This window comes from Streptomyces sp. NPDC032472 (assembly GCF_040636955.1).
Classification (GTDB): Bacteria; Actinomycetota; Actinomycetes; order Streptomycetales; family Streptomycetaceae; genus Streptomyces.
Window position 1 is genome coordinate 1 of the sequence record NZ_JBEZVK010000002.1, and the last position, 57,079, is coordinate 57,079.

Here is a 57,079-nt window from a genome sequence, read left to right on the forward strand (position 1 = left end):
GGAGAGGGACAGCAGGCCGACCTCCTCGAAGCCGGTCGCCTTCAGACCCTTCTCGACCATCTCGCCGATGCCGGTGATACCGCGCCTCAAACGCCGGCGAGGCTGGATTTGCCGGACCCGGCTTCGAAGGGGGTGGTGGGCCGGGGCTGCCGACCTTCGGCTTCGAAGTGGGCGGCGGGCCGGGGGTGCCGACCTTTGGCTTTGAAGGGGGTGGTGGGCCGGAGGTGTCGACCTTCGGCTTTGAAGGGGGTGGCGGGCCGGGGCCCATGGCTGGGTCGCAGCGGGGCGGGGCCCGGGGGGTCAGGGTGTGGTGCGGAAGCGGCGGCGGTAGGTGGCGGGGGTGGTGCCGATTTGGCGGCGCAGGGCCCGGTGGAGGGTTTCCACCGAGCCCAGGCCGCTCGCGGCGGCCACCGCCTCCAACGGCTCGTCGGTGCTTTCCAGCAACCGCCGGGCCGCCTCCACCCGCGCCGCCTCGACGTAGGCGGCCGGCGTGACCCCCGTCTCCCGCCGGAACACCCGCGCGAAGTGCCGCTCGCTCAGGCACATCCGCTCCGCGAGCGCCCCCGTGGACAGGTCGCCGTCCAGATGGTCGGCGACGTACATCCGCAGCTCGTCGATGTCCCGCCGGGACGCCGCCGGCCGGCTCAGCGGGACCGAGAACTGGCTCTGCCCGCCCTGCCGCTTGAGGTACATCACCAGCTGCCGGGCCACCGCCAGCGCGACCTCCTCGCCGAGGTCCTCGGCCACCAGGGCCAGCGCCAGGTCCATGCAGGCGCTGATCCCGGCCCCGGTCCACACCTTCCCGCACCGTACGAAGATCGGATCGGGATCCACCGTAACCGACGGGTGGTCGGCCGCCAGTCGGGCCGCGGTCGACCAGTGGGTGGTGGCGGTCTTGCCGTCCAGCAGCCCGGCCGCGGCCAGCAGGTGGGCTCCCACGCACACCGACGCCACGCGCCGGGCCGTCGGCGCGGCCGCCTGCAGCCAGGCCACCACCTCCGGGTCGATCCGGGCGACCGGCCCGTCGGGGTGCAGGTCCACCGCACCGGGCACGAGCAGCGTGTCGAGCACCCCCTCGACCTCGGCGAACGTCAGGTCCGTGACCAGCCGTACACCGGCCGAGGTGGCGACCACCCCGGCGGTCGGGCCGGCCAGCTGCACCCGGTAGCCCGCCCGGCCGCCGGTCTCTCGATTGGCCAGGGCGAACACCTCGGCGGGGCCGGTGACATCGAGGAGGTCGACATCGGGGAAGACCGCGATGACGACCCGGCGGTTCGTGGACATGTATCCATCGTCACTGCCGTGGGCCACGGCCACAATGACGCTGTTCCGTCACATCCGGACAACGCCACGCTCTTGCCTACCAGTCCCGTCCCTCCGGCAGATCGGCCAGGCCCGGGGCGGACAGGTGCAGCACCTCGTAGCGTTCGGTCGCGTCCTCGTCCGGCGCGGACGTCTCCGCCCACAGGACGAACCGCAGCAGCTGCCAGTGGTGCGGGTCGACGGCCAACGCGGCCGTGTGCACGCCCTCCTGGCGGGCGAGCTGCCGCAGCTCCTCCGCCTCCCGCTCGACCAGCGCGGTCAGGCCGAGCCCGGTGCGGTCCGGGTCCGCGTCGCAGGGCACGGCGGTCAGACGGCGCGACGCCGCCCGGGGAGGCGCCGTACGGGCGGGGCCGGCGTGGCAGGCGATGCCCGTCCAGTGGCGGGCGACAGGGCGGCCGAAGTCCCGGACGATGTTCTGGAATCCGCCGCCGCCGACGAGGAAGCGGGCCATCGCACCGGTGTCGTTCCACAGGTAGAAGGGGGCGTACTGGTTCACCGGCGAGCCGTCGGTGCCGCGTTCGCGGATGACGTACGCCTTCAGCCCCAGCCCGGCGCGGTCGTCGAGGACGTGGCCGCCCTCGGCCACCCGCTTGCGGATGATCTGCATGTCGTAGTCGGCGGGCAGGGTGATCTCGTACTGCTTGGCGTACACGGGGAGCTGCCTTTCTCGGCCGCGGAGCGGCCGGTTACGCGCGAGAGGTGGGGACGTACGCGGCCAACAGGCCCAGCACCCCGCCGATCGCCTGGTCGAACGGCTGTACGGAGTCGGCCGCGCGGGCCAGGACGTAGCCGCCCTGCAGGACCGCGACGACGGTCGCGGCGGTGGCCTGCGGGTCCAGCGCGGCGTCGAGTTCACCGCGCTCGCGCCCCTCGGCCAGGACCTCGGCGAGGCGCTCGCGCAGCCAGCCCAGGGTCTCGTCGACCGGCGCCCGCAGCAGCGGATCGGCCATCACGTCCGGGTCCTGGGTGAGGCGTCCGACGGGGCATCCCTTGAGGACGTCCCGCTCGCGGCGCAGGTACGCGGTGACCCGCTCGACCGCGGTACCCGGCGCCGAGAACTGCTCCTCGGCCTTGGCGCGCAACTCCTCGGCGGTGCGGCGGATCGCGGCGAGGGCCAGGTCCGGCTTGCCGGTGAAGTGGTGGTACATGCTGCCCTGCCCGGCCCCGGCCCGCTGCTGGATGGCCTTGGGGCTGGTGCCGGTGTAGCCGCGTTCCCACAGCAGTTCACGGGTGCTTTCGATCAGGCGGTCGGCAGTGCTCGTGCTCATGGAAGGGACTATACATACTAGTTGGTACAGCCGGGCTCGCTCGTGCTCGTGTTCGTGTTCGTGCTCATATGCCGCGGAGGAAATCCTCGAGCACCTGACGCAGTACGTCTGTCCGTTCGAGGTGGAGGTCGTGGCCCGTACCGGGGATGCTCACGGCCGCGGTGTCCGGCCGCAGGCGGAGCATCTCGCCGATCTCCTGGGGCGGGATGATGCCGGACTGGCCGAGGACGGCCAGGGTCGGACAGGTGATCTTCGTCCACTCGTCCCAGAAGGAGGTCCGGGCGTTCTCGGCCAGCGAGCCGACCATGACGTCACGGTCGAAGCGGGGCCACCAGCCGCCGTCGCGCTCCTCCAGGCCGGCCGCCCAGCCCTCGCCGACCGCCCCTCCGCCGAGGAAGCCGACGGCGGCTTCCCGCGACGGAAACGGGATCGGCCATGAGTCGAGCCAGCCGCCGACCTCTTGCTGCACCCGGGGGTTCGGGCCGCCGGGGCCGGCTTCGACCAGGACGAGCGCGTGGACGAGGCCGGGGTGCGCGGCGGCGGTGAGCATGGCGGTGTGGCCGCCCAGCGACTGGCCGACGAGTACGGGCTCCTGCAGACCGAGCCGGTCGAGGACGGCGACGACATCGGCGACGTAGGCGGCCCGGGACAGGTCTGCGGGATGGCGTTCGCTGGCGCCGTGACCGCGCTGGTCCACCGCCACGACCCGGTGCCGGGCCGGCAGGTGCCGGGCGAGGGCGTCCCATTCGCCCGCGTGGCCGGCCAGCCCGTGCAGCAGGACGACGGGGCGTCCGGGGCCCGCCCGGTCACGGCAGGAGATGCGGACGCCGTCGCGCTGAACGATGCGGGTGGACCAGGTCATATGGCTCTCTCTCCAGGGTCGTCGTCCGGGCGGCCCGCATCGCGGCGTTCAGCGCAGGGTGAGCGGGGTCTCGGACGCGAAGCGGGTCAGCTTCTGCGGGTTGCGGACGTAGTAGAGGCCCGAGATGAGGCCGTCGTCGACCCGGACCGCCATGACGCCGTCGAACTGCCCGTCCAGGCGGACGAGGAGCGCCGGGGTGCCGTTGACGACGGTGGGGGAGACCGTGAGCGGGAGCTTGTTCTTGCCGATGCCGCCGAGCATGAAGCGGACCACCTTGTCGGCCCCGCTGATCGGCCGGAGGGCGGCCTGCTTGATGCCGCCGCCGTCGCCCACCAGGACGACGTCCGGGGCGAGGACGTCGAGGAGGCCTTGCGGGTCCCCGGTCTCGAGCGCGCGCAGGAACGATTCCACGGCCGCGGAGGCCACGGCCGGGGACACCGTCCGGCGCGGGCGGCGCGCATCGACGTGCCGGCGGGCGCGGTGCGCGATCTGGCGGACGGCCGCGGGGCTCTTGTCGACGGCGGCGGCGATCTCTTCGTAGCCGAGGTCGAAGGCCTCGCGCAGGACGAAGACGGCCCGCTCGGTCGGCGACAGCGTCTCCAGGACGAGCATCATCGCCATCGACACGCTCTCGGCGAGCTCGACGTCCTCGGCCACGTCCGGCGCGGTGAGCAGTGGTTCGGGCAGCCACTGGCCGACGTACGCCTCCTTGCGGCGCTGCATCGTGCGCAGCCGGTTGAGCGCCTGGCGGGTCGTGATCCGGACCAGGTAGGCGCGCTGGTCGCGCACCTGCGCCAGGTCGACCTTGACCCATCGCAGCCAGGTCTCCTGCAGGACGTCCTCGGCGTCGGCGGCCGAGCCGAGCATCTCGTAGGCGACGGTGAAGAGCAGGTTGCGGTGGGCGACGAAGGCCTCGGTCGCCGGGTCGGCGCCGGCGCGGCCGCTCCCGCTGCCGCCACCGTCCCTGCCGCCACCGTCCCTGCTGCCGCTCTCGCCCCTGCGGCTCAGGTCGCCCCCGCCGCTCGCCGCGTCCCCGCCGCTCGCCTCGCCCACGCCGCCCACGTCACCGAATCCGCTCGTGTCGCTCATGCCCCGTACCCCTCCCTCGCGGCCGGCCGGCCCCATCGCCGGCGGCCTCGCACCCCGTGGCCACGGCAAGATCATCTTTCCTTGCCGCGGGACGCCACGCTAGGCCGCCTCCGCCGCCGCCCGTTGCGCGGTGGCCTGCGCCTCGCCGCGCGCGGCCCGGAGCAGCAGCTGCTGCCGCTTGGCGTCCTTGGCCCACCACGTCCGCACCCCGGGCCTGCGCGCCTCGTACCGCAGCTGCCACAGGATGCTCCGGCAGATGAGCTCCTTGACCTTCGCTCCCGGGCGGCCGCCGATGTGGTGCTTCTTCGCGACGTCGTCCCGCGAGGCGAGCTGGAAGATGCCCGCGCGGCGCCCCAGGCTGACGCACAGCCCGGCGAACCCCACCTCCGCCGGGGCGGGTTCCTCGCCCGCGAGCCGGCTGAGCACCGTCCGGGCGGCCTGGGGGCCCAGCTGCACCGCGGACTGGCAGCCCATCCGGTACGGCAGGCCCGACGGTGCGGCCGAGTCCCCGGCCGCGACGATGCGTACGTCGTCCACGCTGGTCAGCGTCTCGTCCGTGAGCAGGCGGCCCAGGGCGTCCGTACGCAGGCCGCTGCGCCGGGCGAGGTCCGGCACGCCGAAGCCGGCGGTCCAGATGGTCACCGCGCTCGGCAGCTCGCGGCCGTCGCGGAGCCGCACCGCGTCGCGCGTCACGGCCGTCACCTTGGTGTCGGGACCTTCGAGCACGGTCACACCGAGCGCGGCGAGCCGCCCGGCCACCGAGCGCCGGCCGCGGGCGTGCAGGTACGGGCCGAGCACCCCGCCGCACACCAGGGTCACCCTGCGGCCCTGCTCGGCCAGCTCGGCGGCGGTCTCGATGCCGGTCGGACCGGCTCCGACGATCGTCACCACGGCCGCGGCGGGCGCGGCGTCCAGGGCCGGCCGCAGCCGCTGCACCTCCTCCAGGGTGGCGATCGGGTAGGCGAACTCGGCCGCGCCGGGCACGCCCGGGTCGGCGCTGCCGCTGCCCACCGCGTAGACGAGGTGGTCGTAGCCGACCGTGCCGCCGCTCGCCAGGGTCACGGTGCGCCCGGCCGCGTCGATCCGCGTCACGGTGTCGACCACCAGCCGGACGTCCGCGGCCAGGACCTTCCGGTACTCGACCACGGCCTCGTCGGTCCCGCCGACCAGCTGGTGCAGGCGGACCCGGTCGACGAAGGCCGGACGCGGGTTGACCAGCGTCACGGTCACGTCGTCGCGCTGCGTCAGGCGGTTGGCCGCCATCACGCCGGAGTACCCTCCGCCGATCACGACCACCGCGGTACCCGTGTTCCCCGTCATGTCCGTCATGCCCGTCTCCTCCGTCGTCTCAAGGCGTTCGGGCTCAAGACACCGGGCGACGGGGGCCTGTGACAGGCTGTGAGCCGGATCACTCCGGCCCGGAGGTCAGACGGCTGCGGGGGCGGGGGCCGGGGCGGGGGAGGGCTGGGGGAGTTCCGCGGCCTGGAAGGCTTCGGTGTAGACGGCTGCGCCACGGCCCTCGGAGAGGTCGAGCGAGGCGAGGACGGAGGGGACCACGATGCTCGGCAGCAGGTGGCGCATCAGTGCGGACACCCGGCCCACCAGGTCCTGGTAGTCGCAGATGGCCTGGGACATGGACTGGATGCCGGCGAAGGAGCCCACGATGACCTCGGCCGTCTCCGACGGCACGACGTGGGGCAGCAGCTCGCCCTGGGCCTGGGCCCGCACCAGCAGGTCCAGCCCGATCTCGCCCCAGCGCAGGAACGGCCCGCTGCGGTCGAGGCCCTGGGCCAGCTGGTCCATCGAGAGCCGGACGCCGGCGCGCACCATGGGGTCGGTCTGGAGGCGGTGGGCGTGCAGCATCACGGCGTCGACGATCTCCTGCACCTTCGAGGCGCGCGGCGGGATCGAGAACTGCTGGTCCTGCTCGGCGAGCACGCCCTGGGCCAGGTCCTCCTTCGACTGGAAGTGGAAGTACAGGGCGCCCTTGGTCACGCCGGCGGTGGTGAGGATCTCGGAGATCGTCGCCGCCTGGTACCCACGCTCCTCGAAGATCTTGGCAGCTGCGGAGAGGATCGTCTTGCGTGTGCGGATGGCTCGGACTTGCTCGGCCACGTGCCTCCCACCTCCTCGGGCTAGGCGAACCGTTGAAGGCTCAGAAAAGAAACCGTCCAGTTTGTATTTTACATAGGGTAACCCCTGCGCCAAACGTGCACCACTAACAGGTGTAAGTTTCAGTCAAGTTGGGACGCTGATGATCCTTGTGACAGGTGCCACCGGAACCGTCGGCCGCGAGGTGCTCCGCCTCCTCCCCGCCGACCTGCCCGTTCGCGTCATGGCCCGGGTCCCGGCCCGGGTCCAGGGCGCCCCCGCCGGCGCCGAGACCGTCCCCGGCGACTACGCCGACCCGCGCTCGCTGGCCGCCGCCCTCGCCGGGGTGCGCGCCGTCTTCCTCGTCACCGCCGATCTGCGCCGCGACGACGGGCAGTTCCTGCGCCTGGCGCGGTCGGCGGGGGTGCGGCACGTGGTCAAACTGTCCGCCGCCGCCGTCGAGGACCCCGGGGCCGACGACGTCATCACCCGCTGGCAGCGCGGCAACGAGGAACTGCTGCGCGGTTCGGGGATGGAGTGGACCCTGCTGCGGCCCCGTTCGTTCATGTCCAACGCGCTGTCCTGGGCCGGCTCCGTCCGCTCCGGGCAGGTCGTGCGCGCCCTGTACGGGGACTCGCCGAACTCCTGCGTCGACCCGCGCGACCTCGCCGAGGCGGCGGTAGGCGCCCTCACCGGGCGGATACCGGCGGGCGGCGCCCACACCCTGACCGGGCCGCAGGCGCTCACCGCCGTCGAGCAGACGGCCCTGCTCGCCGAACTGCTCGGCCGCCCGCTGCGGTTCCAGGAACTGGGCCCGGACCAGGCGCGCGCCGCGCTCGGCCGGCGCCACCCGGACACCGTGGTCCGGGCGCTCCTGCACAGTGCGCAGCGCCAGCGCGAGGGGGCCAAGTCCGGGGTCGACGACACCCTTCCCCGGCTGCTCGGCCGGCCCGCGCGGTCCTTCCGTACCTGGGCGGCGGACCACCTGGACGCCTTCGCGCCGCCGGGGGGATGAAGGCCGGGGCGGGGATGAACGCCGGGCGCGGGTCCTGCCCCTACAGTTGGTGCGTCCTGCCCCTACAGGTGGTGCGTGCCCGCCGTGACCTTCGAGCGGAAGAGTTCGGCCCCGCCCTGGCGGGCCGTCACCAGCACGGCCTCCTCGTCCTCGGCCGCCGCGGGGACCCGGACGGCCTCGATCGTGCAGGGCGCGTCCAGCTCGGCGTACCGCTTGAACTCGCTGGCGAAGCCCAGGGGCAGGTACGAGGACCGGCCGAGCGCGGCCGCCGTGGCCTGGCGGGCCGCCTCCAGCAGCACCATGCCCGGGACGTGGTCCACCGCGTGCTCGAACAGCACCGGGTGGCGCGTGTCCACTCTGAGCTGCCAGAGGTCCTGCTCGCCGGTGGGGGAGAGCACGACGTCCATGGGGGACATCCGCCCGACGCTCTGCGGGGCCGCGGGGCTGATGAGCGGGAGCCGGTACCAGTCTCCGTCGAGGGTGTGCTCGCCGCGCACCCGCTTGTAGACCGCCGGGGCCATGCAGGAGAAGGAGCCGCCGCCGGTCGCCACGACATGGCCGTCGCGGTGGAAGACCGCCTCGATGCGCAGACCTGACAGAGCGCTGCCGCGGCGGTTGACCTCCGTGCACGTGACGTCGATCGTGAGGGTCGCCGGCTCGTAGCCGACGCCCAGGTGCTGGGGGTGCACCGCGATGTCGAGGTCCCAGATGACGAACTGGTGGCCGAACGGAACGCCGAACTCGGCGTGGCCCAGGAGGATCCCGATCTGGCGGACGGTCTCGCAGGCGATGAGCGGGTCGTGGTAGCCGCCCGCGACCGGGGTGAAGAAGCTGTGGCTGCGGGGCCACTGGGCGGCCATGACGAAGTGGGTGTCGTCGACGCGCGCCCAGTCGGTGAGCACGACCTCCGCGACGGCCGACCGGTGCACCAGTTCCTTGGGCACGGTCGTGGTCAGCGTCGTGGGGCAGGATCCTGCGGACTTGCCGGCCGACGCGGCGAAGGCCGCCCAGGCCCCCTTCGTGTCTCCGTCGTGCGTGGTCCGTTCGATCTGGAACGTGCTCGCAGACATCGATCCCCCTGGTCTGTGCGACGTGGGTGGTGCGGTGCGGGTTGCCCCTTGGCCGGGAAAACTACATACCAACCGGTTTAATTTCTAGGGGCTTTCGGTCGGTGTCGGCAAAATTGGCGCAGCCGTTTACTTCGATTCGTCTGCTATTGCCGGTGTTGCCTGGCCGCGGGCCCGCCGTTTTGACGGCCGTCGGGCGCCCGGTCGAGACCCCAACGAGCGGGCGGCGAGCCCGTCTTGAGTGGATCTCCGAGTGCAACGGCAGTGCCGGGTGCGCGAATCTGTCCGACCTGCCCCCTTGACCCGGGTTGGAGCCTGCGCCGTTATTCAAAACCGCTTGGACGGTTTGTTAGAGTCGGCGTCAACTCGGTCAGTTGGCTCAACTGGCTCAAGTGGGTCAGTTGGGTCGACTGGCCGAATCCCCCCGCACTCACGGAGCAGCCGATGGCCAAGCAGGAACGCGCGGTGCGCACGCGTGACGCCCTGATCGGGTCCGCAGCCGAGATCTTCGACCGGGAGGGCTACACGGTCGCCTCCCTCACCGCGATCAGCTCGCTGGCGGGCGTGAGCAACGGGGCACTGCACTTCCACTTCGCCAGCAAGGCGGCGCTGGCCGACGCCGTCGAGGCCGCGGCCCTGCTCCGGCTCGCGGCCGTCACCGGCGACCCGCACCCGCCCGGCGACCGGCACCCGCCCGGCGGGAGGCGCCTGCAGGACCTCGTCGACGCGACCCACCGGCTGGCGGCGGCCCTGCGCGCCGACGTGGTGCTGCGGGCGGGCTTCCAACTGTGCGGCGAGAGCGCCCGGCCGCCGGAGGAGGACCTGCGCGAGCAGTGGCGGGCCTGGGTCGAAGAGGCGGTACGGCGGGCCGAGTCGGCCGGCGAGCTGCGCCCCGGGGTGGCGGTGGCGGACGTGGTCGCGGCCGTGGTCGCGGCGACCGTCGGCCTGGAGGTGCTCGGCGCCCGTGACACGCGGTGGCTCTCGGCGGCCACCGTCACCCGGCTGTGGCGCCTGCTGCTGCCCACGCTCGTACCGTCGGCGCTCGCCGCGGACCTGGCGCCCGAGGGGAGCCGGCCGAGCCGGCCGCTATAGCGACTCTCCGGTCTGTTTCAGGGTGGGCCGGGGAGGATTCCGGACGGGTGTGGGTGTCGGATGCCATGCGGTCGCGATGGGTGTAGGGCACAAACTCCCAGGTGAGAAGCGGGAGTTGGGATCATGGAAGCGAGCCGCTCACGCCAAAACAGCACGGTCGGTTTTGTATTGACAAACCGTCGGGCCTGTTTTTTACTGAGGAAGGCTCATCCACGGACCAGGGGAGTACGGCGTGGACATCGAAGTACTGGGCACACTGGCGGTGCGGGAACAGGGAGTCTCCATCACTCCGACCGCCCCCAAGCCGCGACAGGTGCTGGCACTCCTGGCGCTCCATGCCGACCAGGTGGTCCCGGTCTCGGCCCTCATCGAGGAGCTCTGGGCCGGGGCCCCGCCGCGCAGCGCCCGCACGACGCTCCAGACGTACGTCCTCCAGCTGCGGGCCCTCATCGCGAGCGCCCTGGACCACGGCGCGGGGGAGGCGGCCGGGGCCGGCACGGACATCGGCTCCGGCCCCGGCGTCGGAGCCGGAGGCGCAGGCGGAACCGGAATCCGCTCCGCGGGCCTGCGGCGTACCGCCAAGGACGTGCTCGTCACGCTGCCCGGCGGCTACCTGCTCAACAGCGGCGGCGGCACCAGCGACGTCCGCGAGTTCGACCGGCTCGCCGGCATGGGCTACCGGGCCATGGACGCGGACGACTTCCCCGGCGCCGCCCGGCTGCTGCGCGAGGCCCTCTCGCTCTGGTCCGGCCCCGCCTTCGCCGACGTACAGGGCGGCGCCCAGCTCGACATGGAGGCCCGCCGGCTCGAGGAGACCCGGCTGTGCGCGCTCGACCAGCGCATCGAGGCCGACCTGCGGCTCGGCCGGCACCGCGAGCTGCTCGCCGAACTCACCGTCCTCGCCAGCCGCTACCGCACCCACGAGAACCTGCACGGCCAGTTCATGCTGGCCCTGCACCGCTCCGGCCGCCGCGGCGAGGCCCTCGACGTCTACCAGCGGCTGCGCGCGACCCTCGTGCGGGAGCTCGGCATCGAACCGTCCGCGGCCCTGCGCAGACTCCAGCGGTCCATCCTGATGGCCGCCCCCGAGAACCAGCTCGACAATGCCGCGAAGGCCGCCGCCGAGCGACTCGTGCGCGTCGGCTGACATGGCCGCCCCGCGCACAGCGCGCACCCCGCGTACCAAGCGCACCCCGCGCACCCCGACAGGCAGGCCCTCGAGCCGAGGAGGAAGCGCCGTGCAGGAGAGGTCGGAGCGCACCCGCAGGCGGCTCGTCCGGGCCGGGGCCGAGATGTTCCGGCGCAACGGGTACGACCGGTCGACGCTCGGCGACATCGCACGCACCGCGGGCGTCACCAAGGGCGCGCTGTACTTCCACTTCGCCTCCAAGGACGAGCTCGCCGAGGCCGTGCAGCAGCGCGGCGCCGCCCTGCTCGGCGAGACCGTACGCGACCTGGGCGCGTCGGGCGGCTCACCGCTCCAGGCGCTCGTCGACCTCACCCACTGGCTGGCCCGCACCCTGCACGACGACCCGGCGGTGCCCGCGAGCTTCCGGATCACCGTGGAGTGCACGGGCCGGGAGGGTGGCGGCACCGACTTCCGGCGGGCCTGGCTCGCGGCGGTCTGCGCCCTGCTGCGGCGCGCCCGCGACGCCGGCGAACTGCGGGCCGGGACCGGGCGGTACGGCGCCGGGTGGGACAGGGCCGAGTCGCTCGTCGCCGCGGCCGCCTGCGGGATCGAGGCCATGGCCGGCACCGGCATGCCGTACGAGGAGCTCGGGCGCCGGGTCGCCGCGCTGTGGGAGCTGCTGCTGCCCGCGCTCGTACCGGCCGGGGCCGCGGCACGCTACCGCACCGGGCCTGCGGGGAGCCCTGCGGCCGGGAGCGTCGCGGACGGGATCGCCGCGGCCGGGAGTCCCGGGGACGGCGCCCGCGGCCTGTCGCCGTACCTGGGCAGCGCCGTCTGAAGGCGCCCGCCGCCCCGCACCGCCGAGTCCTGGAGAGCCGCAGATGACGAGTGAACGCCCCGCCACCGCACCCGCCACCGCCTCGGCCGCCGTGCCCACTGCCGGGTCCCCTGCCGGGTCGCCTGCCGTGCCGGCCGCCGTGCTGAGGGACGTCGTCGGCGTCCTCGGCGACGTGCTGCGCAAGCGGCCCGAGGCCATCGACCCGGAGCAGACCTTCCAGTCCCTCGGGATGGACTCCCTGCTGACCGTGGAGCTGGTGGCCGTCGTCAACGCCCGGTACGGGACGGAGATCCTGCCGACCGACCTGTACGACCACCCGACGCCCGAGTCCTTCGCCCGGCAGGTGGCCGCCGAACTGGAGCGGGTGGGCACCGTGGTTCCGGCCGGGGTCCCGACCGCGCTCCCGGCAGGGGTCCCGGCCGCGGACCGGGCCGCCCGCACCGGCACCGCGGAGCCGGTGGCGGTCGTGCCCGCTGCCGCCGGAACCGAGGAGATCGCCCGGGCGCTGCGCGAACAGCTCGCCGCCGTCCTGTGCTGCGACGTGTGGGACGTCGGGTCCGACACGGATTTCGCCACGCTCGGCCTGGACTCCATCCTCGGCGCCGAGTTCGTCGCCACCATCAACCGGACCTTCGGCCTCCAGGAGCGGGCGGTGGTCCTGTACGACCACCCCGACATCACCGCGCTCGCCGCCCATGTCGCCGAGCTCCTGGGCGCTGCCGCGCGGATCCCCGCCACGGTGGGCGCCGCCGGGCTCGACGTCCTGCTGGACGCGGTGCGCGACGACCGGCTGACCGTGGACGAGGCGCTCGTCCTGCTCGCCCGGCGCAGCTGAGGGAACCCGTCCGGATGGACGAGAGGGAGATCCTGACCCGGTTCCGCAACGGCACCCTGACCCGCGCCCAGACCACGGCCCTCCTGGCCGCCGCAATCCCGCCGCCCGCCCTCGCCCCCGGCCCCGGCTCCGACGCGGGCGTCGACCCCAACCCCGGCCCCTGCCCTGAGCGGTTCGGCCTCGACCCGAAGCCCGGGCCGGACTCCGGTCCGGGCCCGGGCCCCGGCGAGGTCGGCCTCGACCCGCGCCTCGACTCCGGCTCCGAGCCCGGTCCTCGGCCTGGCTCCGGGCCTCGGCGCGGAGCCGGTCCCGAGGGTGCGGCCGGGGCCGTCGCCGTCGTGGGGATGGCCGGGCGGCAGCCCGGGGGCGGGGACCTCGGGGCCGTGTGGCGGCAGGCCGAGGGCGGGGGGAGTACCGCCTCCGGGCCGCCGGGCGGGCGGGGCGGGAGGGTGGTCGGCCATTACCTCGACCGCGTCCAGGACTTCGATGCCGGCTTCTTCGGGATCGACCCCGCCGAGGCGGCCCTCATCGACCCGCAGGAGCGGCTCTTCCTGGAGACCGCCTGGGAGGCCCTGGAGGGCGCGGGCTGCACCGGCAGCCGGCTCGACGCCCTGCGCGCCGCCGACGGAACGCCGCGCAGCGTCGGCGTGTTCGCGGGAGCCGGCCCCGGGGACTACGCGCTGCTGGCCGCCGAGTCCTGGGGCCGCGGCCACCGCGGCCCCCTGCCGCGCGGCGGCAGCTGGAACCTCTCCAACCGGATCTCCGGGCTGCTCCGGCTGACCGGCCCCAGCGTCAGCATCGACACCGCCGAGTCCTCCGCGCTCGTCGCCCTGCACCACGCCCTCTCGGCCCTGCGGCGCGGCGAGTGCGCGGCGGCCGTGGTCGGCGGGGTGCAGCTGCTGCTGCACGCCTCCAGCCGCCGCCCCGGTGCGGGCGAAGCGGTCGGCGCGCTGGTCCTCAAACCGCTCGAACGGGCCCTTGCCGACGGCGACACCGTGCACTGCCTGATCCGCGGCAGCGCCGTCGGCCACGAGGCCGCCGCCGGCAGGTACGCCGGCCCCGCCGAGCGGATCGTACGGGCGGCCCTGCGCGAGGCCGGTGCCGAGCCGGGCGGCGCGGGCGGGCTGCTGCGCGAGGACGCGGGATCGGTGTCCGCCGCCGTCGGCGCGGCCGGGGCCGCCACCGGCATCGCCGTGCTGCTGCGCGCCGCCCTCCAGCTGCGCCACGGCGTCCTGCTGCCAGCGGCCGGCCGCCCGGCGGCCGCCCCGTGGCCGGCGCCCGCCGGCGGGGTGCGCCGGGCCTCGGCCGGGGTCCGGGGCGCCGGCGGTGTCGAGGCGCACGTGGTCCTGGAGGAGTACGTGCCGCCGCCCGGCGCGACGACGGGGCCGGACGCCCCGTCCGCGGAGCTGGTGGTGCTGTCCGCGCCCACCCCGGCCCATCTGGCCGCCACCGCACGCCGGTTCGCCGGATTCCTGGCCGCGCCGGGCCCGCGGGTGGACCTCGCGGCGCTCGCGCGCAGCCTGCGCACCGGGCGCGCCGCGATGGACTGCCGGTACGCGGCCGTCGTGACCGACACCGGCCGGCTGGCCCGCGTACTGGCGGAGCTCGATCCCGAGGACGGCCGGGACCCCGACTGCGCCGACTTGCGCCACGGCGCCGCGGACCCGCTCCGGCTCGGCGAGGCGCCCGAGACCCGCGACTACCTCGCCGCGCTCTGGTCGGGGCGGCGCCTGCACCAGTTGAAGCGGCTGTGGCTGGCGGGGCTGGAGGTGGACTGGGCCGCACTGGAGGGCGCGCAGGGCCACGGCTCGGCCGCCGTTCCGCTGCCGCCGTCCGCTTTTCTGCGCACGCCGCTGTGGCTCGACACACCCCGTATTTGATTTCCTCCGATTATCCCACCCGGTGGAATGCTGCTCGGGTCCCGGTGGAGCACTGCCGGAATTCCCGCGGGAGGGCGGGTCCGATCAGACGAGTTGGCCGTCCGGAAAAAGGTTCGGGAGCCCCGAGATTTCGAGCAGGCCCGGATCGGCCGGGAGTTCGGGGAGTTCCGCAATCCGCGGATCGTTCGAGCCGCCCTGGTGGTTCTCGGTGTTCGGATTCCGCGTCACCGTCACCGCCGCCGTGCCGGACAACTGCTCGAAACGGTGCACCAGCGCCTGCTGCTGCCGGGCCAGGGCCTCGATCCGCTCGCCCAGCCGGACGATCTCGCCGCCGAGCCGGTGCAGCTCCCCGTCCCGCTCAGCCGCCCCGTCCCCGTCCCCGTCCCCGTTCCAGCCGTCCCTGTCCCCGTTCCAGCCGCTCCCGTCCCCGTTCCAGCCGTTCCCGTTGCCCTGCACGGCCGGGGCCGCCGCCCGGTCCTGGATCCGCGGGGGCGCGGCCGGCGTGGGCGGCGCGGCCAGTGAGGGGGCGTGCCGCAGGATCTCGTCCAGCCGGCCGCGCAGCGCCGGCCCCGGCTCCACGCCCAGCCCGTCGACCAGCCGCCGGCGCGCCCGCTCGTACACGCCGAGCGCCTCACCCTGCCGCCCGCCCCGGTACAGGGCCAGCATCAGCAGGTCGTAGAACCGCTCCCGCAGCGGGTGCTCGGCCGTCAGCCGCTCCAGCTCGCGGACGGCCGCGCCGTGCCGCCCGCCCGCCAGGTCCGCCTCGTACAGCGTCTCCAGCGTGGTCAGCCGCAGCTCCTCCAGCCGGTCCGCCTCCCGCGCGCAGATCGGCCCGCGCAGGCTGCCGTCGAGCGCGGGCCCGCGCCACAGCGCGAGCGCCGAGCGCAGCAGGCCGGCGGCCCGTTCGGGATCGTCGGCCAGGAGCGAGCGCCCCTCGGCCGACAGCGCGTGGAAGCGCCGGGCGTCGCCGGCGGCGCCGTCCGGCCGCAGCAGGTAGCCCAGCGCGTGCGTGCCGATCCACTCCGCGCGGCGGCCGTCCGGCCCGGGCGGCGCGACGGGCAGTACCCGGCGCAGCCGGGCCACATGGGCCTGCAGGGCATTGGACCCGCCGGCCGGCGGCCGGTCCCCCCACAGCTCGTCGACGAGCCGCTCCGTGCCGAGCACCTCGCCCGCCCGTACAACAAGCGCGGCGAGCAGGGTGCGCTGCTTGGCCCCCGAGGGCACGACGCGCAGGCCCGTCCGGTGGTCGTACACCTCCACCGGGCCCAGGACGCGGAACTCCACCCCGCCGTTCCGGCTCTTTCCGCCGTGCGCGGAGAATTCCATGCGCCTCCTCCTCCCGGTGGCTGTTCGCGAATGTAGCAGCCCGTACCGCCTCTGCAAGCACAGCGGTCGGAGGGCTGCTCGACGGCTGCTCGAGAATTCGGGGACATTGTCCGGGGCCCCGCTACCGTTCCCGTTCGGAGTCTGAAAATCGATGGGACTCGACAAACAGGCGGAGGAATCCATGAAGATTCAGGTTCTGGGTCCGTTGAGTGCCGAAGTCAACGGGGCGTCGATTGTTCCGACGGCCGGCAAGCCGCGGCAGATCCTGGCACTGCTCGCCCTCTACCCGGGCCGGGTGATGCCCGTACCCACCCTCATGGAGGAGATCTGGGGCACCAACCTTCCGCAGAGCGCACTGACCACCCTCCAGACGTACATCCTCCAGCTGCGCCGGCGGCTGGGCACCGCCATGGGCCCGGGCGCCCCCGGCAGCGCCAAGGACGTCCTCGCGACCCGGCACGGCGGCTACCTGCTCCAGGTGCAGCCGGAGTCCGTCGACGTCCACGCGTACGAACGCCTCGTCGCGGGCGGCCAGGCCGCGTTCGAGGAGGGCGACGACGAGCAGGCGGCCGGCCTGCTGCGCCAGGCACTCGGCATGTGGCAGGGGCCGGCGCTGGTCGACGTACGCGTCGGCCCCATCCTGGAGATCGAGGTGATGCGGCTGGAGGAGAGCCGCCTCGTCACCGTCGAGCGGCGCATCGACGCCGACCTGCGGCTCGGCCGGCACACCGAACTGCTCGCCGAGCTCGCCGAGCTGATCGCCCGCCACCCGCAGCACGAGGGCCTGCACTCCCAGGCGATGGTCGCCCTGTACCGCTCGGGCCGCCAGGCCACCGGCCTGGACGTCTACCGGCGGCTGCGCACCCGGCTCATCGACGAACTCGGCGTGGAGCCCTCGCCGCAGCTCCAGCGCCTGCACCAGGCGATGCTGACCGTGGACCCGGCCCTGGACGTGGTCGCGGGCCCGCGCCGCGGCTCGACCTTCGACCTGTACGCGGCGTAGCGGGGTTCGAGCCCGTCTCCAGCGGCTTCCGCCAGGGTCGGGGGCGACGACCCGGGCGGGACAGCGGGCACCGCACGGTGCAGGGACCGGGCAGACCAGGGAGGGCGGCGATGGCGCAGCCGGCGCACACCGCGCACACGGGCCCCGCAGGGCCCACGGGGCACACGGCGGTACGACTGCACTGCTTCGCGCACGCAGGGGCCGGGGACTCCGCGTTCCGGCGGTGGAAGCGGGCCGTCGGCAGCGGGGTCGAGGCCGCCTCCTGGCCGCTGCCCGGCCGCGACCGGCGCCGCCGCGAGCCGCGGATCACCACCCGCGAGGAGCTGCTCGCCGACCTCAAGCCGCTGTTCGAGCAGGTCGCGGACGAGCCCGAGGTGCCGTACGTGCTCTACGGGCACAGCCGCGGCGGCACCGTCGCCTACACCGTGGCCCGTGCCCTCGCCGAGGCCCGGCTGCCGCAGCCCGCCCTCGTCGCCATCGGCGCCTGCCCGCCGCCCGACGCCCCCGCCGCCCTCGCCGGCGCGGCCGGCCTGCCCGACGCCGAATTCCTGGCCGTGCTCGAACGGTACGGGGCCGCGCCGCCCGGCGCGGAGCCCGGCGACCTGTGGCACCGCATGGTGCTGCCCGTCCTGCGCGACGACCTGCGCCTGGCCCTGGACCTGCGCACCGCCGCCGACGGGCCGCTCGCCGTACCGCTGCTCGCCGTCAACGGCTCCGAGGACCGGATCGCGGACGCCGCCGCGCTCGCCGGCTGGCAGCGCTGGACCACCGGCCGGGTCGTGCGGCGCACCCTGCCCGGCGGGCACTTCTTCGTACGCGGGCCCGAGCTGCCCCGGCTGCTGGGCCGGGCGGCGCGCACCGCGGCGCGCATCGCCGCACGCGGCCACCACGTCGACAGCACGGACAGCACGGACAGCACGGACAAGGGAGAAGGGCGATGAGGCGGCGCGTCGTCATCACGGGCATCGGGGTCGTCGCCCCCGGCCGCCCCGGCACCAAGGAGTACTGGTCGCTGCTGACCGAGGGGCGCACCGCCACCCGCGCCATCTCCCTCTTCGACGCCTCCTCCTTCCGCTCCCGCATCGCCGCGGAGGCCGACTTCGACCCGCTCGAACACGGGCTCGCCCCCGACCGGGCCCAAGCCCTCGACCGGGCCGCCCAGTTCGCCGTCGTCAGCGCCCGCGAGGCCCTCGCCGCCGCCGGCGCGGACGGCGCCTTCGATCCGGTGCGCACCGGCGTCACCCTCGGCAGCGCCCTGGGCTGCACCAGCGCACTGGACACCCAGTACGGGGCCGTCAGCGACGCCGGCACGCGCTGGCTCGTCGACCACACCAAGGCCGTACCGCACCTGTACGACTACTTCGTGCCCAGCTCCATGGCGGCCGAGGTGGCCCGTACCGCCGGCGCCCAGGGACCGGTCTCCCTCGTCTCCACCGGCTGCACCTCCGGGCTGGACGCCATCGGGCACGCCGTCGACCTGATCCGCGAGGGCAGCGCCGACGTGATGGTGGCCGGCGCCACCGAGGCGCCCATCACCCCCATCACGGTCGCCTGCTTCGACGCGATCCGCGCCACCTCCACCCGCAACGACGACCCGGCCACCGCCTCCCGCCCCTTCGACGCCACCCGCAACGGGTTCGTCCTCGGCGAGGGAGCCGCCGTCCTCGTCCTGGAGGAGTACGGGCACGCCCGCCGCCGCGGCGCGCACATCCACGCCGAGATCTCCGGCTTCGCCTCGCGCAGCAACGCGTACCACATGACCGGACTGCGCCCCGACGGCGCGGAGATGGCCGCCGCGATCACCGCCGCCCTCGGCGAGGCACGGCTGGCCCCCGAGCGCGTCGACTACATCAACGCGCACGGCTCCGGCACCAAGCAGAACGACAAGCACGAGACCGAGGCGTTCAAGCGCAGCCTCGGCCGGCACGCGTACGAGGTGCCGGTCAGCTCCGTCAAATCGATGATCGGGCACTCGCTGGGCGCGATCGGGGCCCTGGAGGTCGCCGCCTGCGCCCTCGCCATCGAGCACGACCTCGTACCGCCGACGGCCAACCTGCACGAGCCCGATCCGGCCTGCGACCTCGACTACACCCCGCTGACCGCCCGCGCGCAGCGCACCGACGCGGTGCTGACCGTCGGCAGCGGCTTCGGGGGCTTCCAGAGCGCCATGATCCTGACCAGCCCCACGCTGAAGGCGGAGGACTGACCCGTGACGACCACTCCAGTCGCCCTCGCCGACGCCGTCTTCACGGGGATCGGCGTGGCCGCCCCGAACGGGCTGGGCGCACAGGCCTGGTGGACCGCCGTACTGCGCGGCGAGAGCGGCATCCGCCCGCTCACCCGCTTCGACGCCTCGTCCTATCCGGCGCGGCTGGCGGGGGAGGTCCCCGGCTTCGTCGACGAGGACCACGTCCCGAACCGGCTGCTCCAGCAGACCGACCGGGTCACCCGGCTGTCCCTGGCCGCCGCGAAGGAGGCACTCGACGACGCCGGGGCCGACCCCGCCGAGCTGCCCGAGTACGCCGCCGGCGTGGTCACCGCGAACTCCGCGGGCGGGTTCGAGTTCGGGCAGCGCGAGCTCCAGGCGCTGTGGAGCCGGGGCGGCCGGCACGTCAGCGCGTACCAGTCCTTCGCCTGGTTCTACGCGGTCAACAGCGGCCAGATCTCCATCCGGCACGGGCTGCGCGGCGCCAGCGGCGTCCTCGTCGCCGAACAGGCCGGCGGGCTCGACGCAGCCGCCCACGCCCGCCGCCAGATCCGCAAGGGCGCGCACCTCGTCGTCACCGGCGGGATCGACTCCACGCTGTGCCCGTGGGGCTGGGCGGCCCACCTCGCGGGCGGCGGGCTCAGCACCGCCGAGGACCCGGCCCGGGCCTACCTGCCCTTCGATCGGGACGCGAACGGGTACGTCCCCGGGGAGGGCGGCGCCCACCTGGTCCTGGAGGACGCGGGCGCGGCCCGTCGGCGCGGGGCCCGCGTGTACGGGACCCTGGCCGGACACGCCGCTGCCTTCGACGCCTTCGACGGCGGGGCCGGCGCGGGTGGCTCAGCCGGCACGGCCGGCGGGTGTCGGCTCGGGGCCGCCGCCGCGGGCGCCCTCGCCGACGCCGGACTGGAGCCCGGCGACATCGACGTGGTCTTCGCCGACGCCGCGGGCAGCCGCGCCGCCGACCGCCGCGAGGCCGAGGCCCTCACCGCCCTGTTCGGCGAGCGCGGGGTCCCCGTCACCGCGCCCAAGTCCATGACCGGCCGGCTCCTGGCCGGCGGCGGGGCCCTGGACGTCGCCGCCGCCCTGCTCGCCCTGCGCGACCAGGTCGTCCCCCCGACCACGGGCACCACGGCCCCCGCCGACGACTGCCCCCTCGACCTCGTCACCGGCGCGCCCCGAACCGGGATCCGGCTGCGCACGGCGCTGGTCCTGGCCCGCGGCCGCGGCGGCTTCAACTCGGCGGCGGTCGTCCGCACCGCCGCCTGACCGCGGCCACTCCTCACTCCGTACTCCGTACTCGACCGAAACAGAGGTATGCCATGGACCGGGACCGCCTGGAACTCGACCAGCTCAAGCGCATCCTGCGCGAGTGCGCGGGTGAGGAGGAGGGCATCGACCTCGACGGCGACGTCCTGGACCAGTACTGGTTCGAGCTCGGCTACGACTCCCTCGCCGTCCTCCAGGCCACCGGCTGGATCGAGCGCGAGTTCGACGTCGTGCTCGACGGCGAGGACTTCGACGACGCCGACACCCCGCGCCGCTACCTCGACATGGTCAACCGAGTCCTCGCCGACCGCACCACCGTCTGAGCCCTGGCACCCGTACCGCCCGTACGTCTGTTCACCTGTACGGCCGTAGGCTCCGCCCGGCCGTTGTCCGCTGCGCGGAGCTTTCCCCCACCCCGCCCCTTCCCGAAACCGGGCTCCGCCCGGCCCCGCGCCTCACACGCCGGCGGGGCTCAAGGGCTGGGGCTCCGCCCGGTCCGCCCGCCTGAAGCGCCGGCGGGGCTCAGAGTCCGGGGGTCCGCCCGCAGAAAGACCGGGGCTTCGCCCCGGGGCCGGGCCTTGAGTGCCGGCGGGGCTGGGTTTTCCAGCCCGCGCGGCGTTTGAGCGCACCCGGCGCGGAGCGCCCGGGTTTTCGGGCCCCGCCGGCGTTTGAGGCGCGGGGGTCCGGGGGCGGTGCGCCCGCGAGCGGGGATCCCGCCGCCGGGCGGTCATGCGAGGTCGTCGCGGGTTACCAGGCGGTGGTTGGTGCGCCAGCGGCCGCGGCACAGGACCAGCTCGTCCTCCATCACGCACACCCGGTGCACCCGGGACACCCCGCCGCGCGGCGTCATGTACACGAGGGCGTAGGCGCGGGTGCGCAGCGTGCCGTTCGACTGCGGCTGGACGTCCAGCATGCCGATCCAGTGGCGCAGCTGCTCGCCGCTCCTGTCCTGCGCCTCCTGGCCCCGCCGCACGTTCGCGGCGAGCGCGGCGCGTCCGCGCACCGGCTCCGGCAGGGTCGGCACGTCGAAGACGGCGTTCTCGGTGAACGTGCCCGCCCACCGCTCCGCCTCGAAGGAGTCGAACAGCTGCATCTGGTGCGCGTAGAACTGCTGGACCTCCGCGTACAGGAGGCCGAACTCGCGCTCCGAGAGGGGGAGCGGCCGTGCGGGGGCGGCGGGCAAGGTGGTCATGGAGGTCATGGCGGTACTCCGTTCCATTCGGTTACCGCAGTTTCTGCGGTGCGGATCGAGCACCCTTCGAAGACTCCTCAAGCGCTTCTGGCCACGGTGGTGAGCGTGCCGCAGCCGCGACCGCCCTTTCGGGAGCCAGGAGGACGCACCATGCCGAAACCCGTGTATCCGCACCTCCCGCTGGACGGCCTGCTGCGCCGCGCCGCCGTGCGCGACCCCGCCGGGTGGGCCGTGCGTACCGGCCCGTCCGGCCGGTCCGGCCCGTCCACCGTCACATTTGCCGAGCTCGACGCCCAGGCCGACCGGATCGCCGCCCACCTGGAGGAGGACTGCGGCCGCCGCGGGGCCCGCGTCGGCGTCGCCAACACCCTCGACCCCGTCTTCGCCGCCGCCTACTACGGGACGGTGCGCAGCGGGAACACCGTCGTGCTGGTCAACCCGCTGCTCAAGGAGACGGGCCTGGTCCACGTCTTCACCGCCGCCGCCGTCGAGGTGGCGTTCGTGCCGACCGCGACCGCGGAGCTGCTGCTGAAGCTGTCCGACCGGCTGCCCGCCCTGCGTACGGTCGTGGTGACGGACGCCCCCGACGGGGTGGTCCCCGGCGACGCCGTGCCGCTGGCCGAGGTGCTGGACCGCACGGCCGAGCGGAGCTCTCTGCCCGAGGCCGTCGACCTGGACGCCGACGCGTGCATCCAGTTCACGACCGGCACCACCGGCCGACCCAAGGGCGTCCGCCTCACCCACCGCAACCTGGTCGCCAACGCCGCCCAGATCTCCGCCGCCCACCGGCTCGGCAGCGACTCGGTCCTGCTCAACCACCTGCCGCTCTACCACGTCATGCACCTCAACTCGGCGGTGTACGCGGGCGCCTGCCAGGTGCTGTGCCCCGACCCCGACCCGATCGCCTCCCTCGCCCTGGCCGCGGAGGTGTCGGCCACCCACTACTACGGGCTGCCCGCCCGCCTGCACGCCCTGGCGCTGGACGACCGGATCACCGGCCCGTTCCCGGCCGGCCGCAGCCTGACCGCCGTCCTGTCCGGCGGCACCGCACTGGCCTCCGGCGCCGCCCGGGCGCTGTCCGAGCGCCTCGGCGTGCCCGTCGTCCAGGGCTACGGGATGGCGGAGCTGTCCCCGCTCTCCCACTGCCAGGACCCGCGCCGGCCCAAGGCCGGGTCGGTGGGCCCGCCCGTGCCCGGCACCGAGTGCCGCATCGTCCACCTGGACACGCGCACCCCGCTGGACGTGTACGCCACCGGCGAGGTGCAGGTCCGCGGGCCGCAGGTGATGGCCGGCTACCTCGACGACACCGAGCCGCCGCGCATCGACGCCGACGGCTGGTTCTCCACCGGGGACGTCGGCTACCGCAACGAGGACGGCGTGCTGTTCCTCGTGGACCGCCTCGGCGACGTCTTCAAGTACGACAACGAGCTCGTCTCGCCCAGCACCGTCGAAGAGGTCGTCCGCGCCGACCCGCGGGTCGCCGACTGCATCGTCAGCGGCTGGCCCGACCCCGTGCACGGGTCCGTCGTATGGCTCGGGCTCGTCCTGCGCGACCCCACCGCCCCCGGACTCCTCGACCGGATCGACTCCATCGTCGAGGGCGCGGGCGAGCGGCTCACCGAAGCCGAGCAGATCCGCCGCGTCGAGGTCCTCGGCGCGGTCCCGCGCAACCACGTCGGCAAGCCCGAACGCGCTGCCCTGCGCCGGGACATCCGCCGGCGCGCGGCGGCCGAAGCGGCCCTGTGACCTGACCTGCCTGACCTGACCTGCCTGACCTGACCTGCTGCGCACCTGACCCACGACCGACCGATCAGAGGAGCCACCTCCATGCGGACCTTCTCCGGCACACCGACGACGCGGGGCCGGGCCGCCCGGGTGCTCGTGGTGGGCGCCGGCCCCGTCGGCCTGACCGCCGCGCACGAACTCGCCCGCCGAGGCCTGCGCGTCCGCCTCGTCGACGCCGCGCCCGGACCGGCCGCCACCAGCCGCGCCGTGGCCGTACACCCGCGCACGCTGGAGACCTTCGACCAGATGGGCGTGATCGACGGGGTGCTCGCCGCGGGCCGCAAGAACCGCGCCTTCACCATGTACGCCGGCGGCCACCGGCTCGTCCGCCTCGAAGCCGACTACGCCTCGATGCCCACCCGCTTCCCGTACACCGTCGTCATCGAGCAGACCCGCACCGAGGAGCTGCTGCGCGAGGCCGTCGCCCGGCTCGGCGTCCGCATCGAGTGGGGCGTGCGGCTGACCGGCCTCACCCAGGACGCGGCCGGCGCCACGGCCCTCCTGGAGCACGCCGACGGCACCGCCGAGGAGTACGCGGTCCCCTGGCTCGTGGGCTGCGACGGCGGCCACAGCACCGTACGCAAGGAACTCGGGCTGCCGCTGATCGGCGAGTCCCGCGACACCTGGGAGCTCGCCGACGCCGAGGTCGACACCGACCTGCCGCCCGACACCATCTACTGGGCGCACACCGGCGGCCAGGCCCTGATGATGGTCCCGTACCGCGAGGACGGCCGCTGGCGGCTCCTCGACACCGCACCCGACCGCCGCCCCGGCGAGTCCGCCGACGCCGAGGACGTCGCCCGCCGGTTCTCCGCGAAGCTCAGCGCGGGCCTCGGCCGGCCCGTGCGGGTCGGACCGCCGTCGTGGAACTCGGTGTTCACCTTCCAGCAGCGCATGGTGCCCCGCATGCGCGAGGGCCGCTGCTTCGTCGCGGGCGACGCCGCCCACGTCCACAGCCCCGCCTCCGGCCAGGGCATGAACACCGGCATCCAGGAGGCGTACAACCTGGGCTGGAAGCTCGCCATGGTCGACCACGGCCAGGCCGGGCAGGAGCTCCTCGCCACCTACGGGCTCGAACGGGTCCCGGTCGGGCGGGCGCTGCTCGGCTCGACCCGCAAGGCCACCTTCCTCGTGCAGTTCAAGAACCGGCTGGCCGGCGTGGCGCTGCCGGTGGTCTTCTCCCTCGTCCGGGCCGTCCCGCCGCTGCGCCGGGCCATCCAGCGCAAGGTCCTGGGAGGGATGTCCGGGCTGCGCCTGGCCTACCCGGACAGCCCCCTGACCACTCCCGGCAAGGGGCCGGCGCTCCCCGCGGGCACCCGGGCCGCGGCGGCCGCGGCCCGGCACCCCGACGACCCGGGCTCGGTGGCGCTGCGCGCCGAACTCCGCGACACCCGCTGGTCGCTGCTGTGGGCGGCGGCCGGCCCGGGCGAGGCGCTGCGGGTGGCCCGCGCCTCGGCCGCCGAGCACGGCGACTGGCTCTCGGTGCGCACCCTCGGCGACGGCATCGGCGGCGGCCCCGCCCCGCTGGCCGACCCGGCCGGGCTGCTGCGCCGCTCGCTGGGACTGGGCCCCGGGGGCTGGGTGCTGATCCGGCCCGACGGCTACCTCGCAGCCGGCGGGCCGACGCTGAGCTGGCGCGAGCTGGAGCGGGCCATCGCCCCGCTGGGCCGGCTCGCCACCGTGCACTGCCTGCGCCCGCGCTCGGCGGCCCCGGCCCCGGTCCCGGTCCCGGCACCGGTCCTCAAGCAGACTTCCGGCGGCTCTCCAGAGGTCCGGGACACGGTCGAAACCACACCACGAGTCCTGGAGGGTCAGCGATGACAGCACCGTCAGCGGCACCGTCGGCTTCGGCGACCGGGACGGCGTCGGCGTCCGCGCCGGCGTCCGCGTCGAGACCGGCGGCCCCGGCCTGGCCGGCCTCGCCGCCGCAGCCGGTCGCCCTGGTCACCGGCGGCACCAGCGGCATCGGGCTCGCCGTCGCCCGCGACCTGGGCCGGCGCGGCCACCGGGTGTTCCTGTGCGCGCGGACCGCCGACTCCGTCAAGCAGACCGTCCAGGACCTGCGCGCCGAGGGCCTCGACGTCGAGGGCACCGCCGCCGACGTCCGCTCCCGGGAGTCCGTCGCCGCCCTGGTCGCCGCGGCCGTCGAGGAGTACGGACCGGTCTCCGTCCTCGTCAACAACGCCGGGCGCAGCGGCGGCGGCCCGACCGCCGACATACCCGACGAGCTCTGGTACGACGTCATCGACACCAACCTCAACAGCGTCTTCCTGCTCACCCGGGAGGTCCTGAAGAACGGCGGCCTCGAAGGCGCCTCCTGGGGCCGCATCATCAACATCGCCTCCACGGCCGGCAAGCAGGGCGTCCTGCTCGGCGCCCCCTACTCGGCCTCCAAGCACGCCGTCGTCGGCTTCACCAAGGCCCTCGGCAAGGAGCTCGCCCCGACCGGCATCACCGTCAACGCCGTCTGCCCCGGCTACGTCGAGACCCCGATGGCCGAGCGCGTCCGCGCCGGGTACGCCGCCGCCTGGGGCACCACCACCGAGGACGTGCAGGAGCAGTTCGAGGCGAAGATCCCGCTGGGGCGCTACGCCACCCCCGAGGAGGTCGCGGCCATGGTCGGCTACCTGACCACCGACCTCGCCGCGGCCGTCACCGCACAGGCGCTCAACGTCTGCGGCGGACTGGGCAACTTCTGATGGCGGCCGAGCAGATGCACCGTACGGTGCACGAGACCGAGGTCGACGCGCCCGCCGGCGTGGTCTACGGGCTGATCGCGGACCCCGTGCAGTGGCCGCTGTTCTTCCCGCCCAACGTGTACGTCGAACGCCTCGCCTTCGACGGCACCGAGGAGCGGCTGCGGATGTGGGCCACCGCGGGCGGGCAGGTCAAGTCCTGGACCTCGCGCCGCGTCCTGGACGCCGGCGCCCGGCGGATCGAGTTCCGCCAGGAGATCGCGGCGGCCCCGCTGCGCGAGATGACCGGCACCTGGACCGTCGAGCCGCTCGGCGGCGAACGCTGCCGGCTGACCCTGCTGCACGACTTCCGCGTCGTCGGCGACCGGCCCGAGGACGTGGCCTGGGTCGAGCGGGCCACCGACACCAACAGCCGCGCCGAGCTCGGCAACCTGGCCCGGATCGCCGGCCGGTGGGCCCACATGGACCAGCTGGTCATGACCTTCGAGGACACGGTACGGGTCGACGCCCCGCCGCAGCTGGTGTACGCGTTCCTGGAGCGGGCCGAGCGGTGGCCCGAACTGCTGCCGCACGTCGCCCGGCTGGACCTGGCCGAGGAGGGCGACCTGCCCGGCGTGCAGCGCATCAGCATGGACACGGTGGCCGCGGACGGCTCCGCGCACACCACCGAGTCGGTGCGGGTCTGCTTCCCCGAGGCCGGCCGCATCGTCTACAAGCAGACCCGCACGCCCGCCCTGATGAGCGCGCACACCGGCGCCTGGACGGTCACCGGCGACGCCCGACGCTCGACGGTCACCTCCCGGCACGGCGTGGTCCTGCGCCCCGACGCGGTCACCCGGATCCTGGGCCCGACCGCCGACCTGGCCGCGGCCCGTACGTACGTCCGCGACGCGCTGGGCCGCAACAGCACCGCCACCATGGCGTACGCCAAGCGGTACGCGGAGACGGCGGTCGGGTCCCGGTGAGGGCGGCCATCCGTCCACCGCGGCTCCGGCTCCGCTCGAACGGCGCTCCACCAGGCTCGGACAGACTCTGGATGACCAGTGAGGGAGGTGTGTGATGGCGGTCCAGCGAGTGCACCGGACGTCGTACGCCGTGGACGTCGCAGCGCCGGCCGGCGTGGTCTACGGACTGGTGGCGGACACGACCCAGTGGCCGTTGTTCGTCCCCGCGAGCATCCACGTGGAACGGCTCGACTTCGACGGGGTCCAGGACCGGTTCCACATGTGGGCCACCGCGAACGGCACCGTCAGGTCCTGGCTGTCGCGCCGCACCCTCGACGCGGGCGCCCGGCGCATCGACTTCCGGCACGAGCTGCCGGCCGCCCCCACCACGGCGATGGGCGGCAGCTGGAGCGTGGAGCCGCGCGGCGCCGACCGATGTCGGCTGGTGCTGGAGCACGACTTCACCGTCGCCGGGGACCGGCCGCAGGACGTCGCCTGGGTGCGGCGGGCCACCGACGACAACAGCCGTGCCGAGCTCGACCGGCTGAAGGAGACCGCCGAGCAGTGGACCCGCCTGGACGAGCTGCTGCTGAGCTTCGAGGACGCGGTACGGGTCGACGGTCCGGCGGAGCTGGTCTACGGCTTCCTCTACGACGTGGCCGACTGGCCGCGGCTGATCCCGCACGTCGCGCGGCTCGACGTCACCGAGGACGAACCCGGGGTGCAGCGCATGAGCATGGACACGCTGACCGCGGACGGCGCCGCGCACACCACCGAGTCGGTGCGGGTCTGCTTCCCGCACGCCGGCCGCATCGTCTACAAGCAGACCGCGACGCCCGCGCTGATGGCGGCGCACACCGGCGAATGGTCCGTCATCCCCGACGAGACCGGCGTCACGGTGGTCTCGCAGCACAGCGTCCTGCTGCGCGAGGAGGCCGTCGAACGGGTGCTGGGCGCGGGAACCACCGTGTCCGAGGCCCGCGCGTACGTACGGGGTGCGCTGGGCCGCAACAGCACGGCCACCCTCGAACTCGCCAAACGGCACGCGGAGAACGCCGTCCGCATGCTGTGAGCGCGGGAGCCGCCGCCGGGTCGCGTGCCGCGGATCGGGTGGTGGCGGGTTGCTTGCGGCGGCGCGGGACGTGCCGGGGTCGCCGGCTGCGGCCGGGAGGTGTCGGGGCGCGTCCTGTGGCCCGGGAAGAGCTGGGCCGCTTGCTGCGGCCTGGGAGGTCCGGGTCGCTTGTCGCGGCCCGGGAGGTGCCGGGGCCGCGACCGCGGTCCGGGGCCCCGCCGGAGCACCCACGCCGCTCCGGCGGGGCTGTGCCGCGGCACCGGCGGCGCGTCAGCGGCCCGTCAGCGATACGTGGCCACGCCATGCATACTCGTCCCCTTTGGAGTCGGAGTCCGATGCCGAACGGGGGAGAGATGACCACCGCTGCCTCTGCTGTCGCCGTCACCGTGGTCATCGCCCCCGGCCCGGAGCCGGTTCTCCACCTCCACGGCCCGCTGGAGCAGTCGGCCCTGGCGGCCCTGCCGCCGTACCCGCTGACCCGGCACACCCCCACGCACCACACCCTGCACCTCCCGCCGGACCACCCCCACCCGGGCACACTGGCCGACCTCCTGACGGGCGCAGCGGCGTCCGCGTCCGGTGGGGCCGACGCCGGGGGCCGGTCCCGGGCGGCCCGGGCGCCCCGAACGGCCACCACGGCCACCGCGACCGCTGCGGGCTACGGGTCCGACGGGGGCGACACGGCCCGCCAGGCCGAGGCGGCCGCCCCGGCGGCCTCGGTCGGCCCGGTACGCCCGGCCGGGGGAGCGTGTGCCGTCGGCAGCGACCGTGGGGTCGGGCCGGGCCGTACGGGGGGCGCCGCAGAGGCCCTGCCCTCGTTGCCCGTCGGGGCGCGGCAGCGGGAGGTGCTGCTCGACGCCCTTGCCGCCCGGCCCGGTGCCGCCCTGCACGTCGAGCAGCTCCACTGGCGCTGGTACGGGCCGCTGGACACCCGCCGCTTCCACGAGGCCTGGCAGGCCGTCCACGACCGGGAGCCCGTGCTGCGCGCCGCGCTCGCCCCCGGCGGCGACGGACCGCACGTCGTCGTCCATCCGCACGCCGAACCGGAACTCGTCCGGCACCCGTACGGATCCGCCGACTGGCACTCCCTCCTCGTCGGCGAACGCCTGCGCCCCTTCGACCTGCACCGCCCCGCCCCGCTGCGGATCGCCCTGCTCGACGAACAGGCCGGGCCCGCCGGGCCGACCCGGGTCATCCTGACCTACCACCACGCCCTGCTCGACGGCCGCAGCGTACGGCTGCTGCTGCGCGCCTTCCACCGCGCGTACCTGGCCGCGGGGCGGGCCCGGGGCGGGGAGCGGCGTCCCGACGTACGGGACCACCTGCGCTGGCTCGCCGGGCAGGACGACACCGCGCCCCGCGCCTACTGGGCCGGGGCCGCGCCGCCGCCCGGTTCGCGCACGCTGCCCGTGCCGCCCGCGGTCGGCGCGCCGGCCGGGGACGGGCCGACCCACCGGGGCCACGGCCGGACCCGCCACCGGCTGACCCCCGACGAGGCGGTACGGCTGCGGCGTTGGGCCGCGGAACTGGGCGCCGCCGAGAGCACCGCTCTCGGCGCGGCCTGGGCGCTGCTGCTGCACCGCGCGACCGGCTCGGGCTCCCGCCCCGCCCCCGTCGCCTTCGCCGTCGGCGTCTCCGGGCGCGGCATCGCGCTGGAGGGTGCGGCCGGCATGCCCGCCCCGCTCCAGGGCCCGCTGCCGCTGCACGTACGCGTCGACCCGGCCGCGCCGGTGGCGGAGCTGCTGGCGGAGCTGGGGGAGCGGATGCTGGGCGCGTCGGCGTACGAGTGGGTGTCGCAAGGGCAGATCCACGCGTGGAGCGGGCGCGGGGCGCACGAGGAACTCACGGAGTCGGTGGTGTCGTTCGACCCGCCGGACGGGCCGGCGGCGGCCCTGGAGGAGGAGCTCGCCGAGGAGGGCGTGCACCTCGGGCGGCCGCAGGCGGTGGACGCGTACACGCCGGTGCCGCTGAGCGTACGGGCCCACCACGACTGCGAGGGCGGCCTGGTCCTGACGGCCGTCAACGACCGGTCGCGGATCGGCAATGCGGAGGCGGGGTCGGCCCTTGCGCAGGCCGCGCTGCTGCTGCGGGAACTCCCGTGCAGCGGGGACGGCTCGGCGCCGGCGCGGGACTACCTGTCCCTGCTGCCCGAGGCGGGGTCCGCCCGGCCCCGGCCGGAGGCCGCCACCGTGGTCGTGCTCCGCCCGGCCACCCGCCCCGACGCCGGGACGATCGTGCTCCTTGCGCCGCCGGACGCCGCCGGGGCCGGGGTCGGAGCCCAGGCCGACTGCCACGACGGACTCGCGGCGGCCTGGCGGGGGCCGCAGGCCCTGGTCACGGTGCGGGGTGCCGCCGACGCGCCGACGTGCCTCGCGGCGCTGCGGCCCCTGCTCGCCGTCGGCGAACCCCTCCTGCTCAGCTGCGTCTCGGGCGGCGGCGAACTCGCCTACGAGATGGCCCACCGCCTCGCCGCCCACGGCTGGCCCCCACCCCGGATCGCGGTGGCCCCGACCCCGGCGACCCTGCCGCTCGCTCTCCACACGGCCACCCGCTGACCCTGGACCCCGGCCCAGCCCCCGCGCCTGATTCGCCGGCGGGGCCGGAACGGGTGGTCCTGTGCCTCGAGTGGTCGACCGGTGGGCGGGCCCGGCATATCCGGTTCCGCCGGCCCCGTACCCGGAGGCCGGCAAACTCCAGCCTCGCCGGCGTTTGAGGCGCAGGTCCGGGCGGAGCCCGGTGCCCGGCGGAGCCGGGTTTCCCGCGGCGCTGACCCGGATCCCCGGCCTCACACGCCGGCGGGGCTGGAGTTGCGGGCCTCTCGCCGCGCATGCAGGCGGGCCGGGGGAGCGGCCCCTACCCGGCGGTGGGTGGTAGGAGGTGGGTGCGCAGCAGGGTCGCCACCTCCGGGACCTGGGTGTTGAGGTAGAAGTGGCCGCCCGGGAACCAGTGGAACGTGGTTTCCGCGGTGGTGTGCGTGCGCCACGCCGCCGCCTCCTGGAGGGAGACCTTCGAGTCGGTCTGGCCGATCATCGCCACCACCGGGCAGGCCAGCGCCGGCCCCGGCCGGTACCGGTACCCCTGCGCCGCCCGGTAGTCCGCCCGCAGCACCGGCAGGTTCATCCGCAGCAGCTTCTCGTCGACGAGCAGCTCCTGCGGCGTGCCGCCCAGTTCCTTCACCGTCGACAGCACCCAGTCGTCGTCCTCGATGTTCGCGTACTCGCCCTCCCGGTGCGTCGACGGCGCCCGCCGGCTCGACGCGAACAACGCGAGCGGCGCGGTCCCCGCCGCCTCCAGCCGCAGCGCCAGCTCGAAGCCGACCGTCGCGCCGAGGCTGTGCCCGAACAGGGCCAGCGGGCGGTGGTCGTCCCACCCCTGCAGCTCCGCGAAGAGCCGGTCGGCCATCTCCCGTACGTCCGTGACGAACGGCTCCGCGCGCCGGTCCCCCCGCCCCGGGTACTGCACCGTGACCACGTCCAGCGCGGGTGACAGCGCCCGCGACAGCGGGTGGAAGTAGCTGGCCGAGCCGCCCGAGTGCGGCAGGCACATCAGCCGTACGGGTGCCTCCGGTGCCGGATGGAACCGGCGCACCCATGTGCCGGCCGCCGCGGTCGTCGCGCTCATCGCGCCCTCCCTGTGAGAGTCCAGTGCCTGTCCCGCCTACGGGCCCACGGGCCCACGGCCCAAAGGGCAGTGTCCGCTCCCGTGATGGGGCCGCCTTCGAACCGGCCTTGAGCCGTGCGTGCGGCGCTCCCCGGCCGGAGTTCGAGGGGGGCTCGAGCGGACGTCGAGCACGCGCCCCGACGCTGAACGTCCGTACGGCCCGGCCCGCGCCCTGTGACGAAGGAGCTGATCCACGCCACCATGGCCACCCTCACCGAGACCCAGAACCAGACCCAGACCCTCACCGGCCGGGCCGCCGGCACCACCGCGGCCCCCGCCCGGGACGCCGAGCACGACGCCGCCCTCGCCCGCGCGGGACAGCTCGACGCGCTCCTCGGCGCCCCCCTCGACCCGGCCAACCCGCACGGCCTCGCCGCCCTGATCGCCGCCGACGCCCGGCGCGAGCCGCCCGCGGCGACCGAGCAGCTGCTCACCGAGACCGGCCTGGGCGCCGAGTTCGTACCCGCCGAGTTCGGCGGCCGCCTCACCCGCGCCGACCTGCTCGCCAAGGTCCTGCGCCCGGTCTTCCGCCGCGACGTCGCCCTCGGCTTCGGCTACGGCATCACCTCGCTCTTCGGCACCGCCGCCGTCTGGGCGGCCGGCACCGAGCGGCAGCGCGCCGACACCGCCGCGCTGCTCCTCGGTGGCGGCCGGGCCTCGATCGTCCACCACGAGGTCGCGCACGCGAACGCCATCCTGCGGGACGAGTTCAACGCCGCTTCCGCCCCCGGAGCCGCCGGGTACACGCTCAGCGGGCGCAAGGACGTCATCATGAACGCGGACCGCTCCGGCGCCTGGGTCGTCTGGGCCCGCACCGCCCCCGAACGCGGCCCGCGCAGCCACTCCGTGCTCCTGCTGCGCCCCGACGAGCTGCCCGCCGGCACCGTCGCCCGGCTGCCCCGCGTGCCCACCCCCGGCATGCGCGGCGGGCTGTTCTCCGGACTGGAGTTCACCGGCCTGCCCGTGCCCTCCTCCGCCCTGGTGGGCCGGCCCGGCGAGGGCGTGGCGCTCGCGCTGCGCACCTTCCAGGTCAACCGCTGCCTGATCCCGGCCCTGGCCGTCTCGGCCGCCGACACCGTCCTGCACTCCGCCGTCCGCGCGGTCTCCCCGGGCCGCGGCGGCCGCACCGTCCGACGTTGGCACAAGCCGCTCACCGGGGTCTTCGCCGATCTGCTGGCCTGCGACAGCATGGCCACCGTCGCGCTGCGCTCGCTGAGCCTGCTGCCCGAGCGCGCCCACGTCCTGGCCGCCGCCGTGAAGTACGTCGTACCGGACCTGCTGCGCGAGGACCTCGAAGCGCTGGCCTCCGTCCTCGGCTCGCACGGCTACGAGCACGGCAGCCCCCAGTACGGCTCCCTCGACAAGCTGGTGCGCGACCTGCCGGTTGCGGGCCTCGGGCACACCGGCACGGCCGCCTGCCAGGCCGTCATCGTCCCGCAGCTGCGCAGCCTCGCCGAGCGGTCCTGGTTCCGCGCCGAGGAGCCGCCGGCCGAGTTGTTCTCCGGCGGCGCGGCCCTGCCGTCCCTGGACTACCGGCTGCTCGGAATCGCCAGCGGCGACGACTTCCTCTCCGCCTCGCTCATCGGCTCCGCCGCCCGCCTCGCCGACCACCGGTCCGCCGCCGGCGGCGACAGGGCCGTCCTCGCCGAGCTCGCCGAGACGTTCGTCGGCGAACTGCGCGGCCTGCGCGCCCGGTGCCGCCGGATCCCGGACGGCCGTGAAGCGCTCACCGACCCCGCCGTCGTCGTCCTCAGCGACCGCTACGCCCTCCTCCTCGCCGCGGCCGCCGTGCTCGGCGTATGGGAAGCCCAACACGGCGCCGACGGTGCCGACCCCTTCCTCGCCGACCCGGCCTGGGCGGTCCTCGCCCTGACCCGGCTCGGCCGCCGCATGGGCATCGCGGTGCCCGAGCTGCCCGACGGCGTCCTCGACCGGGTGCTGCGTGAGCTGGTCGGCCGCTACGAGGACGGCCGCTCGTGCGACCTCGACGGCCTGCGGCTCGCGCACTGACACACCGCCGGGCGCAGCCGCAGATCCCGACGACCCCACAGGAGGACCACCCCATGCCGCCCACGCAGACCACGCCGGACCGGCGCACCGCGCCCGCGGACGAGCCGCGCATCGCCCCGCCCGTCCACGTCGCCGGCCCGCACGGACCGTGGGACGAGGTGCACCGGGGCCTCGACCGGCGCGGCAGCGCCGTGGTGTACGCGACCTGGGGCGAATGGCTGCCCGCGGCCCTGGCCGAACCGGGCCTGCGCCCCCTGCTGGGCCGGGACTGGCAGCGCTACCGCGGCACCGCGGACGCGGCGATCCGCTACCGCTTCGTCACCTCCCGGATGATCATCAAGTACACGGCGGCGGCCGCGCTGCGCACCGACCCGGCCGGGTTCGACCTTGCGTACAAGCTGGGCGGGCGGCCGTTCATCCGCGGCCTGGACCAGATCGACATCAGCCTGAGCCACACCGACGACCTGATCGCGGTCGGCGTCAGCCGCACCGGCCGGATCGGCGTCGACGTGGAGCCGGCCGACCGGCGGATGTCCTTCGAGCTGCTGCGCGGCCACATGTGCACCCCGGCCGAGCACGAGGAGCTGGAACGGATGTCCCAGGACCGCCAGGCCTCCGAACTGCTGCGCCTGTGGACCCTGAAGGAGGCCTACACCAAGGCCCTCGGCCAGGGACTCCAGCTCGGCTTCACGGAGTTCGGCTTCGGCCTGGAGAGCGGGGGCCTGATCGCCCCCGACGGAACCCCGGCCGGCAGCGGCGAATGGGCCTTCACCACCCACCCGGTCCTGGGCCGCTACCTCCTGAGCACGGCCTGCCACGACACCGGCCTGGACCCGGCCCGCGACACCGCCGTCCGCACCATGCTGGACCCGGCCTTCATGGACGCCGTCGAGGACGCCCTCGCCACCGGCTGACCGGGCCCGTTCCCGCGGCCGCGGCCTCGATGCGGTGGTCGGTCCCACCGGACTGCACGCAGCGCCGGTGACCTGGTGCCGAGGTGATCGTTCCCACGGTGGGAGCGGTGCCCGCTGCTTCTTCGGCTTCGCGCAGGAATGAGGGTCCGGGTGGACGCCATCGCGGCCAAGCGACACATCTTCTCGATGCTGGACGTCGACGGGGACGGGGTCATCTCCCGCCAGGAGTACCTTGCCCGGCCCGAACGCGCGGCGCAGGCACTGGGCCGGGCCGGCCACGCCCCGCTGCTGTCCTCGGCGCGCACCGCGCACGAGCGGGTGTTCGCGTCGATGGACTCGGACCAGGACGGACGGGTGACCTTCGCGGAGTACGAGGCGTGGGCGGGCGCGGAGGCCTTCGACGAGGTGTGCAGGCCGGCTCTGGGATCGCTGTTCGACCTGGCCGACACCGACGGCGACGGACATCTCGACCGGGCGGAGTTCACCCGGCTGCGGCACGCCCTGGGCAATCCCGTCGACAACGCCCGTGCGGCCTTCGATGCGCTGGACGAGGACGGCGACGGCCGGATCGACCGCGACGCCTACCTGGCCCAGATCCGCTCCTTCGTCACCGACGGGTCGTCTCCCATGGCGCACGCTCTCCACGCGCAGGCCCTCGGCTGACCGCTGCGGAACGGCGGCGGACCCACGGGCGCCAGCCGGCCGCCGGGGGTCTCCCTGGCCAGGCCCGGTTCCACCAGGCGGCGGTGGGTGGCCTGCGGGTCCTGCGCGGTGCCGGTGTCCCCGCCGGCGGCGCCGTACCCCGCTTCTCGGGGTCCGAGAGCGTCCTGCTCGCCACCGGGATCCTCGGGGCCACCGCCATGCCCCACGTGATCTACCTGCACTCCAGCCTCACCAGTGCGCACACGCGGGGGCCGGGGGGTCCTGCCGGGCTGGCGGGACCGGCCGGCGCCGTGGACGAGCGGCGCTCGCTCGTCCACTCCGTGCGCCGCGGCGCCATGGTGGGGCTCGGGCCGGCCGGTGTCGCCCACGCCGCCATGCTCGTCATCGCCGCGCGGCTCTTCCACCCCTCGGGCCGGCCCGCCGACACCATCGACGACGTCCACACCGGCATCGGCGCCACGCTGGGCCGGGGCGCGGCCCTCGCCTTCGCCCTCGTACCGCTGATCCTGCTGACCCCCGACCGTAGGGTCATGGGCCCGCTGGCCAACCGACCCCTGCTTACCGCGGCGGCCTCGGTGGTCGCGGCCCTGGTGATCGGCCTGAACTTCCACCTCGTCGGGCAGGTCCTCACGGGCTGAGGAGAGCAACCGGGGCCCGCGGCACCGACCTTGTTGCACTCCTCTTGCAATTGCCATCAACGTGCAATCCAATGGCGGTAGTTGTAACCGCAGCCCTCGACCCACGCCCCTTACCGTCAGTCCTGTCAGGATACGGAGCGCACCATGCCCCACCTGCTGCCGGAGTCCGGACCGCAGCGCACCATCGCCGCCTCGAACTTCGTCTACACCGTCGGCAGCGGCCTCTACCTGACCGCGGGCGTCCTCTACTTCACCGAGGCCGTCCGGCTCCCGGCGGCCCAGGTCGGCCTCGGGCTCGGCATCGCCGGCATCCTCGCCCTCGCGGTCGGCATCGCCGCCGGCCACCTCGCGGACCGGCGCGGGGCCCGCGGCGTGTACGCCGCCACGCTCGTGGTCCAGGCGTTCGCCACGGCCGGCTTCCTGCTGGCGGACGGCTTCTGGCCGTTCGTGGCCGCCGTCTGCGCGGCCACCGCGGCGAAGGGTGCGGGGCTCGCGGCGCGCAGCCCGATCATCCGCCACCACGGGGGCGAGCGGCCGCAGGAGTTCCGTGCCTACCTGCGTGCCGTGACCAACATCGGCATCTCCCTCGGCGCCGTGCTGGCCGGCTGGGCGGTGCAGGCCGGCACGCAGAACGCGTACCGCCTCCTCGTCATCGGCAATGCCCTCGCCTTCGCGGCCTCGGCGGTGATCGTGCTGCGCCTGCGGCCCGTCGCGCCCGAACCGGCCGCCGACGGCCCGCGCTGGATCGCGCTGCGTGACCGGCCCTACCTCGCCCTCACCGTGCTGGACGGCATCATGGCCATCCAGTTCAAGGTGCTCACCGTCGCCGTCCCGCTGTGGCTGGTCGCCGCCACGGACGCGCCGCCTTGGCTGATCTCGGGGACCATGCTCCTGAACACCGTCCTGGTCGTCACCTGCCAGGTACGGGCCAGCCGCAGCATCGACACCCCGGCGGCGGGCGCCCTCGCCTACCGCCGCTCCGGCGTCGCCTTCCTCGCCGCCTGCGTGCTGATCTCCCTGTCCGCCGGGGTCCCGGCCTGGGCCGCGGCGGCGCTGCTACTCGCCGCCGTCGCCGTCCACACCCTCGGCGAACTGTGGCACTCCGCCGCCGGGTTCGAGATCTCCTTCGCTCTGGCCCCGCGGCACGCCACCGGGCAGTACCTCGGGGTCTTCGGCCTCGGCGCCGGCCTCGCCGAAGCGGTCGGGCCGGCCCTGCTGATCTCCCTGTGCATCACCTGGGGGCGGCCCGGCTGGTACGTGGTGGGCGCACTGTTCGCCGTGACGGGCCTGGCCGCCCCGCCGGCCGTGGCCTGGGCCCGGCGCCGCGGGTACGCGGGCGCGGCCCGGCCCGGCGCCGCGGCGAAGGAGGCCGCGGCGCCAGCCTGAGGCCCGGTGATGACGGCCGCCGCTACGCGGCCGGTTCCCCCGCCCGTTCGGCCTCGGCGCGCAGGGTGCGGGCCCGCTCGGTGGGGTCGTAGTCCGGGCCGACGCCGTCGATCAGCAGCACATCGCCTTCGACGTGGTCGGTGCGCAGCCGCAGGATGGCCCGGTAGGCGGGGGAGTCGTACCAGGCGCGGGCCTCGGCCCGGCCGGGGAACTCGATCAGCACCATGCTGCCGGGCCAGTCGCCCTCCAGGACCTCGGCCGGCGGCCCGTGGATGACGAAGCGGCCGCCGAAGGGGTCGAGGGTCGCCTGGATGCGCTCCAGGTACTCGAGGACGTCGGAGTGGTGGCGGCGGCCACGGAGATGGGCGAAGCCGAATGCGGGCATGGTCGGACTCCTGGTCGCGGGGGCGTGGGCGGTGCCCGAAACCTACCCGGCACCGCCTGCAGCCGCGATTACCCCGCAGGTCATGGTCGCCTGCCACCTGCTCCCACGACGTCCTGACCCGCGTCAGAGCCCGCCGTGAAAGGCGGCGGCGCGTGATCGCGGCCCTGCGTAGGATGTGCTGAACAACCAGCAGAAACGGGGCACATGCTGACTTACCGCGAGGTCATGGCCACTGACTTCGGCGCGCTGACCACCGCTGCCACTGCCTGGGAGGAGATGGCGGGCGAACTGAAGAAGATCGAAAAGGTCTACGGGGAGAAAGTCGCGTCCATCGGGAAGAACGGCATGTGGTTGGGCCAGGCGCAGCAGGTCGGGATTGCCAACTTCGCGGTGACGCGCCACGAGTACGCCAATGCCGAGTCCGAGGCGCGCGCAGTCGCGGCTCTGCTGCGCGACGCGTTCGCCCTCTTCACCGACTTGCGGCGGAAGGTGGAGTCGGCCGTCGGGGACGCCGTGGCTGCCGGCATGAAGGTAAGCGAGGGAGGAAACGTTACCTTCGACTTCTCCAAGGTCGACGGCGCCGAGGCCCAGGCGCTCAGACACGACCCGGACCTCCCCGAGGTGGAACGGTCCTGGGCGCGCCACATGCACGACGCCGTCGCCGCCTTCGACGAGGCGGACCGAGGCGTCAAGCTCGCCCTGGTCGACGCGGTGACAGATGCCGACTTCCGCGACGGAACCTTCAACGGGTTCAACGGCAGGCGCCCGTACCCCTCCCTCCAGGAGGCCGTCAAGGCTGAAAGCATGCCCAAGGACCGGGCGAAGGTAGGCGACTGGTGGCGCAGCCTGGACCCGGTGACGCGGGCCATCCTCCTGCAGGAGCGGGGGGACGAGCTCCGCAAGGCCGGCATCCTTGACCCGGCGTACCAGTGGAGCGCCCCGGACAAGGGTGCGGGTCCCTTCGGCGTCGAGGAGCCGGGCCTGCACGACATGTACCTGCTCGACAAAGCGCAGATGATCATGGCCAGCGGCGACTTCATCGGGAATACCGTGGCTTCACGCAACCTGGCCCACTACCTGGAAGGCACCGGCACACCCCTCGAACTCGACATCGACCGGGCACTGAGGGAAGACGCCGGGATGCGGGCGGATGTCCACAGGGACATCCAGAAGAATCAGGACAAGTGGAAGCAAGAGGCTCTGGCCGCCTTCGAGAAGTCCGGTGGCGTACCCGTCTCGATCCCCGTGGAGTACCGGGCCCCCGGCCCCCCGCTCGAACCGGGCCCGAACTTCAGGAACCGGGACTGGTATCTGGGCGTCGGCGGCCGTCAGCGGGTTCTCTCCGGCGATGTGTCCGTCGTTCCGGGTGCCGACGGAAAGCCGAGGATCAGCATGGACTACACGGTCAACATCTACGACCGGTACAACTGGGACAACATCAAATCGACCCCGATCGGTCCCGTGGTGATCGAGGACAAGGAGATGGCGCGGCTCCACACCGTCGGCTGGCCCAGGAGTTCGACATGCGAGGCACGAGTTCCGTACAGAAGTACGACTTCGGTGCGCCCGATGCAGGCGTGGAGCCGCCTGCGGACGGGGGGCGCCACGGGACGCGCAGCGACCCCTCCCGAGGCGAGGAGGAGAACCGGTGAAACGCGCGGTGGTGGCCGCCGCGGTCGTGGCCCTGGCCGTCGCGGGGGCGGGGATCGCCGTGGGGTGGGTGCCGGAGCCGAAGGACAACCGGGCTGTTGCCCCGCGATGGCTGGAGGGCGTGGGCGGCAAGGAGGCCGCCGCGTACCTGCGCGTGCAGATTCCGGCGGATGCACAGGACGTGAGAGGGGCCGGAGTGGACGGTTGGGACGCGGACAGCTACCTGCTGTCGTTCACCGTGCCGCACGCCGAGGCCGAGGTGATCGCCGCCGATCTGCGCCTCGACCAGCCGCTGGAGCCCCACCCTCCGCTGCCTCCTCGCAAGCCTCCGGGCCCGGTGTCGTTCGCGCATCTGGGTCTGCCCAGCCCCGACACCGTGCCGAACGCGCGCACGGGCAGCGTCTGCCCGCCGTGCATCGGGGACGAGCGCAGGTCCAAGCTCCAGAGCATCGGCATCACCCTCCAGGACCTGGGGGGTGGGATCACCCGGGTCTACCTCGGGGGGCAGTGATCGCGCTCGGCCCCAGGGCGGCGGAGGGCTCGCTCGCCCGGGAGGTCTTCGGGCCCCTCGGCGGGGTCGTCGAGTGTGCCGCCGCCCTGGCGGAGCGGTCGGTCGGGCAGTTCGTGGGCGAACGGCGCGGCGAGCTCGACCGGATCCTGGCCGGCGTGCAGGGCATCGGCTCCTTCGGCCCCGAAACCATGGCCATCCTCGACCAGCTCGGCTACCTGCGCGAGCACGAGGTGCCCGCCACCTCCCTGCTGCTCTGGTCGGGCGGCATCGAGGAGGTCTCGCCGGACCTCGGCGGGGACGAGGCCGTGGGGCGCATGGCCCGGATGGGAACCGATCTGCAGCTCGTGCATCTGCTGCAGGCGCTGGTCGGCACGGCCTCGTTCCGCGCCGGGGCCGACGACACGGAGGAGACCGCGGCGCGGATCGTCGAGGTGCTGTCGGCCGCCGCTCGCCTGGCCGCTCCGGCGCACGAACGCACCGTGCGCGAGGTGTTCCTGATGTGGCGGACGGCGTTCCTCCCGGGCGTGCTCATGCCGTCCTCGGCTTCGCCCGAGGCGGTCAAACGGGGCTTCAGGCCGTACGCGCACCTGCTTGAGGCAGCGCTGGAGGCTCCGCGTCCCTGACGCCGGCCGGGGGGCGGTGTGCAGCGCGAAAGCCCGGCGCGGCGGGGGCCGGGCCGGGCTTTCGGTGGGCGGGGGGTCAGGCCGTGGCCGAGACCGGGGTCGGGGTGGTGTCACCGGACTTGCGCGGGGGTGCGGGCTCCTCCGCCGGGCGGTTCACCGTGCGGGGGATGGCCAGGGCGCACAGGCCGCCGAGGAAGACCACGGCCACGCCGACCCAGACGGCCGGGTGCATGCCGTCCACGAACTCCTGGGCGTTGGCCATCGAGCCGTTGCGGACGAAGACCGTCGACAGGACGGCGATGCCGAGGGCGCCGCCGATCTCGCGGGCCGTGGTGTTGGCGCCGGAGGCCGTGCCGTACAGGTTCTGCGAGACGGAGGCGAGGACGACCGCCGCGGTCGGGGCGAAGGCGAAGCCCATGCCCGTGCCGCCGAGGATCATCGCCCCGACGAGGTGGGAGTAGGGGGTGTTGTCCGTGGCCGCCAGGGTGATCCAGGCGAGGCCGGCCGCCTGGAGGAAGAGGCCGAGCGCCATCAGGCGGCCGCCGCCGACGCGGTCGGTCAGGGCGCCGGCCACCGGCGCGATGAACATCGGCATCAGGGTCCACGCCAGGGTCAGGACACCGGCGTGCAGCGGGGTGCGGACCGGGGCGATCTGGAGGTACTGGGAGAGCAGGAAGATGGAGCCGAAGACGCCGAAGTACATCGTCGCGGAGACCACGTTGCACATGACGAAGGCGCGCAGCCGGTAGAGGGACAGCGGCAGCATCGGCATGGCGGCGCGGGACTCCCACGCCACGAACCCGGCGAGCAGGACGGCGCCGCCCGCGAACGCGCCGAGGATGCGGCCGTCGGTCCAGCCGTCCTCGGCGCCGTTGACGATGCCCCAGACGAGGGCGACGAGGCCGCCGGTGGCCAGGACCATGCCGAGCGGATCCAGGCGGGTGCCGGCCAGCTTGCTCTCGTCCAGGACCTTCAGCACCAGCGGAACGGCGATCAGGCAGACCGGGACGTTGATCCAGAAGATCCAGTGCCAGTCGATGCCGTCGACCACGGCGCCGCCGACGAGCGGGCCGAAGGCCACGGCGAGACCGCTGAACGCGGACCACAGGCCGAGCGCGAGGCTGCGCTTGTTCGCGGGCACGGCCTGCGCGAGCAGGGTCATCGACAGCGGCATCACGGCCGCCGCGCCCACGCCCTGGGCGGTGCGGCCGACGATCAGCTCGGCGGTGGTGTCGCACAGCCCGCAGTACACCGAGGACAGGGTGAAGACGGCGATGCCGAGGAGGAAGATCCTGCGCCGCCCGAACCGGTCGCCGAGGGCGGCGCCGGTGAGCAGCAGACAGGCGAACGCCAGGACGTAGGCGTTGACGAACCACTGCAGGTCCTGGGTGTCCGCCTTCAGCTCCTTCGCCAGGGTCGGCAGGGCGGTGGACACGACGAGGTTGTTCAGCGCCACCATGAACATCGGGACGCTCGTCGCGATGATCGACAGCCACAGGGGTGCGGTGGCGCCGCGGCGTGCGGGCGCGGCGCCACCGCCGGCCGCTTCTGAGGTGCTGGTGTCGGTGCTCATAGGGGGTTCTCCATACGGAAGACGGGGTTACCGGGCGGTGCGCGGCGCGGTGCGCAGTACGTGCCCCGGCCCGGGGCGGGGGTGTCCCGGGCCGGGAGTCGTGGCCGGGCGAGGCCTCAGGAGTGCTCGCCGGCGCTCTCGGCGCTCTCGGCGTCGGCTCGCAGCTGGGCGTCGAGGCGGGCGCGGGCGTCGTCCCAGTCGAGCGGCAGCACGGAGGCGGGCATCTCCCAGAAGGTGAAGACCGACGTCCGCATGGTCGCGCGGAGTTCGCCCATGATGCCGCGGTGCGGTTCGGCCCTGGCGTAGCCGTAGATCGCCTCGCGGCTCTCCCAGGCGGACAGCGTCCAGAAGGTGCGCTTGAGGGGTTCGGCGATCAGTGAGGCCTCGACCGCTCCCGGCGAGGTCTTCAGCTGGGCCCAGGCGGCCAGGGCGCGCACGAAGAAGCGGGGTACGTCGGAGAGCGACTTCACCTCGAAGCGGGACGCCATGACATGGACCCGGGCGGTCGTGGGGACCGGGTTGCGGCCCTTCCAGGAGAGTTTCGGCACCGTGAGCCTCGCCTTCAATAATGGAGAGTTGCAGTATCCATGATAGAGAGTGGAACTGTCCACTGGCCAATCGAGCGTGGAAGAAGCGAAGAACGGAAGACGATGCGAATCTCTGAGCTGAGCCGCCGCAGCGGAGTGCCGATCACGACCATCAAGTACTACCTCCGCGAGGGGCTGCTGCCGCCCGGACGTGCCACCGCCCCGAACCAGGCCGAGTACGACGAGTCGCACGTACGGCGGCTCCGGCTGGTCCGGGCCCTGGTCGGGGTGCGGGGGCTGAGCGTGGGCGCCGCCAAGGAGGTCCTCGGCGGCGTGTACGAGCGCGAGGACGACCCGCACAAGGTCCTCGGCCTCGTCCTCGGCGCCACCGCCGAAACCGCGGACGACGGGGAGAAGGACACGGACCTCGAGGAGGCGCGCCTCGCCGAGGTCGACGCCCTGCTGGACGCCCTGGGCTGGCAGGTGTCCGACGACGCCGCCGGCAAGGCGGTCATCGCCCGGACCCTGCAGACCCTCGCCGACCTCGGCATGGACTACGACTGGCACCGGCTGCTCCCGTACGGCGAACTCGCCGACCGGATCGCGGCCGTCGACCTCGACGGGATCGAGGACCTCCGGGACCCGCTCGAGATGGCCGAGCGGGCCCTGGTGCTGACGGTCCTGCTGGAGCCGGTCCTGATGGCCCTGCGCCGCCTCGCGCAGGAGAGCCAGTCCGCGGCCCGGCGGGGCGCCGGCCCCGCTCAGCCCTGAGCCTGCTCCTTTGTCTCCTTCAGGAGCTGGGCCGCGGCCTCCGCGCCCGAGGAGAACGCCGCCTCGTGCGAGCCGATCTGGTCCCAGCCCAGCTTCCTGGAGTGGAAGTAGGAGCCGGCCAGCTTCAGCCGGGTCCCCTCGTTGACGTTGTAGATGTCCGCCTGGAGGTTGCGGACGTTGATGTCGATGATCGGGTGGGTGTACGGGAACTCCGCGATCACCGACTCCGGGTCCACCTCCAGCGGGTAGTCGAGGGTGACGAAGTAGTCCTTCTCCGCCGTGAAGCCGTGCAGCTTGTTCATGTAGTACGCGACGTACTGGCGGGCCTGGCCGCCGGCCTCGACCTGGCCGTAGTTCCAGGCCTCCCAGCGCTCCTTGGTCGCCGGCATCACCGAGGTGTCGGTGTGCAGCACCACGCGCGAGGAGCTGTAGCGCACCGGGCCCAGCACCTCCTTCTGGCGGGCGGAGGGGTTCTCCAGCAGCGCCAGCGCCTCGTCGGCGTGGGCGCCGACGATGACGTAGTCGAACGTCTCGCTGCCCTTCGTCGTCGTGACGGTGACCGAGTCGGCGTCCTGGCGGATCGAGGTGGCCGGCTCCGCCGTGCGCAGCTCGGCGCCGATCGCCGCGATCGCCTTGCGGACGTAGGAGATGGAGCCGCCGCCGACGGTGCGCCAGTCCACCTTGCGCCCGCCGAGGCCGCCCTCGTCGTGGCCCAGGTAGAAGGCGATCACCGTGGAGGCGGGGATCTCCCAGATCAGCTCGGCCGGCACGGACCACACCGCCGAGCAGAGCAGGATCACGTACGAGTAGCGGAAGGCCTCGCTGTAGCCGCCGCGGTCGAGGTACTCGCCGAGCGGGATGTCGGCCTTCTTGCGCAGGAAGTCGCGCCGGCCCTCCTCGTGGAAGCGGCGGGCCTCGCGCCAGATGGTGACGAACTCGTCGGAGTAGCGGCCGACGACCTCCTCCTCGCCCAGGTCCAGCTCCTGCGTGCCGTACTCCAGCCCGCTGTCCAGGTCGAAGAAGTTGAACCCGCCGAGGTGCTCGACGGCCTCCACGCCCAGCTCGTCGAAGAAGCCGAAGAGGTTCGGGTACGCGGGCCGGTTGAAGACGACGAACGCCGTGTCGATGCCGAGGACCTTGCCGTTCTCCTCGACCTCGACGGTGTTGGCGTGCCCGCCGAGCCGGTCCTCCCGCTCGAAGATCGTGATCTGTGCGTGGTCACGCAGGTGGTAGGCAGCGGAGATCCCGGCGACGCCGGCGCCGACGATCGCGACGCGGGGGGTGGGATTCTGCGACATGGGAGACGTCCTTCACAGTCAGGTTCTACGGCGGTGTCAGATGCGTGCGGCGGAGGAATCGGCGGTGCGCTCGGCCAGCGGGAACTGCCAGAGCGAGAACAGCCGGTTCTCCCGGTGCAGATGCCGCAGCACCTGCATCACCTCGTCGATCACGGACTGGTCCGTGACCGCCTCGTGCGGGTACAACTCCCTGCGTACGCGCTCCAACTGGAGCAGCAGTAGAGCGGCGCTGGGGAGCGGGTCCTCCAGGGCCTCCTGCGAGTGCACGTACGTCAGCACGACCGCGGCCGCCGCGTGCACCAGGCAGTACTCCTTGGCCAGGTCGAACAGCTCCGGGGACTGCCCGTACGCCCGCCCCAGCCGCGCCTTGAGGGCCCCGGCGCGCTCGTTCAGGGAGCCGGTGCGGCCGATCAGCTCCTCGGCCACGTCCGCCGCCGCCAGCAGCCGCTCGCGCTCGCCCTCCTTGGCCGCGCCCGCCAGCGCGCGCAGCCGGCGCACCCCGTCCGGCGCGGCCAGCACCGCGTCGTCCAGGCCGCCGCGGCTGAACAGCTCCTGCTTCCAGGGCGCGTACGCCGGCAGCTCGGTGTCCATCCCGAACAGGGTCGCGGCCCGCTCCTCGGCCACCGCCACGGCCGCCGGGTCCGGGTCGGCCGCCGAGGCCAGCAGGCTGCCCAGCTGGTGGCCGAGGTTGCGCAGGTTGACCACCGTGTTGCCGTCGGCGATGTCGGTGATCAGGATGTCGCGGACCATCTTCTGGTGCATGCCGTAGTGCGGATGGTCGCGTACGAACGTCCGCGCGCCCAGCACCACCGTCAGCTGCGACAGGGTCTTCTGCAGCTTCGTCGGCACCAGGTACTTGATCACCGAGGACCAGACGCTGACCTGCTCGGGCGCCGCCTGCAGGCTGCGCGTCGCGCCCAGGAACACCGAGTCCGCCAGCATCAGGTCGGCGAAGGCCTCCGCCAGCTGGCGCCGGGTGTACGGCACGTCGGCGATCGTGTCGCCCAGCAGCACCCGGCCCTCGGCGAAGTCCATGGCCAGGCGCAGGCTCGTGTCCACGGCCGCGAGCGCCAGGTGCATCAGCACCACGCGCGCCGTCTGGCTGGCCTTCAGCGCGATCTCCAGGCCCTGCCCGCGGCCGCCGAGCATCGCCGACTCGGGCACGAAGGTGCCGTTGAAGCGGACCCCGCTGAGGTCCAGGGCCCGCACCCCGTACAGGTTCTCGAAGGGGGTGTCCTCGATCGTGGCGGCGTCCGCCGCCCACTTGTCCACCACGAACAGCGAGTACGCGGCCGGTCCCGGGCGATCGCCGGTCCGGGCGAAGACGACCATCTTGTCGGCGACCGTCGCATTGCCGATCGGCCACTTCTCGCCGGTCAGCAGCCAGCCGCCCTCGGTCTTCTCGGCCCGCACCTCGTTGGCGACGAGGTCGCTGCCGTGGACCCGCTCCGACAGCCCCCAGGACATCGAGCTGCCCCGGCGCATGTCCGCGATCAGGGCGCGCTTCTGCTCCTCCGTGCCGGTGATCCAGGCGGGCATGAAGCTCAGGTTGTTCAGCGCGGTGCCCACGGCCGTCGACGGGTCGCGCCGGGCGACCAGGCGCATCAGGTTGACGCCGGTCTCCACGTTCCCCGCGAGGCCCCCCTGCTCGGCCGGCAGGCCCCGCAGGTGCGCGCCCCAGCGCCGCAGCAGGTTCACGTAGTGCACCGGGTACGCGCCGCTCTCGTCGAACTCCAGGACCCCGGAGAACGGCATCCGGCTGTCCGGGTCGTGCGGGTCGCCGAGGTAGGCCTCGAGCTCCGCGGCGAGTGCGGTCAGATCGGACTTGGACATCAGGACTCTTCCTGTCGGTTCGGGGCCGCCGCCAGCCGCACGGGCAGGGCGGTGAACAGCCGGCCGGACTCCCGCAGCGCCAGCGCCGCGTCCAGCGCGGGCTCCAGCAGCGCGCCGCGCCGCCGCGGGTCGGTGCCGTCGGCGCGGGCCAGCAGGTAGCCCAGGACCGCGCCCAGCCAGCCGGCGGAGCCCGGCTCCGTGCCGTACAGCGAGCGGTCGAGGTTGGCCCGCCACAGGTGGACGGCGCAGGCGGCCGCATGCAGCCACGCGTACCGCTCCGCCGCGTCCACCAGGGCGTTGGGGTCGGCGCCCGGCCCGCGGGCCGCCCGCGTCAGGGCGCCCAGGCCTGCGACGGCGCCGGCGAGCTCGGCCACCAGGGCGGCGACCCCGGCATCCTCCCCGCCGGCCAGGGCCCCGGACACGGCGGCCGCCGCCTCCGGGAGGCCCGCCAGCACCGGGTCCACCCCGCGGGCGAACATGTCCAGCCGGGCCGGCTCGTACGCGGGCAGCTCCGCGCCCAGCCCGAACACCGCGGCCAGCGCCGCCGGATCGGCCGGGGCCGGCCCCTCCGTGAGGGTGGGCACCTGGCCCGCGTACGACTTGAGGTTGGCCAGCGTGCTCGCGTCGATCACCCGGACCACCGCGGAGTCCCGCTGGAGCTTCTGGAACAGCCCGGCCCCCCGCTCGCCCTCCCGCAGCACCGAGCGGGTGGCCAGCACCGCGCCCGCCCGCCGGATCAGCTCGTCCGAGGCCTCCGCCACCACGTGCTTGGCGGACAGCGCCCACACCGAGAACGCCTCCGGCACCACGTGCACCCCGCGGGCCGCCGTCAGCGCCGCCACGTCCGCCGCCAGCAGGGCGGCCGCCGCGACCGACAGCTCGCGCCGCGGCCACGGCGAGGCCGCCAGCTGCGCCCTGGCGACCTTCCGGCCGACGGCGAAGTCCAGGGCCAGGCGGACCGCGCTGTCCGCGATGCCCAGGCTGCCGGCCATGCTCATCAGCCGGACCGCCTGCTGCGCCTTGACGGCCGCCTCCAGCCCCTCGCCCTCCCGGCCCACGCGGGCGCCCTCGGGCACCGCGAAGCCGGTGAACCGCAGCCGGGCCAGGTCGATCCCGCGCATCCCGTTCGTGGCCGCCGCGGGCAGCCGCTCCAGCTGCCCCTCGGGTACGTCCCGCAGGTCCAGCAGGACCGCCGAGAACGCCCCCGGGCCGCGGGCCCCGGTGCGGGCGACGACGTACACCGCCTCGCACCGCAGGCCCAGCCCGACCATCCACTTCTCGCCGTCCAGCACCCCGTCCGGGCTCAGGGACACCTGGTTGGCCAGCAGGTCGCTGCCGTGGCCGGCCTCCGTCAGCGCGAAGCCCACCGCGCCGCCGCCGCGCAGGACCTCCGCGGCGAGCTGCTGCTGCTCCACGCTGCCGTGCAGCTGCAGGCAGGTCGCCGCGATGATGCTGAACATCGTCCCCGGCATGATGTTGACGTCCCGGCGGGCCGCCGAGCGCACCAGCGTCAGGCTGCGGTCGAAGGACTCGAACGCCCCGCCCCACTCCTTGGGCAGGTAGTTCAGGTGGAACCCGGCCCGCGCCAGCTCCGCGCAGAACGCGGCCGGGAACTCCTCCCGCTCGTCGCGGCCCACGGCCGCGGCGAACCCGTACGGATTGGCATCGTCCGCCGGGTCGCCGAGCAGCTCCTCCAGCGCCTCCGGGGTCAGCGCGCTCACGGCATCCCGCCCGAGGTCTCCAGCGGCACCGGACGGTAGTCCGCCGCGCTCGCCGGGATGTGCACGCCGGCGTTGCGCAGCTGGGCCAGCCGCGTGTGGAAGGCCGCGCCCCGCATCAGGTGGTGGGCCACCTCGGCGACCCGGCGGTTGCCCGGGGTCTTCAGGTAGCTGCCGGTCACCCAGTCGTTGAAGCTGCCCATCGCCGGACCGCACCAGACCTGGTAGTCCATCGCCCGGTCCGCCTCGCCGACCACCGCCCAGCGCGAGGCCATGCCCAGGTACCAGCGGAAGACCAGGGCCATCTTCCGCTTGGGGTTGTCGGCGGCGCGGGCCAGCTGCTCCGGGTCGCGCCGGGTGAAGTACTTCACGCACTCCTGCCAGACGTCCTCCAGCGGCCGCCGGAAGACCTGCGTCTCCAGCTTGGCCCGGTCGGCGGCCGGGATCGCCTCCAGGCCGTCGTACGCCTGGTACAGCTCGTACAGGCGCTTGGCGCGCATCGGGAAGAAGGTGCCCTTCTTCAGGACCTGCAGGTCCACGCCCATCTCGAACATGTCGGCGGCCGGGGCCATCTCGCAGTCCGCGATGCCGGCCTCGGCGAGCATCGCCTTGGCCGCCGTCGAGGCGCCCGACTCCAGGCAGGACTGGTTCACCGAGCCGGTCACGGCGTACGCGGCGCCCATCGCGAAGGCCGCCGCCACCGCGACCGGGGTGCCGAGCCCCCCGCCCGCGCCGACCCGGATCGGGACGGCGTAGCGGTACTCGCGCTGCACGGTGTCGCGCAGCCGCAGGATCGAGGGCAGCAGCGCGGGCAGCGGCCGGCGGTCGGTGTGGCCGCCGGAGTCGGCCTCGACGGTGATGTCGTCGGCCAGCGGCAGATGGCGGGCGAGCTCCGCCTGCTCCGCCGTCACCAGCCCCTGTTCCAGCAGGGCCGTGACCAGCGCGGCCGGCGCCGGGCGCATGAACCGCTCGGCGGTCTCCGGCCGGGAGATCTTGGCGATGAGCCGGTTGTCGGCGGTGATCCGGCCCTCCGCGTCGCGGCGCAGGCCCGCCAGCCGGTAGCGCACCACGTGCGGGGTGAGGTCCATGTACGCCGACGCCTCGACGCAGCGCACCCCGTGCCGCAGGAACAGCTCGACGGCCTCCCGCTCCAGGCGGTCCTCGCTCGGGCTGTGGATCAGGTTCACGGCGAACGGCAGCCCCGGGATCTCCGCGGCGAACCGTGCCAGGGCCTGCTCGATGTGTTCGGGCAGCAGCCCGGCCGCGCCGAAGGAGGCGAGGAAGCCCTCCCTGGCCAGGGCGATCACCATGTCGGCGGAGGCGATCCCGCCGGCCATCGCCCCGGCCATGTACGCGTACTTCACGCCGTGCGCGGCGAGGAACGCGGCCGAGCCCAGCCGCTCCGGCGCGAGGGGCTGCGCGGCGGCCAGCAGGGGCAGGCCGTCTCCGTCGGCGGTGGCGAACCCGCCGGCGGCGGCACCGATGCCCTCACGGGTGACCGTGATGAAACACGGGTGCTCCAGGTCGGCCAGCACCTGGTAGATCCCGGCCGGGTCGATGCTGGGATTGCGCTCTCCGTACCACCGGAGAGGGGTCTCGAGAGTGTCCATGGGGAAACGAAGCTCCTTGGGCTCAGCTGTCGGGCCGTCAGGCCTCGGTGGGACGGACCTCGATGGCCACGTCGGTGAGTTCGTAGATGCGCAGGCCCGGCTTGGACAGCTCCGCGTCGGCGATGACCAGCAGGCGGCCCTCCTCGCGGCGCACCTCCTTGACGTGCACGTCGAAGTTGAGCTCGGGGTCGTGGCGCAGGATCTGGCCGCGGTACTTCCAGGCCATCTCCACGTCGGTGGCCATCGCGAAGCGCGGCTGCGCGTAGCCCTCGGCGAGGTTCTCCTCGATCACGTACAGGCGCAGGGCCTGCAGGATCGCCTCGACGCCGAGCGAGCCGGGCATCACCGGGTCGCGGTGGAAGTGGCAGTCGAAGTACCACTCGTCGGGGCGGATCGCCCGGTGGCCGTGCAGGTAGCCGCGGCCGTGCCGGCCGCCGTCCTGCACCAGGTCGACCCGGTCCACCAGCGCGTACCGGCCGCCGGGCAGGTGCAGGTGGCCGCCGGTCGGGTCGGTGAACGCCGGGGCGCCCTCGGGGAGCTCGATGCGGCGGACCTTGGCCGGGTCGACCTCGTTGGTCTCGATCCACGGGGCGACGTACGTGCCGTTGTCCAGGCCCACCTGGTTGGCCAGGGCCGCGTCGCTGAAGTACCCGAACAGCGACTCGCCCGTGTAGAAGACCTCGCCGTCGGCGGACAGCTCGTAGGAGAAGTTCTGCAGCACGGCGCCGGTGACGGCGCTGGTCATCAGGAGCTTGGAGTGGTGGCGGATGGTCTTGCCCCGCAGGTCTATGTCCTTGACCAGGGTGGCGCGGCCGTCCAGGTTGCGGATCGCGTACTGCTCGTCGGTGTTCTTCAGCGTGGCGCCGAGGTAGTAGCCGAGGAAGATCGCCGCCTGGAGGGAGGACTCCATGTACACGGCGTTCGGCATGTGGGGGAAGGAGTTCTCCTCGTAGTACCAGGCGTCCGCGGGGGAGTCGTACTCGGTGACCATCTCCGAGCCGGGCTTCAGGTCGCCGCGGGTGCCCTTGAGGGAGATGACGCGGTCCACGAACTGGAAGGCGCCGTTGGGGATGTACGGGGCCCGGCTCGTGCGGTAGACCTCGAACTCGGGGCCCATCGCGATGTCCAGGTCGCCCTTGGCGGCGTGCGCCAGGTGCATCTCGTTGATCATCGCGGCCTCGCCGCTGCGGTTGCGGCGGCCCAGGAACTGCGGGATGCCGCCGGCCTCCGGGCGGTAGGGGGTGCCCGGCTTCTCGCGGACCTGCAGGCCGAGGTTCTTCATCCGGATGACCGGCAGGTCCCCGATGTAGATCAGCACGTCCGCGATGACCGTGGCGCGGGGCAGGAGGGTGAGCTCCATGACCTCGACCTCGTAGCGGATCTGCGTGTGCTTCTGGGTGATCTGGCCGCGGACCTGGACCTCGATCGGGGTGTCCGTGACGCACTGGAACGCGGCGTCCGGGAGGGTCAGGTGCATGCCCTGGTGCAGCAGGTAGATCTGCAGCAGCTGGACCGCACCCTCGGCGACCAGGGAGCCGGCGAGCACCGGGTCGTCGGGGAAGTGGCACTCGAAGTACCAGGCGTCGGGCTGCAGGTTCTTGACGGCGCTGAGCGTGCCGAGGCCGCGCGGGCCGCCCTTGCGGTCGATGGTGACCTCGTCGACCATGCGCAGCTTCTCGACCGGCAGGCGCAGGGCCGGGTTGATGCCCGGGTCCTGGGCGTGGTCGGGGCCGAAGACGTCCCCGGGGCGGCCCTGGGCGAGGAGCTCCAGGTCGCCGGCGTCCAGGTGGTTCTTGTCGGTGTAGGCGAGCGGCTTGAAGTAGCCCTTGGGCAGGGCGGCCCGCTCGGCCTTCTCCTTGTCGGTCATGACGACGCCGATCGGGGTCTCCAGCTCGGCGGCGCTGAAGAAGCCGGCGCACGCGTTGTGGAGTTCGAGGATCAGCTCGCCGTCGGCGTAGCACTGGTAGCTGAAGAAGAACAGCGTGGTGTCGCCGTTGTGGACGAAGCGGTCGATGGAGATGTCGTACTTCAGCGTCTGGCCGACGCGCGGCAGGTTGCCTCGGAAGACCAGGGTGCTGTCGAGGAGGCGGTAGACCCGCTCGCCCTTGTTGCGGAAGTCGATGCCGAGGTAGCTGACGAGGAGGAGGTCGCACTGGCCGGCCTCGACCGTGACGGCCGGGGGCACGCCGCCGTCGACCGCGTACCAGGCGTCCTCGGGGACGTCGTACTCCGTGGTGATCTTCGCCGGCTTGAACTCGTGGGTGGTGCCCGACAGCGCGGTGACCCGGCTGACGAAGTGGTACGGCTCCGCGGGCAGCCGGACGCGCTGGGCGTAGCCGTCGATGACGCCGAACTCCGGGCCGAAGACCTTGGCCACGGAGCCGACGGCGAACTCCATCAGGTCCGCCTCGTCCCAGATGACGCCGTCGGGCTTGGCGGCGGCGGGCGGCTGCGGGGCCTGCGGGGCGGCCGGCGGGAGCACCGCCGTGGCCTCCACCACGCGGGGCGCGGTCGGTACGGGTGCCGCCGGGGCGGCGGGCAGGGCGGCCCGGGCGGGCGGCGCGCTCACCGCGGCCGCCGTGGGCGCCGCGGCCGCCACCGGGCCGCCGTCGAGCAGGGCCTCGGCCCGGCTGAGCGTGGCGTCCTGGAGGATGCGCTGCGTCTCCATCACCACCGAGTGGGTGCTCACCATCTGGTGGCGGATCTCGCGCACCAGGTCGGCGGCGGCCGACGCCGGGTCACCGGCCGCCGCGGCGGCGGCCGTCCGGCGGGCCCGGCGGACGGGTGCGGATGCGGGGGCCGCGGCGGCGGCCGGGAGCGGGGCCTCCTGCACGGCCGGGGCGGCCGGAGCGGCCGGTGCGGCGGGCACGGCGGCGGCGGGCTGCACGGCCGCGGGCACCGGGGGCGCCCACGGCAGGAAGGAGATCGGTTCGCCGTCGAAGGCGATGACCTCCGGATCGGCCAGGGTCGGGTCGGCAGGCATGAGGCGTGGGTCCTCCGGCGGTACGGACGGGACGGGTGCAGGACGGGCCGCCGCAGCGGCCGGCGCCACGGGACCGGCGGCTCCCGGCCCGGCGGACCCCCCGGCGCGCGGGGCGCCCGGGGCGGTGGTGCCGGGCCCGGCGGGGCTGCCGGGGGCGGTGGTGCCCGCGGCCGTGGCGGCCGGGGCGACGGTGGCCGGCCCGGCGGGCTTGCCGGCGGCCGGGGCGGTGGTCCGGGTGCTGGGCCGGTCGGCGGCCCCGCCGGCCCGGGGTGCGGCGGTCCGGGAGGCGCCGCCGTCAGCCGGTGCGGCTGCGGTCGCGGCGGTCCGGGAGCCGGCTGCCGGGGCGGTGGTGCCCCCGGTGGCGGTGGCCGCCAGGGCCTTGGCGATGCGGGCGGGGACCGGGGTGCCGCCGCCCACCCGGAAGCGGGAGTTGCGGGCCGCGAGGACCGGGGCCGACTCGGTGGCGGGGGCCAGCAGCGCCGTCAGGTCGACGTCGAGGCCGTGGCCCACCAGCCGGGCCACCAGCTGCGCGACCGACCGCGCGGCCGGCACCCCGCGCCGGTCCACCGGCACCGCGACGTGCGCGGCGTCGCCCAGGGTGTCCTTGACCCACCGCGAGCAGGTGGCGCTCGGCCCGACCTCCAGGAAGTAGCGGAACCCCCGTTCGTACGCGCCCCGCACCAGCCGCGGGAAGTCGATCGCGGAGCGCAGGGTGTGCGCGATGCGCCGGCTGACCTCCGTACGGTCCAGGCTGCGCAGCACCCCGTAGTCGTAGGCGCTGAACAGCTCCAGGCCGCCGGTCGAGCCGGTCGGGTAGTCGTTCAGCCCGGCCAGGCCGTCCAGTTCGGCGTCCACGGCCGGGCAGTGCATCACCGCGTTGACGGGGGACCGGGCCGCCGGGCAGCCCAGCTCCTTGATCAGCGCGCGGCACTGGGCCGGGTCACCGGCGATCACCAGTTCGGACGGGGTGTTGACGTGCGTGAGGTACACCCGGTCGTACCCGGCGGCCAGCGCCTTCCCCACCGTGTCCGCGTCGGTCAGCAGCACATGGCTGGCCCACACGTCCGCGTCCGGGGTCTCCTCGGGCAGGTCCCACAGCTCGCGGACCGTGCGCCGGGGCCCCGTCAACCGGTCCCGGAAGAGCGGGGTGTTGCTGATCAGGTCGTCGCGGCGGCCCTCCGGCAGCCAGCACTCGGTGGCGAACAGCATGCTCGACTCGCCGAGGCTGTAGCCGAATCCGCCGTGCGCCCGGATCCCGAGCACCTCGCGCACCAGGTCGGTGTACAGCATCGCGAAGCTGGTGCCGGTCGCCAGCATGAACGGGATGTCCTCGCCGAGCCGCGACTCCAGCTCCATGAGCTCGCGGCGGCCCGGCGCCACCTGCGTGCGCGGGTACAGCGCGGCGGCCCGCATCAGCCGGGCCGGCTCGTCGGCCTGGCTCTCGAAGCGGTCCAGCAGCCCGGGGAAGGCCCGGAAGAAGTCCTGGCCCAGGCCCGGGTACGAGTTGAACGCGCCCGGGTAGACCAGCGCGACCCGCCCGTCCGGGCCGATCGGCGCGGCGGTGGAGAAGCTGCCCGCCGGGGTGGCCCACTCGCCGCCCCGGGCGTGCACGCCGGGCAGGTCGCGGGCCGCCAGCTCCAGCTGTGCGACCAGCTCGGCGGAGTCCTTGCCGACCAGCACCGCGCGCAGCGCCTTCCCGTGCAGGGTGCGGGCCGCCGCGCGGGCCAGCTCGTACGGGTCGCGGCCCTCGCCGATCAGGTCCCGGTGCAGCGCGACCAGCGTGAGCAGCTCCTCCAGGGAGTCCGCGGCCAGCGGCAGCAGCACCGGCCCGCCGGCGCGGCGCCAGTCCGCGGAGCTGACCTTGCCGCGGGTGGTGTCCGAGGACAGCACCAGGTGCCCGTGGGCCCCGCTGCCGCCGAGGAAGCTCATCGCCGCGTACCGGCGGCTGTCCTTGCGGGTGCGCAGCCACGGCCGCGAGGCCTCGGGGACGTACAGGCCGGAGGCCTCGAACTCCCCGGCCAGGTCCGCGGCCGGCCGGTCCCAGCCCCGCGTCCCCGGCAGGTAGCCGTGGTGCAGGCTCAGCACCGACCGGATCAGCGCGGCCATGCCCGCCGCGCACCCGGCGTCGCCGATCTGCGCCTTGGCGCTGCCGAGGGCCACGCTCGCCGTACCGGCCGGGTAGACCGACGCCAGAGCGGCGATCTCGGCCCGGTCCTGGGCCTCGGTGCCGCCCGCGTGGGCCTCCACGTACCCGATGTCGGACGCGGTGACGCCCGCCGCGGCCAGCGCCGCTTCGGCCGCCGCCGCGAACGCGTCCCGGTCGGCCTCCGGCAGCGCCCCGTCGACCGGGGCCGCGTGCCGCACCGCCAGGGACTCCAGGCGCGCGTACACCGTCGCGCCCTGCGCGGCGCCGCCCGGCCGGGTCACCACGACCGCGCCGGCGCCCTCGCCGATGCGGCGGCCGCGGCCGCCCTCGCCGAAGGTCAGCCCGGCCTCGGCGACCACCTCGGGGGTGAGCAGCAGGTTCTCCGCCGAGCCCGCCAGGTCGACCGCGCCGACCAGGACGGCCTCGATGCTCGGGTCGAGCAGCAGCAGCCGCGCGACCTCGAGCGCCTCGGCGGTGCCCGAGCCGTCCGCGGAGACGGTGAACGACGGGCCGGTCAGGTTCCACAGCGAGGAGATGCGGCTCGCCATCACGTTGCCGATGTAGCTGAGCACCTCGTTGGCGACGATCGGGTCGACGACCGCGTCGCGGCCCACGGCCGTCAGCGCCGCCAGCTGCTCCTCGTCGACCGGGACGCCGGCCCGCTCGAAGCCCTCGCGCAGGAACTGCCCGAGCCGGTAGCGGGTCAGCCGCAGGTGGGTGGTCGGCTCCATCTCCATCGCCACCACCACCGCGACGCGGCGCGGCTCGGGCGAGGTCCGGCCGGCCGGCACCGTACGGGAGTAGCCGGCGTCCTGCAGCGCCTCGTCGGCGACCTTCGTGGCCAGCGCGTGCTGGAGGTTGTACGTGCGCAGGTCCGTCGGCGGGATCTTCTGGTCGATCGGGTCGATGCCGACGCCGTCGACGAACGCGCCGTGCGGCAGGGCGTCCGGGTTCACCCCGGTCGCGGTCTGCAGGGAGCCGTCCCGGGTCCCGTCCAGCCCGCGCCAGCGCCGCTCGGGCAGCTCCACGAGGGCGTCCGCGCCGCTGTGCACGGCCCGCTCGTACGCGTCGACGCCGTCCAGCGCGCCGAAGTGCGCGCCCAGGCCCACCACGTCGAGGGCCGGCAGCGGGGCCTCGGTCGCGTCCGCCTCCTCCTCGCCGGTGTGCTCGGACAGCACCACGTGCGCGTTGGTGCCGCCGAAGCCGAACGCGGACACCGCGCCGCGGCGCGGGCCCTCGCCGGCCGGCCAGTCGCGGGCCTCGCGCACCAGGTTGGCGGCGCCGACCCGGCCGTCCTTCGAGGCCACCGGCCGCTCCACCCCGATGGTCGGCGGGATGCGGCCGTGGCCCATGGCCAGGACGACCTTGAGCATGCTGCTGAGCCCGGCGACGGTGAGCAGGTGCCCGATGTTGCCCTTCACCGAGCCGATCAGCGGGGTCTTGCCGGCCGTGCCGAAGAACTCGGCGACCGACCCGGCCTCGGTGACGTCGCCGATGGGCGTGCCGGTGGCGTGGCACTCCAGGTAGTCCACGGCCGCCGGGTCGATCCCGGCCTCGGCGTACGCCAGTTCGTAGGACTGGAGCTGGCCGCCGCCCTGCGGGACCAGCAGGTGCCGCCCGGCCCCGTCGTTGGTCAGGCCGATCCCGTCGACCACCGCGAGGATGCGGTCGCCGTCGCGCCGCGCGTCCGCGAGCCGCTTGACGGCGACCATGCCGGCGCCCTGACCGGTCAGGATGCCGCCGGAGCGGTCGTCGAACGGCTGGCTGAACCCGTCGCGCGGGTAGGCCTGCAGGTCGGAGAACGACAGGTGGATGAGGGTGGGGTCCGGCGCGCACACGCCGCCCGCGAGCACCAGGTCGGCCTGGCCGGCCGCGAGGTGGTCGCAGGCCAGCTTGAGCGCGTACAGGGCCGAGGAGCAGGCCGCGTCCAGGGCGTAGCGGGGCCCGCCCAGGCCCAGCGCGGTGGCGGCCACGCCGACCGGGGAGCCGCTGACCCGCAGGTCCTGCGGGTGCAGGGCCTTCGCGTCGATCTGCAGGGCGGGGTCGGCGAGGGCGCCGAGCGCCGGGTGGCCTGCCTCGCGCAGGCCCTGGAGCACGGCCTCCTGCACCAGCGGCACGCTGACCTCGGCCGAGGCGAGGGTGGGGAAGGAGTAGTTGCCGAGGACCAGGCCGGTGCGGGCCAGGACCTCGGGGCGGTC

46 protein-coding genes (1 of these 46 cut by a window edge) are annotated in these 57,079 nt (G+C 74.4%); 26 read left to right on the forward strand and 20 right to left on the reverse strand.

The features are described 5' to 3' along the window. Positions 1-300 precede the first annotated feature (300 nt). From AB0F11_RS01055 to AB0F11_RS01085, 7 genes are all read right to left on the reverse strand, one after another. Positions 301-1,284, reverse strand: a complete 984-nt coding sequence (locus AB0F11_RS01055; RefSeq protein ID WP_362166813.1) for a helix-turn-helix domain-containing protein — start codon at positions 1,282-1,284, stop codon at positions 301-303. Between the two features lie 76 nt (positions 1,285-1,360). Further along, positions 1,361-1,975 carry a DUF4865 family protein gene (locus AB0F11_RS01060; RefSeq protein ID WP_362166815.1) on the reverse strand — a complete coding sequence of 205 codons (615 nt, stop codon included), beginning with the start codon at positions 1,973-1,975 and terminating at the stop codon, positions 1,361-1,363. Between the two features lie 34 nt (positions 1,976-2,009). After that, positions 2,010-2,591, reverse strand: a complete 582-nt coding sequence (locus AB0F11_RS01065; protein WP_362166818.1) for a TetR/AcrR family transcriptional regulator — start codon at positions 2,589-2,591, stop codon at positions 2,010-2,012. 64 nt (positions 2,592-2,655) lie between these two features. Next, positions 2,656-3,453 (reverse strand): alpha/beta hydrolase, encoded by a 798-nt coding sequence (locus AB0F11_RS01070; protein ID WP_362166820.1) that lies wholly within the window; start codon positions 3,451-3,453, stop codon positions 2,656-2,658. Between the two features lie 48 nt (positions 3,454-3,501). Beyond that, positions 3,502-4,542, reverse strand: coding sequence for an RNA polymerase sigma-70 factor (locus AB0F11_RS01075; protein WP_362166822.1), 1,041 nt, complete (start codon positions 4,540-4,542; stop codon positions 3,502-3,504). 99 nt (positions 4,543-4,641) lie between these two features. Then, positions 4,642-5,862 carry an FAD-dependent oxidoreductase gene (locus AB0F11_RS01080; protein ID WP_362167252.1) on the reverse strand — a complete coding sequence of 407 codons (1,221 nt, stop codon included), beginning with the start codon at positions 5,860-5,862 and terminating at the stop codon, positions 4,642-4,644. Between the two features lie 105 nt (positions 5,863-5,967). Next, positions 5,968-6,657 carry a ScbR family autoregulator-binding transcription factor gene (locus tag AB0F11_RS01085; protein ID WP_362166825.1) on the reverse strand — a complete coding sequence of 230 codons (690 nt, stop codon included), beginning with the start codon at positions 6,655-6,657 and terminating at the stop codon, positions 5,968-5,970. Between the two features lie 139 nt (positions 6,658-6,796). Here AB0F11_RS01085 and AB0F11_RS01090 point away from each other — a divergent pair, with 139 nt between their 5' ends. Continuing rightward, positions 6,797-7,648 carry an NAD(P)H-binding protein gene (locus tag AB0F11_RS01090; protein ID WP_362166826.1) on the forward strand — a complete coding sequence of 284 codons (852 nt, stop codon included), beginning with the start codon at positions 6,797-6,799 and terminating at the stop codon, positions 7,646-7,648. A gap of 62 nt (positions 7,649-7,710) precedes the next feature. On the opposite strand, the gene AB0F11_RS01095 is transcribed toward AB0F11_RS01090, so the two are convergent. After that, the gene (locus AB0F11_RS01095) at positions 7,711-8,718 is read right to left on the reverse strand and encodes a ScbA/BarX family gamma-butyrolactone biosynthesis protein (protein ID WP_362166828.1); all 1,008 of its coding nucleotides are present in this window, start codon (positions 8,716-8,718) and stop codon (positions 7,711-7,713) included. A 441-nt stretch (positions 8,719-9,159) separates the two neighbouring features. Here AB0F11_RS01095 and AB0F11_RS01100 point away from each other — a divergent pair, with 441 nt between their 5' ends. The 5 genes from AB0F11_RS01100 to AB0F11_RS01120 all read left to right on the forward strand — a co-directional run bounded on the left by AB0F11_RS01100 (position 9,160) and on the right by AB0F11_RS01120 (position 14,489). Next, entirely contained in the window at positions 9,160-9,807 is a 648-nt protein-coding gene (locus AB0F11_RS01100; RefSeq protein ID WP_362166830.1) for a ScbR family autoregulator-binding transcription factor, read from the forward strand. Positions 9,808-10,039: 232 nt separating this feature from the next. Beyond that, positions 10,040-10,954 (forward strand): AfsR/SARP family transcriptional regulator, encoded by a 915-nt coding sequence (locus AB0F11_RS01105; RefSeq protein ID WP_362166833.1) that lies wholly within the window; start codon positions 10,040-10,042, stop codon positions 10,952-10,954. A gap of 91 nt (positions 10,955-11,045) precedes the next feature. Further along, a complete protein-coding gene (locus AB0F11_RS01110; RefSeq protein WP_362166835.1) occupies positions 11,046-11,774 on the forward strand; it encodes a ScbR family autoregulator-binding transcription factor in 729 nt (242 codons plus the stop codon). Positions 11,775-11,817: 43 nt separating this feature from the next. Beyond that, positions 11,818-12,609: an acyl carrier protein gene (locus AB0F11_RS01115; RefSeq protein WP_362166837.1), complete on the forward strand. Its 792-nt coding sequence runs from the start codon at positions 11,818-11,820 to the stop codon at positions 12,607-12,609. A gap of 14 nt (positions 12,610-12,623) precedes the next feature. Beyond that, on the forward strand, positions 12,624-14,489 hold the full coding sequence (locus tag AB0F11_RS01120; RefSeq protein WP_362166839.1) for a beta-ketoacyl synthase N-terminal-like domain-containing protein: 1,866 nt from the start codon (positions 12,624-12,626) through the stop codon (positions 14,487-14,489). Between the two features lie 84 nt (positions 14,490-14,573). Here the strand turns inward: AB0F11_RS01120 and AB0F11_RS01125 are convergent, their stop codons facing one another. Then, positions 14,574-15,815 carry an AfsR/SARP family transcriptional regulator gene (locus AB0F11_RS01125; protein WP_362166840.1) on the reverse strand — a complete coding sequence of 414 codons (1,242 nt, stop codon included), beginning with the start codon at positions 15,813-15,815 and terminating at the stop codon, positions 14,574-14,576. A 181-nt stretch (positions 15,816-15,996) separates the two neighbouring features. Between AB0F11_RS01125 and AB0F11_RS01130 the strand changes: the two genes are divergently transcribed. From AB0F11_RS01130 to AB0F11_RS01150, 5 genes are all read left to right on the forward strand, one after another. Continuing rightward, entirely contained in the window at positions 15,997-16,818 is an 822-nt protein-coding gene (locus tag AB0F11_RS01130) for an AfsR/SARP family transcriptional regulator (RefSeq protein WP_362166842.1), read from the forward strand. Positions 16,819-16,928: 110 nt separating this feature from the next. Next, a complete protein-coding gene (locus tag AB0F11_RS01135; RefSeq protein WP_362166844.1) occupies positions 16,929-17,759 on the forward strand; it encodes a thioesterase domain-containing protein in 831 nt (276 codons plus the stop codon). Beyond that, positions 17,756-19,024, forward strand: coding sequence for a beta-ketoacyl-[acyl-carrier-protein] synthase family protein (locus AB0F11_RS01140; protein ID WP_362166847.1), 1,269 nt, complete (start codon positions 17,756-17,758; stop codon positions 19,022-19,024). The genes AB0F11_RS01135 and AB0F11_RS01140 overlap by 4 nt, the downstream gene beginning before the upstream one ends. Positions 19,025-19,027: 3 nt before the next feature. Further along, positions 19,028-20,293: a ketosynthase chain-length factor gene (locus AB0F11_RS01145; RefSeq protein WP_362166850.1), complete on the forward strand. Its 1,266-nt coding sequence runs from the start codon at positions 19,028-19,030 to the stop codon at positions 20,291-20,293. Between the two features lie 53 nt (positions 20,294-20,346). Next, a complete protein-coding gene (locus AB0F11_RS01150) occupies positions 20,347-20,616 on the forward strand; it encodes an acyl carrier protein (protein WP_362166853.1) in 270 nt (89 codons plus the stop codon). Between the two features lie 404 nt (positions 20,617-21,020). Here AB0F11_RS01150 and AB0F11_RS01155 read toward each other — a convergent pair whose 3' ends face one another. Then, entirely contained in the window at positions 21,021-21,494 is a 474-nt protein-coding gene (locus AB0F11_RS01155; RefSeq protein ID WP_362166855.1) for a nuclear transport factor 2 family protein, read from the reverse strand. 141 nt (positions 21,495-21,635) lie between these two features. On the opposite strand from AB0F11_RS01155, the gene AB0F11_RS01160 reads away from it, so the two are divergent. The 6 genes from AB0F11_RS01160 to AB0F11_RS01185 all read left to right on the forward strand — a co-directional run bounded on the left by AB0F11_RS01160 (position 21,636) and on the right by AB0F11_RS01185 (position 30,537). Then, positions 21,636-23,231: a class I adenylate-forming enzyme family protein gene (locus AB0F11_RS01160; RefSeq protein WP_362166857.1), complete on the forward strand. Its 1,596-nt coding sequence runs from the start codon at positions 21,636-21,638 to the stop codon at positions 23,229-23,231. Positions 23,232-23,312: 81 nt separating this feature from the next. Continuing rightward, on the forward strand, positions 23,313-25,091 hold the full coding sequence (locus AB0F11_RS01165) for an FAD-dependent oxidoreductase (RefSeq protein ID WP_362166859.1): 1,779 nt from the start codon (positions 23,313-23,315) through the stop codon (positions 25,089-25,091). After that, complete coding sequence (gene fabG, locus AB0F11_RS01170) at positions 25,088-25,969, forward strand: 3-oxoacyl-ACP reductase FabG (protein WP_362166861.1); 882 nt, start codon at positions 25,088-25,090, stop codon at positions 25,967-25,969. The genes AB0F11_RS01165 and fabG overlap by 4 nt, the downstream gene beginning before the upstream one ends. After that, positions 25,969-26,931 carry an aromatase/cyclase gene (locus AB0F11_RS01175; RefSeq protein ID WP_362166863.1) on the forward strand — a complete coding sequence of 321 codons (963 nt, stop codon included), beginning with the start codon at positions 25,969-25,971 and terminating at the stop codon, positions 26,929-26,931. The genes fabG and AB0F11_RS01175 overlap by 1 nt, the downstream gene beginning before the upstream one ends. Positions 26,932-27,025: 94 nt before the next feature. After that, positions 27,026-27,982, forward strand: a complete 957-nt coding sequence (locus AB0F11_RS01180; RefSeq protein WP_362166865.1) for an aromatase/cyclase — start codon at positions 27,026-27,028, stop codon at positions 27,980-27,982. A 353-nt stretch (positions 27,983-28,335) separates the two neighbouring features. Continuing rightward, positions 28,336-30,537: a condensation domain-containing protein gene (locus tag AB0F11_RS01185; protein ID WP_362166867.1), complete on the forward strand. Its 2,202-nt coding sequence runs from the start codon at positions 28,336-28,338 to the stop codon at positions 30,535-30,537. A 298-nt stretch (positions 30,538-30,835) separates the two neighbouring features. Here AB0F11_RS01185 and AB0F11_RS01190 read toward each other — a convergent pair whose 3' ends face one another. Further along, on the reverse strand, positions 30,836-31,603 hold the full coding sequence (locus tag AB0F11_RS01190; protein WP_362166869.1) for an alpha/beta fold hydrolase: 768 nt from the start codon (positions 31,601-31,603) through the stop codon (positions 30,836-30,838). A gap of 213 nt (positions 31,604-31,816) precedes the next feature. Here AB0F11_RS01190 and AB0F11_RS01195 point away from each other — a divergent pair, with 213 nt between their 5' ends. From AB0F11_RS01195 to AB0F11_RS01215, 5 genes are all read left to right on the forward strand, one after another. Then, positions 31,817-33,652 (forward strand): acyl-CoA dehydrogenase, encoded by a 1,836-nt coding sequence (locus AB0F11_RS01195; protein WP_362166872.1) that lies wholly within the window; start codon positions 31,817-31,819, stop codon positions 33,650-33,652. 53 nt (positions 33,653-33,705) lie between these two features. Further along, on the forward strand, positions 33,706-34,566 hold the full coding sequence (locus AB0F11_RS01200) for a 4'-phosphopantetheinyl transferase superfamily protein (protein ID WP_362166875.1): 861 nt from the start codon (positions 33,706-33,708) through the stop codon (positions 34,564-34,566). A 150-nt stretch (positions 34,567-34,716) separates the two neighbouring features. After that, a complete protein-coding gene (locus AB0F11_RS01205) occupies positions 34,717-35,229 on the forward strand; it encodes an EF-hand domain-containing protein (RefSeq protein WP_362166877.1) in 513 nt (170 codons plus the stop codon). 83 nt (positions 35,230-35,312) lie between these two features. Next, on the forward strand, positions 35,313-35,867 hold the full coding sequence (locus AB0F11_RS01210) for a divalent metal cation transporter (RefSeq protein ID WP_362166879.1): 555 nt from the start codon (positions 35,313-35,315) through the stop codon (positions 35,865-35,867). A gap of 144 nt (positions 35,868-36,011) precedes the next feature. Then, complete coding sequence (locus AB0F11_RS01215; protein WP_362166881.1) at positions 36,012-37,253, forward strand: MFS transporter; 1,242 nt, start codon at positions 36,012-36,014, stop codon at positions 37,251-37,253. A 22-nt stretch (positions 37,254-37,275) separates the two neighbouring features. Here AB0F11_RS01215 and AB0F11_RS01220 read toward each other — a convergent pair whose 3' ends face one another. Both AB0F11_RS01220 and AB0F11_RS01225 read right to left on the reverse strand, forming a co-directional pair. Next, positions 37,276-37,638, reverse strand: a complete 363-nt coding sequence (locus tag AB0F11_RS01220) for a DUF1330 domain-containing protein (RefSeq protein WP_362166883.1) — start codon at positions 37,636-37,638, stop codon at positions 37,276-37,278. 123 nt (positions 37,639-37,761) lie between these two features. Then, on the reverse strand, positions 37,762-38,625 hold the full coding sequence (locus AB0F11_RS01225) for a hypothetical protein (protein WP_362166885.1): 864 nt from the start codon (positions 38,623-38,625) through the stop codon (positions 37,762-37,764). Positions 38,626-39,161: 536 nt separating this feature from the next. Here AB0F11_RS01225 and AB0F11_RS01230 point away from each other — a divergent pair. From AB0F11_RS01230 to AB0F11_RS01240, 3 genes are read left to right on the forward strand one after another with little or no spacing between them, the layout of a single operon-like run. After that, positions 39,162-39,290, forward strand: a complete 129-nt coding sequence (locus tag AB0F11_RS01230) for a hypothetical protein (RefSeq protein WP_362166888.1) — start codon at positions 39,162-39,164, stop codon at positions 39,288-39,290. After that, a complete protein-coding gene (locus AB0F11_RS01235) occupies positions 39,287-39,799 on the forward strand; it encodes a hypothetical protein (RefSeq protein WP_362166890.1) in 513 nt (170 codons plus the stop codon). The genes AB0F11_RS01230 and AB0F11_RS01235 overlap by 4 nt, the downstream gene beginning before the upstream one ends. Next, complete coding sequence (locus AB0F11_RS01240; RefSeq protein ID WP_362166892.1) at positions 39,796-40,422, forward strand: hypothetical protein; 627 nt, start codon at positions 39,796-39,798, stop codon at positions 40,420-40,422. The genes AB0F11_RS01235 and AB0F11_RS01240 overlap by 4 nt, the downstream gene beginning before the upstream one ends. Positions 40,423-40,498: 76 nt before the next feature. Here the strand turns inward: AB0F11_RS01240 and AB0F11_RS01245 are convergent, their stop codons facing one another. Together AB0F11_RS01245 and AB0F11_RS01250 are read right to left on the reverse strand one after the other, a co-directional pair. Beyond that, entirely contained in the window at positions 40,499-41,995 is a 1,497-nt protein-coding gene (locus tag AB0F11_RS01245; RefSeq protein ID WP_362166894.1) for an MFS transporter, read from the reverse strand. Positions 41,996-42,111: 116 nt separating this feature from the next. Beyond that, complete coding sequence (locus AB0F11_RS01250) at positions 42,112-42,483, reverse strand: DUF3291 domain-containing protein (protein ID WP_362167255.1); 372 nt, start codon at positions 42,481-42,483, stop codon at positions 42,112-42,114. Between the two features lie 162 nt (positions 42,484-42,645). Between AB0F11_RS01250 and AB0F11_RS01255 the strand changes: the two genes are divergently transcribed. Next, the gene (locus AB0F11_RS01255) at positions 42,646-43,293 is read left to right on the forward strand and encodes a MerR family transcriptional regulator (protein ID WP_362166897.1); all 648 of its coding nucleotides are present in this window, start codon (positions 42,646-42,648) and stop codon (positions 43,291-43,293) included. Here AB0F11_RS01255 and AB0F11_RS01260 read toward each other — a convergent pair. The 5 genes in view from AB0F11_RS01260 to AB0F11_RS01280 are tightly spaced (at most 37 nt apart) and all read right to left on the reverse strand, a layout consistent with a single transcriptional unit that may run on beyond the window. After that, a complete protein-coding gene (locus AB0F11_RS01260) occupies positions 43,284-44,591 on the reverse strand; it encodes an FAD-dependent oxidoreductase (RefSeq protein WP_362166899.1) in 1,308 nt (435 codons plus the stop codon). The genes AB0F11_RS01255 and AB0F11_RS01260 overlap by 10 nt on opposite strands. Before the next feature lie 36 nt (positions 44,592-44,627). Further along, on the reverse strand, positions 44,628-46,424 hold the full coding sequence (locus tag AB0F11_RS01265; RefSeq protein ID WP_362166902.1) for an acyl-CoA dehydrogenase family protein: 1,797 nt from the start codon (positions 46,422-46,424) through the stop codon (positions 44,628-44,630). After that, positions 46,424-48,145, reverse strand: a complete 1,722-nt coding sequence (locus AB0F11_RS01270) for an acyl-CoA dehydrogenase family protein (protein ID WP_362166904.1) — start codon at positions 48,143-48,145, stop codon at positions 46,424-46,426. Before AB0F11_RS01270 ends, AB0F11_RS01265 begins: the two co-directional genes overlap by 1 nt. Continuing rightward, positions 48,142-49,752, reverse strand: coding sequence for a PfaD family polyunsaturated fatty acid/polyketide biosynthesis protein (locus AB0F11_RS01275; protein WP_362166906.1), 1,611 nt, complete (start codon positions 49,750-49,752; stop codon positions 48,142-48,144). The genes AB0F11_RS01270 and AB0F11_RS01275 overlap by 4 nt, the downstream gene beginning before the upstream one ends. A 37-nt stretch (positions 49,753-49,789) precedes the next feature. Further along, positions 49,790-57,079, reverse strand: the 3' portion of a protein-coding gene (locus AB0F11_RS01280; protein WP_362166909.1) for a beta-ketoacyl synthase N-terminal-like domain-containing protein. It continues 315 nt past the right edge of the window; the window shows 7,290 of its 7,605 coding nt (coding positions 316-7,605); its start codon lies off the right edge, out of view — the gene reads right to left on this strand; it ends in the stop codon at positions 49,790-49,792.

Coding starts and splice junctions, on each gene's coding strand:
- AB0F11_RS01275 (WP_362166906.1), bottom strand. CDS start 49,752: ATGGACACTCTCGAGACCCCTCTCCGGTGGTACGGAGAGCGCAATCCC.
- AB0F11_RS01165 (WP_362166859.1), top strand. CDS start 23,313: ATGCGGACCTTCTCCGGCACACCGACGACGCGGGGCCGGGCCGCCCGG.
- AB0F11_RS01230 (WP_362166888.1), top strand. CDS start 39,162: ATGCGAGGCACGAGTTCCGTACAGAAGTACGACTTCGGTGCGCCCGAT.
- AB0F11_RS01100 (WP_362166830.1), top strand. CDS start 9,160: ATGGCCAAGCAGGAACGCGCGGTGCGCACGCGTGACGCCCTGATCGGG.
- AB0F11_RS01055 (WP_362166813.1), bottom strand. CDS start 1,284: ATGTCCACGAACCGCCGGGTCGTCATCGCGGTCTTCCCCGATGTCGAC.
- AB0F11_RS01220 (WP_362166883.1), bottom strand. CDS start 37,638: ATGCCCGCATTCGGCTTCGCCCATCTCCGTGGCCGCCGCCACCACTCC.
- AB0F11_RS01115 (WP_362166837.1), top strand. CDS start 11,818: ATGACGAGTGAACGCCCCGCCACCGCACCCGCCACCGCCTCGGCCGCC.
- AB0F11_RS01080 (WP_362167252.1), bottom strand. CDS start 5,862: ATGACGGGGAACACGGGTACCGCGGTGGTCGTGATCGGCGGAGGGTAC.
- AB0F11_RS01200 (WP_362166875.1), top strand. CDS start 33,706: ATGCCGCCCACGCAGACCACGCCGGACCGGCGCACCGCGCCCGCGGAC.
- AB0F11_RS01120 (WP_362166839.1), top strand. CDS start 12,624: ATGGACGAGAGGGAGATCCTGACCCGGTTCCGCAACGGCACCCTGACC.
- AB0F11_RS01255 (WP_362166897.1), top strand. CDS start 42,646: ATGCGAATCTCTGAGCTGAGCCGCCGCAGCGGAGTGCCGATCACGACC.
- AB0F11_RS01175 (WP_362166863.1), top strand. CDS start 25,969: ATGGCGGCCGAGCAGATGCACCGTACGGTGCACGAGACCGAGGTCGAC.
- AB0F11_RS01185 (WP_362166867.1), top strand. CDS start 28,336: ATGACCACCGCTGCCTCTGCTGTCGCCGTCACCGTGGTCATCGCCCCC.
- AB0F11_RS01150 (WP_362166853.1), top strand. CDS start 20,347: ATGGACCGGGACCGCCTGGAACTCGACCAGCTCAAGCGCATCCTGCGC.
- fabG (WP_362166861.1), top strand. CDS start 25,088: ATGACAGCACCGTCAGCGGCACCGTCGGCTTCGGCGACCGGGACGGCG.
- AB0F11_RS01260 (WP_362166899.1), bottom strand. CDS start 44,591: ATGTCGCAGAATCCCACCCCCCGCGTCGCGATCGTCGGCGCCGGCGTC.
- AB0F11_RS01070 (WP_362166820.1), bottom strand. CDS start 3,453: ATGACCTGGTCCACCCGCATCGTTCAGCGCGACGGCGTCCGCATCTCC.
- AB0F11_RS01140 (WP_362166847.1), top strand. CDS start 17,756: ATGAGGCGGCGCGTCGTCATCACGGGCATCGGGGTCGTCGCCCCCGGC.
- AB0F11_RS01250 (WP_362167255.1), bottom strand. CDS start 42,483: ATGGCGTCCCGCTTCGAGGTGAAGTCGCTCTCCGACGTACCCCGCTTC.
- AB0F11_RS01095 (WP_362166828.1), bottom strand. CDS start 8,718: ATGTCTGCGAGCACGTTCCAGATCGAACGGACCACGCACGACGGAGAC.
- AB0F11_RS01065 (WP_362166818.1), bottom strand. CDS start 2,591: ATGAGCACGAGCACTGCCGACCGCCTGATCGAAAGCACCCGTGAACTG.
- AB0F11_RS01155 (WP_362166855.1), bottom strand. CDS start 21,494: ATGACCTCCATGACCACCTTGCCCGCCGCCCCCGCACGGCCGCTCCCC.
- AB0F11_RS01245 (WP_362166894.1), bottom strand. CDS start 41,995: ATGAGCACCGACACCAGCACCTCAGAAGCGGCCGGCGGTGGCGCCGCG.
- AB0F11_RS01130 (WP_362166842.1), top strand. CDS start 15,997: ATGAAGATTCAGGTTCTGGGTCCGTTGAGTGCCGAAGTCAACGGGGCG.
- AB0F11_RS01075 (WP_362166822.1), bottom strand. CDS start 4,542: ATGAGCGACACGAGCGGATTCGGTGACGTGGGCGGCGTGGGCGAGGCG.
- AB0F11_RS01265 (WP_362166902.1), bottom strand. CDS start 46,424: ATGTCCAAGTCCGATCTGACCGCACTCGCCGCGGAGCTCGAGGCCTAC.
- AB0F11_RS01215 (WP_362166881.1), top strand. CDS start 36,012: ATGCCCCACCTGCTGCCGGAGTCCGGACCGCAGCGCACCATCGCCGCC.
- AB0F11_RS01180 (WP_362166865.1), top strand. CDS start 27,026: ATGGCGGTCCAGCGAGTGCACCGGACGTCGTACGCCGTGGACGTCGCA.
- AB0F11_RS01125 (WP_362166840.1), bottom strand. CDS start 15,815: ATGGAATTCTCCGCGCACGGCGGAAAGAGCCGGAACGGCGGGGTGGAG.
- AB0F11_RS01135 (WP_362166844.1), top strand. CDS start 16,929: ATGGCGCAGCCGGCGCACACCGCGCACACGGGCCCCGCAGGGCCCACG.
- AB0F11_RS01190 (WP_362166869.1), bottom strand. CDS start 31,603: ATGAGCGCGACGACCGCGGCGGCCGGCACATGGGTGCGCCGGTTCCAT.
- AB0F11_RS01090 (WP_362166826.1), top strand. CDS start 6,797: ATGATCCTTGTGACAGGTGCCACCGGAACCGTCGGCCGCGAGGTGCTC.
- AB0F11_RS01160 (WP_362166857.1), top strand. CDS start 21,636: ATGCCGAAACCCGTGTATCCGCACCTCCCGCTGGACGGCCTGCTGCGC.